Genomic DNA, 55942 nt, shown 5'->3' with positions numbered 1-55942 from the left:
CGCACGCGCGCCGTCCACGAAGCCCGTTCGCGTGGCTGGCTGGCCTGACGCTGGCATGGCTGCTCACACTGGCTTCGGTAGGGGCGCAGCAGCAACCCCAACCCACGCCGGGCCCGTCGGCCCCGGTGTGCGAGCCGCACATCGACGGCATCTGGGCCGCCCGCACGCCCGCGGGCAGCGGGCCTGAGCAGGCGGCCCCCAGCACCGGCTGGGAGCGCGTGACGCTGCCCGACCGCTGGCAGACGCGCTGGCCCGACTTCGACGGCATCGTCTGGTACCGCATCGATTGGACGGCCCCCTGTGTCGGCGAGGCCGCCGAGGCCTTGGGCGCGGCCTTCACCTCCGTCAACATGGCCGGCACTATCCGGCTCAACGAGCACAGCCTGCTGTGGCGCGACCAGAACCTGGTGGAGCCGCTGAGCCGCAGCTGGAACATGCCGCGCGCCTTCCTGCTGCCGCCCGCGGCGCTGCAGGCCGGCGCCAATCGGCTGTGGGTCCAGGTGGTGGGGCTGGCCGACCAGGGCGCGGGCCTGGGTGCGGTGCGCGTCGCACCCGCCGCGCAGGCGCTGGCCCATGGAGAGACGCAACGCCTGTACCGCCGTGTGCTGCCCGGTGCCAACGTGCTGATCTCGGCCACGCTGGGCGTGTTCTTCTTCATGCTGTGGCTCATGCGGCGGCAAGAGAAAGCCTATGGCTGGTATGCCTTCGCCGCCCTGGCCTGGGTGCTGGTGGGCCTGAACAACGTGCTCACCGAAGTGCCGTGGCCTTTCCCCGATGGGCGAAGCTGGATGCGCTGGGTGTCGGCATGGATGGTGGCCTACGCAGGTGCCTTCTGCATGTTCCTGTGGCACTTTGGCGCCCTGCTGCGCCCCTGGCGCACGCGCGTGCTGGCGGGGGTGACGCTGCCGGCCATCGTGGCGGTCGTCGCCTTGCCCGTGCCCGCGCTTTGGTATGCCAACGTGGCTGCATTCACGGTCAGCGTGCTGCTGATCCTGGGCGCCTGCGTGGAATTCATCGTTCAGGCACTGCGCACCCGCCAGGTCGAGCACCTGCTGCTCGCCGCTTGCTGCGTGGGCTTTCTCGCGCCGGCCGTCCATGACGCACTGATGGTCGTGAGCGTGCTGGACGAAGGCACGCCGTGGACCCCCGTCACCGCGCTGATCATCACGTTGGGTATGTCGCTGGTGCTGGCCGGGCATTTCACGCGCACCCTGCGGCAGGTGGAGCGTTTCAACGACCAACTGGCCGAGCAGGTGCGCCTGGCGCGAGAGGACTTGGCCCACACACTGAGCCGCGAGCACGCGCTGGAGCTGGACAACGTGCGCCTGAGCGAACGCCTGCGCGTGGCACATGAGCTGCACGACGGCCTGGGCAGTTCGCTGGTGCGTTCGGTGGCGCTGGTGGAGCACTCCGGCAGCCAGCTGCAGCGCCACCACTACCTGTCGATGTTCAAGTCGCTGCGCGACGATCTGCGCCAGATCGTCGACACCCACGGCAGCGCCACGGCGCCAGTGCCGCCCACGCCCGTGCAATGGCTGGCGCCCATCCGCCACCGCTTCGGCCGGCTGTTCGAGGAACTAGGCGTGCGCTGCCACTGGCACACACCCGCCACCTGGCCCTGCCTGCTATCGGCGCGGCAGGCGCTGGGCCTGACACGCTTCCTGGAAGAGGCGCTGACCAACGTGGTCAAGCACAGCCGCGCGCGCACGCTGGTGGTGCAGATGGAAGAGATCGGCATCGAGCAACCCTCGCGCACGGGCCTGCGGCTGGTGGTGCAGGACGACGGTTTGGGCTTCGACGTGGCGCTGGTGCAGCAGGCCATGAGCGGCCTAGGCCTGAACAGCATGCAGGCGCGTGTCACGCGCATCGGTGGCACGCTGCACATCGAATCGGACGCCAGTGGCACGATGCTCCAGGTCGAAATTGCCACTGCGGTGGCGGGTACGGCACTGCCGTCCACCCTGTTCTGAAGCGGTGCTATGGGGGCGCCGGCCCGCGCGCCCGGTTGCCCGGGCTTGCGTGGCGACCCGCGCATGACCGCGCCGCTCGGAACGCCACACCGGCCGGGCGGAGATCAGGCGCGATGGCTGAAGAAATCACATGAGCCATCACCTCGGCCCCCTGGGTGGAGCCTTCAACTGCGGCGCTTGCAGGGCGGTGAGCAATCGAGACCCGCAATATCACTAGTTCTGGTGATTTACCTTGTGAAGCCCCTCGCCGAACATCAACACATCAGCGCTTAGGGCCGTTCTCCCGGGGGCGCATGCACCGGCGCTCTTGCGCTTTGACTGCTTTTGTCCATTCATTCACGGAGCTCTGCATGACCAGTAACACCGCGCCCACCTTCGCCGTGCCCACGGGCACGGGCACGCTGCTGGTCCCCGTGGGCAGCGGCGCTGACGAGGCGCACAGCGTCACCCTGCAGCCCGACGGCAAGATCGTGGTGGCCGGGTACAGCTGGAACGGCTTCAACCGCGAAGACTTCAGCCTGATCCGCCTGAACGCCAATGGCACGTTGGACACCAGCTTCAGCGAAGACGGCAGGCTGCTGGTGTCCGTGGGCAGCAGCACTGACCAGGCCTCCAGCGTCACGCTGCAGCCCGACGGCAAGATCGTGGTGGCCGGGTTTAGCTGGAACGGCAGCAACAACAACGACTTCAGCCTGATCCGCCTGAACGCCGACGGCACGCTGGACACCGGTTTGGGCAATCAAGGCAAGCTGCTAGTGCCCGTGGGCAGCAGCCATGACCACGCCAACAGCGTCACCTTGCAGCCCGACGGCAAGATCGTGGTGGCCGGGACCAGCTCGGGCGTCAGCAACAGCGACTTCAGCCTGATCCGCCTGAACGCCAATGGCACGCTGGACACCAGTTTTGGCGACGACGGCAAGCTGCTGGCGCCTGTGGGCAGCAGCGCAGACATGGGGTACAGCGTCGCTCTGCAGCCCGACGGCAAGATCGTGGTGGCCGGGTTCAGCCTCAACGGCAGCATCGACTGGGACTTCAGCCTGATCCGCCTGAACGCCGAAGGTACGCTGGACACCGGCTTTGGCAATCAAGGCAAGCTGCTGATGCCCGTGGGTAGCAGCATAGACATTGGGTACAGCGTCGCCCTGCAACCCGACGGCAAGATCGTGGTGGCCGGGACCAGCTTGAACGGCGGCAACGACGACTTCAGCCTGATCCGCCTGAACGCCGACGGCACGCTGGACACCGCATTTGGCAATCAAGGCAAGCTGCTGGTGTCCGTGGGCAGCGGCACTGACGAAGCCTACAGCGTCACCTTGCAGCCCGACGGCAAGATCGTGGTGGCCGGGCACAGCGACAACGGCAGCAACGGCAAAGACTTCAGCCTGATCCGCCTGAACGCCAATGGCACGTTGGACAGCGGCTTCGGCGACGACGGCAAGCTGCTGGTGCCTGTGGGCAGCGGCGATGACCGTGGCCACAGCGTCACCCTGCAGCCCGACGGCAAGATCGTGGTGGCCGGGTACAGCGACAACGGCAGCAACAACAACGACTTCAGCCTGATCCGCCTGAACGCCGACGGCAGCCTGGACACGAGCTTCAACGCCCCGCCCAACCCGCTCGACACCCTGGGCGGCACGGTGAGCTACACCGAAGGCGCCGCGCCCGTGGTGCTGGACGCATCGGTGGCCATCTTCGACGCCGAACTGGCCGCCCAGGGCCACTATGCAGGCGCCAGCCTCACGCTGGCACGCAGCGGCGCTGCCGATGCGCAAGACGTCTTCGGTGCCAGCGGCGCCTTGAGCTTCACGGGCAACGGCAGCGGCAACGTCGAATTCTCCGGCACCGTCATCGGCAGCTACACCCAGTCGGGTGGCACGCTGGCCATCACCTTCAATGACCAGGCCACCCAGGCGCGCGTGAACGCCGCCCTGAGCTCGCTGACCTATGCCAACATCAGCAACACCCCGCCCGCCAGCGTCACGCTGGACTGGGTCTTCAGCGACGGCAACTCAAGCGCCCAAGGCAGCGGCGGCGCACAAACGGCCATTGGCAGCACGGTGGTCAACATCACGGCCATCAACTCGGCTCCAACCACCTCCCCAGTGACCCTGGACGCGATCGCCGAAGACAGCGGCGCGCGCACCATCACCCAGGCCGAGCTGCTGGTCCACGCCAGCGATGTGGAGGGCGACAGCCTCACGGCCACTGGCCTGGTGATCTCCAGCGGCAATGGCATGCTGGTGGACAACGGCAACGGCACCTGGAGCTTCACACCGGCACCCAACGACGACACCGGCGTCAGCTTCAGCTACGACATCACCGATGGCACGGACACGGTCGCCGGAACCGCCAGCCTGGACATCACGCCCGTCAACGATGCGCCGGTGCTGACCGGCGTGCCCACCCTGCCATTGGGCGTGACGGTGGGGCTGGCCGCTGCGCTGGCGGACTTCACGGTCTCGGACCCCGATGGCGCCGACGTGCCACTGACGCTGACGCTCACCCCGACCGGCGGCGCGCTGAACGGCCTGACGGATGCCGACTCGGCCACGCCCGGCATCCAGATCACGGGCACGGCGGCGCAGATCAATGCCGCAGTCGCCCACGCCACATTCACCGCCACAGCGGCGGGCGCGGCAGCGATCCATCTGACGCTCAGCGATGGCATCGAGCAGGTGACGCAGGACTATGTGCTGACGGCCACTTCTGCCCCGCAGCCACCGGCGCCACCGCCACCGCCACCAGCACCGCAGCCGCCGGCGCCACAACCCCCTGCGCCGCAACCCCCTGCACCTCAGCCACCCCCACCGCCGGTCCCGCCCGCACCCGCAGTGGCCACGCCGCACATCGACTGGGTTCGCTACGCTGGGGATCGCAACGACTATGTGCTGCAACGCGCCGACGACGGCGTGTGGGGCATCCGCACCGCCGCCGGCAGCAGCGCCACGCCCTTGCCGGGCATCGAGCGCCTGGTCTTTGACGATGGCGCGGTCGCACTGGACCTGGCCGGCGGTGGACTGGGTGCATCGGCGGCGCAGGCCGCGCTGCTCGTGTTCTCGCTGTGGGGCCGGGCCGGCCTGGACAACCCGCGATTGGTCGGTGAAGCCGTGGCCTATGTCGATGCCCTGAAGCTGGGCCCGGTGGCCCAGGTGGCCGACAACCTGGGGCTGCTGGCGGCCTTGGCGGGTGGTGCCGAGCCTGCGGCCTTGCTGACGCTGCTGCACACGAACATCGTGGGCCGCGCCCCCGATGCGGCCGAGCTGCAGGATCTGCTGGCCTTTCAGGCGGGGGGCGGGTATTCGAACGCGCAACTGCTGCAGATTGCGGCGGGACTGCCGGTGACGGCCCAGGCCATGGGGTTGGGCATTCTGGCCCAGCAAGGGCTGGCATTGACGCCCTATGACGGTCCGCTGTTCGGCTCGGCTGGCAATGAGGTGTTCCGTGCGCAGCAGGGCGATGACATCTTTGAGGCCGGGGCAGGGGTGGATACGGTGGTGTATGGCGCCAACGCTTCGCGCTACAGCTGGAGCCAGGACGATGAGGGCCACTGGACCGTGCGCAGCACGGCCCAGGATGGAGGGCGCGACAAGTTGCACGATGTGGAGCGTCTGCAGTTCGCCGACCATGCGGTGGCGCTGGACCTGGACGGCAACGCAGGCCAGGCGCTGCGCTTGCTGGCGGCCGTGAAGGGGGCGGGGGCCATCGAAGACCGCGCGCTGGTGGGCGAGGTGCTGGCTTATGTGGATGCAGTGGATGCCGAGACCTTGGCGCGCGACGCACAGAACCACGGGGTGCTCGACGCGCTGGCCGGCGGGGACAGCCTGCAGGCCCTGGTCACGCTGCTGTACCAGAACGTGGCAGGGTATGCGCCGAGCGAGCTGGAGATGCAACAGGCGCTGGAGCTGGCCGCGCAGCAGCAATGGGACCGGGCCGAGGTGCTGAGCTTCGTGGCGCAATTGCCTCAGACGGCGCAGCTGATCGGGCTGCCGGAGCTGGCGCAGCAGGGACTGGCCTATGAGCTGTGGGGCGCCTGAACCTGAGCGCAGGCGCGCACGACAAAGCGGGGCGGCCGGCGGATGGGTGCAGGAACGCGCTGATTCGCGCGGCCAGCCGGCCTGCGTTACAGCCGTCTGCGCTGCTTGCCAACCGCCGCCCAGGAAGAGGCACGGGTTGACCACCGCCGTCAGGCGCGACTGCTGGACCTGCGCCAGATTGCCCAGCGCGTCGTCCACTTCCGCGCCGTGTCCGGAATGAAGAGATCTGGCTGCCTGTCGGGCGCTGGCCGGGTCGGTCAGCGCGTTGTCACGCGTGAATCAGTGTGTGGTGGAGATAGCGAGATACGCAGGAAGTCGGCAATCAGGCCCGTCACCTGGCCCAGGTCTTCACGGTGCGGCACATGGCCCAGGCCGTCCAGCGTTTGCACGGTGGCGCGGCCCGCGGTCTGCTGCCAGATGAGTTGGCCGTGCATGGCGCTGCAGTATTCATCCTTCGAGCCGTACAGCGCCAGCATGGGGCAGCGCACCTGCGGCAGCCGCGCCTTCAGCGTCCAGGTGGCGAAGGCCGGGTCCAGCCAGCGGTCGATCCAGGCGCTCAAGACCCATTCGGCCTTGTCGCCGTGGTAGCGGGCCAGCTTCTGAACCTGCTCGGGCGAACGCACATGCGGCGCCGCGGCGCGGATGCCGTCCAGCGTGTGGGCCTCGGGGAAGATCTGCGCCGCGATGACGATCAGCGCCTCGCAGGCTTCGGGCCTTTGCACCGCCGTCTCGATGGCCATGCCACCGCCCACGCTGTGGCCCAGCGCCACGAAGCGGGTGATGCCCAACTGGGTCAGCAGTGCGTCCAGGTAGCTGCGTGATTCGTCGACCACGAAGTCCAGCGGCGGCAGGCCACTGCGCGCGTCGGAACGGCCAAAGCCCAGCCGGTCATAGGCCACGACGCTGCGGCCGGTCGCCTCGGCCAATGCGGCGGGGAAGTCGCGCCACAGTTCCACCGCGCCCAGCGAATCGTGAAAGAGCAGCAGGGGCGCGGCCTGCGCGTCGCTGCCTTGCCAGCGACGTGCGAAGAGGCGGCCCTGCGCGTGTTCGATCCAACGGTCGGTGGGGGGCGTGGCGGTCATGGGCGGTTGGGGTGGGCGGGCCAAAGCGGCCACTCTACGCCAAGCTGCCGCGCGCATGCCGCCGCCTACGCGGCGAACGCACTGGCGCAGTGGGCGGCCCGCGCCGTGCAGCGAAGCTCCGACGTACACGGCGACGCCGCGGCCACCGACGCACAGCGCCTGCAGGTCACATCCCTCGCGCATGGGGAGGCGGTGGGCCCGTCGGTGTCGGTCATCAGGCGTCTGGTGCTGGATGCCAGCACCGAGCCGTTTGAGGCGCTGGGCGCGTCGGCCACGCTGAAGACCAGCCGGGCTGGCGCTCGACTGGCGAACTCGACGAAGACGACCTGCAGGCCATCTTCCTCGAAGAGGCGGGCGAAGTGCTGCACAACGGCCGCGACGCCGTCGCCGCGCTGCGCCACAACCCGGCCGACACGGGCGAGCTCGCAACGTCCGCACCATCTCATCGCACAAGCCACGCATTTACCGCGAGCGGCAGGTGAAAGCCTATGCCTTGAAAGGCGCAGCGTCGCCGTCTGCGTATCGGGTGGGGATGGGGCCTGGCGTGGTCACCTGAGCTCCTGCGTCTTCCCCGTCAACCTTCGATCCCGTCCGCGCGCAGTTTCAGCACCCGGTCCGCACGCGCCGCCGCGCTGGCCGAATGCGTGACCAGCACCAGCGCGGCCTGCTGCTCGCGGGTCTGCGCGATCAGCACGTCCATCACCTTCTCGGCCGTGGCCGGGTCGAGGTTGCCCGTGGGCTCGTCGGCCAGCAGCAGGCCGGGGCGGTGCACCAGCGCGCGGGCGATGGCCACGCGCTGCAACTGCCCGCCGCTCAGTTGCTGCGGCAGCCGCGCGCCCAGGCCTGCGAGGCCCACCACATCCAGCATCTGCTGCACGCGCGCGTCGTCGGGCTGCTGCAGCAGCAACAGCGGCAGGCCCACGTTCTGCGCCACGTCCAGGTGCGGCAGCACGTGGAAGGCCTGGAACACGAAGCCGACGTGCCGGCGGCGCCAGTGCGCGCGCGCCTCGGCATCCAGCGTGCCGATGTCGGTGCCGCCCGCCAGCACGCGGCCGGCCTGCCAGTCGTCCAGGCCGGCGATGCAGTTGAGCAGCGTGGACTTGCCCACGCCGGACTCGCCCACGATGGCGACGAACTCGCCGGGCGCGACCTCGAAGCTCACGTGCTGGAACACGGGCGCCTGCGCGTAGTGCTTGGCCAGGCCTTCGAGGCGCAGGCTGACGGGGCGCGCTTCGGGGCAAGCCTCGGCCGGAACGCTCGGGCGGGCGCTCATGGCTGCTGCGCCTTGCGCGCCGCATGCACGGCGGCCACGGCCTGCACCAGCGCGTCGCTCGCGTCGGCCGCGATGATCTGCCGCGCGCGCATGCTGCGCAGCCAGGTGATCTGGCGCTTGGCCAGCTGGCGCGTGGCGGCGATGCCGCGCTCGCGCAGGGTGGCCAGATCGGCGGCATCTGGTGCGCGGCCGCCCTGGGCGGCCAGCGCGTCGAACATCTCCCAGGCCTGGCGGTAGCCCACGCAGCGCATGGACGGCAGTTCTAGGTTCAGGTCGCCGCGCGCGCGCAAGGTGCGCACCTCCTCGAGGAAGCCGGCCTCCAGCATGGCGTCGAAGCGCTGCGCCACGCGCGCATGCAGCCAGGCGCGGTCGATCGGTTCCAGCGAGATCAGGTGCAGGGCCAGCGCGGGCTGCGGGGTCTGGGCGCGCTGGTGGAAGTGCGACAGCGGCTGGCCGCTGGTGCGCCACACCTCCAGCGCGCGTTGGATGCGCTGGCTGTCGTGCGGCGCCAGGCGGGCCGCGGTGGCCGGGTCCACTTCGGCCAGGCGCGCATGCATCGCGGGCCAGCCTTCGTCGGCGGCCTCGGCATCGATCTGCGCGCGCACCTCGGCGTCGGCGGCGGGCATGGCGTCCAGGCCTTCCATCAGCGCCTTGAAGTACAGCATGGTGCCGCCCACCAGCAGCGGCAGCGCGCCGCGTGCGCGGATCTCGCCCACCAGCCGCACGGCGTCGGCCACGAAGGCGGCGGCGCTGTAGCTCTGGGTGGGGTCGAGCGTGTCGATCAGGTGGTGCGGCACGGCCGCGCGCTCGGCCGCGCTGGGCTTGGCGCTGCCGATGTCCATGCCGCGGTAGACCAGGGCCGAATCGACGCTGACGATTTCCACCGGCTGCGTGCGCGCCAGCGAGGCGGCGGCGGCCAGCGCGGCCGCGGTCTTGCCGCTGGCCGTGGGGCCGGCCAGGGCGATGCAGGGCGCAGCGGCGGCCGTGCTCATGGGGTGCGCCCTTGGGCGGCTGGGCCGCCGGCGTGGCGGCGCACCACCGTCCAGGCCAGCAGCGCCAGCACGCCGCCCCAGAAGGCGATGCCCAGCGCCAGCGGCTTCGTGCTGCGGTCTTCCAGCGCCACGCCCAGCCAGGCACCTACGCCGAAGGCCACCACCATCTGCATGAAGCCATTGAGCGCCGAGGCCGCGCCCGCGGCCTGCGGGAAGGGACCGATGGCGCCGGTCTGGCCGCAGGGCTGGTGCACGCCATGGGCCAGCATCACCAGGGTGAGCGGCGCCACGATGGCCCACACGGTCTGCACGCCGGCCAGCGCCAGTGCGCCCATGAGCGCACCGCCGACCAGCGACAGCGCCCCCGCCCGCGCGACCGTGCCGCGGATGCCATGCCGTGGCAGCCAGCGCCGGCACAGGAAGGTGCCGCCGATGTACGAGAGCGAATTCCACAGCATCACCATCCCGTAGGCCGGCTTGCTCAGCCCCAGCACCTCGATGAACACGAAGGAAGAAGAGGCCAGGAAGGTGAACAGCAGCGCATAGGCGGCGCTGGTCAGGGCCGTGAAGCTCGTGAACACGGGGTGGCGCAGCATGCCGGCCCAGGTGGCGGCCAGGCGCGCCGGCTGCAGCGCCGCCGGATCGGGCCGGCCCAGCGTTTCACGGAAGCGCAGTGCGACCAGCGCGAAGGCGAAGCTGCCGAACAGCGCCGTGCTCAGCAGCGCGGCACGCCAGCCCCAGAGGCCGGACACCAGCCCGCCCAGGGGCGCGCACAGGCAGGCGATCACGCCCAGGCCCGTGAGTGCGCGCGACATGACGCGCGCGCCCTCGGTCGGCGGGTACAGGTCGCGCACCATGGCGCGCGCCACCATCACGGCCGCGCCCATGGCGGCGCCCTGCACGGTGCGCGCGGCGATCAGCACCTCGATGGACGGGGCCGCGGCCGTGGCCAGCGCGGCGAGCACGTAGGCGCCCATGCCCATCAGCAGCACCGGGCGGCGGCCGAAGCGGTCCGAGAGCGCGCCGAACACCAGTTGCGCGCCGCCGAAGGCCAGCAGCAGCGCCGTGAGCGTGAGCTGCGCCTGCGACACGCTGCCGCCCAGGGCCTGCGTGAGCGCGGGCAGGGTCGGCAGGTAGAGGTCGGTGGTGACGGGCTGGATGCCCAGCAGCAGGGCCAGCAGCAGCACGACGAGCGCCGGGGGCATGCGGGCGCGTGCGTCCGCGCGGGCCGGCCGGCCGGCCGGGCTGGCGCGGCGGGAAGGGGCAGGGGCGTCCGGAGGGGCCGATTCGGAAAGCGGGGGAGACAGGGGCGGCGGCGCGGGCATCCGCCCGAGGGTAGCAAATGGGCGCGCGCCCTCGCCGGGCCGGGGCGGCGGCGGGCGGCCGCGTCAGCCGGCGCGCGTGCGGACCGCGAGGCCTGCGCCGCCGGCGGGCGCCGCCTGCGGCGCGGCCTGGACGGCCTGCGGCGGCTCGGCCGGCCCGGGCGGCGGGACCGTCGGGCGTCCCTTCATGTCGAAGAGCTGGCTCAGCGCGGTGCGGTACTGCAGCTCGCCGATCGAGTTGGTGCTGTGGTGCGAGCCACCTTCGACCAGCACGAAGAGCTTGGGCGTGGTGGCCGCGTCGTACAGCTTCTTGCCCAGCGTGGGGTTGATCAGTGTGTCGTTGGAGCCATGCACCACCAGGAGCGGCGATTCGATGGACTTGACCTTGTTGAGCGATTCGAAGCGCTGCGTGACCAGCGCGCTGAAGGGCAGCCAGCCCCACTTGAAGCTGCTCACCACGTCGGCGATGGAGGTGAAGGTGCCTTCCACGATGGTGCCCGACTCGTCCTTGACCTGCGCGGCCAGGTCGATGCCGATGGCCCCGCCCAGCGAATGGCCGAAGATGTAGCGGCGCTGTTTCGGGTACTTCCGGGCCAGCCAGTCCCAGGCGGCCCGGGCGTCTTCGCGCGCGGAAAGCTCCGATGGCAGGGCCTGCGTGCTCTTGCCGAAGCCGCGGTAGTCGATGGCGAGCACGGAAAAGCCCAGCTCGTGCATGCGGCGGATGCGCGGCGCAGAGCCCGCCACGTTGAAGCGCGCGCCATGCAGGTACAGCATGACCGGTGTCTCGGGCGAGGTGGGCGCGTCGCCGTACCAGAGGCCGTGCAGCCGCGCCGGCTGGCCGGTGGAGGGAGATTTGAAGTCGATCCAGATGTCCTCCATGCCCTCTGTCATGGCCGCGCTGTTGCCCCAGCTGCGGTCGCTGGGCTGGAAGATCCATTCGCGCTGGCGTTCATCGAGGGTGGAACAGCCGCCGGCCAGCAGGGCGCAGAAGGCCGCGGCTGTCGCAAGAAAGGTCCATCGCTTCATGGGGCTGACTGACAAGGTGAGCGGTCAAAAGTTCACGAACTGTCGTCCGTTGGCGTTGACACGACAACGGGGTAACTCCCTGCAACGCTTCTGGGGCGTTGGCGACGGTGTATGCAACGGGCGTGCCCGCGTGGCGGTCGTAGTGGGAAACCCGGAGCCGCGGACCGGGCGAACGGGGGGTCGGGCGTGGCCCGCGGCGCAGGCACGGGCGGCGCCGCGGCGTGCGGGCGCGGCGATGCGCCTGGCCCGCAAGGCCGGCGGGCGGGGCGGGGTGCCCTCGATGCGCTTATCTGCCGCGCAGGAACAGCCCGTCCAGCTCGCGCACGCTCAGTTGCCGCCAGGTCGGCCGCCCGTGGTTGCACTGGTCCGAGCGCTCGGTGGCTTCCATCTGGCGCAGCAGGGCGTTCATTTCGTCCACCGTGAGCCGCCGGTTGGCGCGCACGGCCCCGTGGCAGGCCATGGTGCCCAGCAATTCGTGCTGGGCGCGCTGCACGACGGTGCTGGCGTCGTGCTGGGCCAGCTCGGCCAGCACGCTGCGGGCCAGCTCGACCGGGTCGCCGTCGGCCAGCGAAGCGGGCACGGCGCGCACCGCGAGGGTGCGCGGCGAGAAGGGGGAGATTTCCAAGCCCAGCGTGGGCAGCACTTCGGCGCAGGCCTCGGCGGTCGCCACTTCCTCGGGCGTGGCGGCAAAGGTGGCGGGAATCAGCAGCGGTTGGCTCTGGATGGCCGCGCCGTCGAGCTGGGTCTTGAGCCGCTCGTAGACGATGCGCTCATGCGCCGCATGCATGTCGACGATGACCAGGCCCTGGCGGTTCTCGGCCAGGATGTAGATGCCCTGCAACTGGGCCAGCGCGCGGCCCAGCGGCCAGTCCTCGGTGTCGTTGGCCGGTGGCCGTGGAAGGGACGCACCTGTCGCGGCGGACCCAGGGGAAGCCGAAGCCGTGTTGCCGCCGGTCGGGGCCCCGGCCCAGCCGAAGCCATCGGCGGGCCCACGCTCGGCAGCGACGGGTACGGCCGCTGGGTCGATCGGGGCCGCATCAGGCAGGGACGCGGGCTGCTGGGGCCACAGGGCGGCCATGTCGCCGGTCCCGCGCCCGGCGCGCTCGGCGCCGAAGGCGAAGCGCGGCTGGGCCCAGGGCGCCAGCGTGGACGGGCGGTCGGCGCGCAAGAGCGGCGCGGGCTGCGCGGTGGCCGGCCCGCCGTCCTTCGCGCCGGGCGCCGCCGCGGCCGCGCCCGCGCGCGGCGCGGCCAGCGCATTCTCGATCGCGTGGCGCACGGCCTGGTGGATCTCGCGCCCGTCGCGAAAGCGCACCTCGATCTTGGTCGGGTGCACGTTCACGTCGACGCGCGAGGGGGCGATGGCCAGGTGCAGCACGAACACGGGCTGGCGCTGGCCGTGCAGCACGTCCTCGTACGCGCTGCGCACGGCGTGGGCCAGCACCTTGTCGCGCACGTAGCGGCCGTTCACGTAGAAGAACTGCTGGTCGGCGCGCGAGCGCGCGGCATCGGGCACGCCGGCGTAGCCGCTCACGCGCACGGCGCCTTCCTGGTGCTCGACGGGCACGCTCCGGGCCACGAAGTCGTCGCCGAACACGTCGGCGATGCGCTGCGCGGCGCTGGCCGCGGCGCGCCACTGCTCGACCAGCTTGCCCTCGTGCCAGATGGCGAAGCCCACTTCGGGGCGCGCCAGCGCATGGCGGCGCACGGCCTCGATGCAGTGGGCCAGCTCGGTGGCGTCGGTCTTGAGGAATTTGCGGCGCGCGGGCGTGGCGAAGAACAGTTCGCGCACTTCGACGCTGGTGCCCTGGGCCCGTGCCACGGGCTTGAGCTCGCCCGTGCCGCCGTCGAGCAGCCAGGCGCCGTCGGCGCCGGCATGGCGCGAGAGCACGCTGACCTCGGCGATCGAGTTGATGGCCGCCAGCGCCTCGCCGCGAAAGCCCATGGTGCCCACCGATTCGAGCTCGTGCAGGCTCGCGATCTTGCTGGTGGCGTGGCGGCGCAGGGCCAGCGGCAGCTCGCCTTGCGGGATGCCGATGCCGTCGTCCTCCACGCCGATCAGGCGCACGCCGCCGGCCAGCAGGCGCACGGTGACCTGAGTGGCGCCGGCGTCCAGCGCGTTGTCCACCAGCTCGCGCACCACCGAGGCCGGCCGCTCCACCACCTCGCCGGCGGCGATCTGGCTGATCAACTCGTCGGGCAGTTCGCGGATGGGGCGGCGGGAGGCCGCCGCCTGGGCGAAGGGATCGGGGGAGGGGGAAGGCAGGGCGCTCACGCGGGTCATTCTAGAAAGGGCCGGCGGGCCGCTCCCGATAATGCGCGGCCATGGAAATCGTCAGCTTCCTCATCGACTTCATCCTGCACGTCGATACCCATCTCGAGCAGTTCGTCATCGCCTACGGGCCCTGGGTGTATGCGCTGCTTTTCGCCATCGTGTTTGTCGAGACGGGCGTGGTGGTCATGCCATTCCTGCCCGGCGACTCGCTGCTGTTCATCGTCGGGGCGCTGTGCGGCGCCGGGCTGATGAATTTCGGCATCGCCATGCCGCTGCTGGTCGTGGCCGCCATCCTGGGCGACCAGTGCAACTACAGCATCGGGCGCTATTTCGGGCCCAAGGTGTTCCAGTGGGAGAACTCGCGCCTGTTCAACAAGAAGGCCTTCGACCAGGCCCACGCCTTCTACGAGCGCTATGGCGGCATCACCATCGTGCTCGCGCGCTTCATGCCCTTCATCCGCACCTTCGCCCCCTTCGTGGCGGGCGTGGCTGAAATGAGCCGCGCCAAGTTCACGGCCTACAACATCGGCGGCGCCCTGCTGTGGGTGGTGGGCATCGGCACGGCCGGGTATTTCTTCGGCAACCTGCCGCTGGTGAAAGCGCACCTGGACAAGATCATCTGGGCGCTGATCATCGTGCCGGGCCTGATCGCCATCTACGGGGCCTGGCGCGGCGCGCGCGCCAATGCCGCTGCAGAAACGACGCCGGCCGTGCACTGAGCGCCCCTTCGCAGGCCGCTCATGAACGAAGCGCGCCGAGGCGCGCTTCGTCGTGGAACACAGGCAGCCATGCGCTGCCGCGGCCCGGCAATGAGAGGGGGGCGGCGCGGCCGCCCGAGGCGGCTGCCGGCGGTGCGCCGCTGCGCTGTCAGGGCCGCCGGCGCCCCGGCTTCACTCAGTAGCGCGGACCGTTGTACGGGTAGTAGTAGGGCTGTTGCTGCTGCTGGCGGTAGTAGTTGCGTTCGTCGGCGTTGCGGCCCACCTGGTTGCCGATCAGGCCCCCGATGGCGGCGCCACCCACGGTGCTGGCCGTGTTGCCGCCGATGGCGTTGCCGACCACGGCGCCGCCGAGTGCGCCCACGCCGGTGCCCAGCTGCTGGTTGGGGCCGGCGGCGCAACCGGCCAGGGTGAGTGCCGCGGCAGCGGCGGCTGCAGAGATCCAGATGCGAGTCGTCATGATGTCCACCTTTGAGAAGTGATGGACGCATCGTGCGCCGCGCCGGTGAAGCCGCGATGTAGGAACGTTGCGCGCCGGTCTGTGCGCGCAAGCGGGCCGTCAAGACGCGCAACCGCGGGTAACAGGCGGCGCGCTTTCCTACAGCAGGTCGGCCGCGCGCCCCGGGCGGCGTTGGCTCAGAGCTGGCGGCTGCGTGCCAGCGGCGGGTTCTTGGCGAAATAGCCCTGGATGCCGCGCATCAGCGCGTCGGCCAGCTCCTCCTGGTAGGCCGCGCTGCGCAGCTTGGCCTCCTCCTCGGGGTTGCTGATGAAGGCGGTCTCCACCAGCACGCTCGGAATGTCGGGCGCCTTGAGCACCGCGAAGCCCGCCTGCTCCACGCGCGGCTTGTGCAGCCGTGCGCCCATGCCCTTCATCTCGCCGAGCATGGCGGTGCCCAGCTTGATGCTGTCGTTGATCTGTGCCGTGGTGCTCATGTCGAAGAGGGCACGCTGCACGTGCGCGTCCTGCCCGCCCATGTTCACGCCGCCCACGAGGTCGGCCTCGTTTTCCTTGTTGGCCAGCCAGCGCGCCGCGCTGCTGGAGGCGCCGCTCTGGCTCAGCGCATACACGCTGGCGCCGCGCGCGGTGGGCGTGGTGAAGGCGTCGGCATGGATGCTCACGAACAGGTCGGCCTGCACGCGGCGGGCCTTCTGCACGCGTGTGCCCAGCGGCACGAAGAAGTCGGCATCGCGCGTCATGAAGGCGCGCATGGGGCTGCCGTTCACGCTGCTGGCGTTGATGCGGTCGCGCAGGCGGCGCGCCACCGACAGCACGATGTCCTTCTCGCGCGTGCCGTTGGGGCCGATCGCGCCCGGGTCTTCGCCGCCATGGCCCGGGTCCAGCGCCACGATGATGATGCGGTCGGTGCGGCTGGGCGTGGCGCGGTTCGGGCCCTGGGTGGTCGCCGCGGGGGCGGGCGGCGGCGGCACGTTGGCCACCGGCGCCTGCGGCGCGGGCGGTGCCAGCGCCGGCGCCGGCTGCGCGGGCGGCGCGCTCGCCACGGGCGGCAGGGCGGCGCCCGCGCGGTTGGCCTGCTGGCGCATCAGGTCGCCCAGCGGGTCGTCGCCGGCCGCGGGCGGCGGCGCGGCGGCGGTCGCGCCGGGCACGCCCGTGGCATCGCGCAGGCGCTCGGTGATCAGCGCTTCGAGCGGATCGACCGCGCGCTGCGGGTACAAGTCGAACACCAGCCGGTTCTTGTAGGCCGCCACGGGCGCGAGCGAGAACACCTGCGGCACCACGGGCTGCTTGAGGTCGAACACGATGCGCACCACGCGCGGCGCGTACTGGCCCACGCGCAGGCCGGCCACGTAGGGGTCGTCGGCGCGCACCTTGCCGACCAGCTCGCGCAAGGTCGGGCTCAGTTCCAGCCCGTCGATGTCGATGGCCATGCGCGGCGGGTTGCCCACCAGCAGCTGCTGCGTCTGCAGCCGCTGGTCGGATTCGATGGTGATGCGCGTGTAGTCCTGCGCGGGCCACATGCGCACCGCCACGATGGTGGCGCCGAAGGCGATGTGCTGGCGGCCCAGCAGCAGGGCGAGCGTGCCGGCCTGCAGCAGGTGGCGGCGGGTCTTGTCGGGGGCGGCGGCCTGGACTGGATTGGCCGGGATCGGCGCGCGGCGGCTCATGCGGCGGCCTGCAGCAGGCGCACGCCGCTGTCGCTGTGGGCCTGCAGGGTCACGTGGCGGGTGTCGTCACTCATGGCGTCGATGGTAATGCTCAGGTCCGGCACGGGAAGCTGACCGCGGGCGTTCGCCGGCCACTCGGCCAGCTTGAGCCCGGCACCCGCGAAGATGTCGCGAAAGCCGGCGTCTTCCCATTCGCGCGGATCGTTGAAGCGATAGAAGTCGAAATGGAAGATGGCCTGACCCTCGCGGCCCTGGTGAGGTTCCACGACCGCGTAGGTCGGGCTCTTGATGCGCCCCGTCACGCCCAGCGCGCGCAGCAGGTGGCGCACGAAGGTGGTCTTGCCCGCGCCGAGGTCGCCGTGCAGCGCGATGAAGGCATCGCGCAGCGCGGGCGCGGCCGCCAGCGCCTGCGCCAGGCGCGCGGTGTCTTCCTCGTCGCGCCAGTGCTGGCTGGCCTGCGCGCGCACGGGGGGCGTTTCTACAATCGAAGGGTGGTTGTCGCTGCTCAACTCGTCACTCTCAGGAAGAAACCGGACCGCCCCGAGGAGCCGGGCCCGGCTGCCGCGGCCGGTGCCGCGCAGCCCGGCGTGCAGGACCCGCGGGCCTGGGCGGCAAGGATCGGCGCCTGGGCCCGGGAGCTGGGATTCTCCCAAATCGGCATCGCCGGCATCGATCTGTCGAGCGCCGAAGCGGGCCTGGCGGCCTGGCTGGAACACGGCTTCCATGGCGAGATGGCCTACATGGCGGCCCATGGCATGCGCCGCGCGCGCCCGGGCGAGCTGGTCCCGGGCACGGTCAGCGTGATCACCGCGCGCATGGACTACCTGCCGCGGGACACGCCCGCGGGCTGGCAGGACATCGAGTTCTCGCGCCTGCAGCGGCCGGGCGAAGGCATCGTCTCGCTCTACGCGCGCGGGCGGGACTACCACAAGGTGCTGCGCGCGCGGCTGCAGAAGCTGGCCGAGCGCATCGCGGCCGAGATCGGGCCCTTCGGCCACCGCGTGTTCACCGATTCCGCGCCCGTGCTCGAAGCCGAGCTGGCCGCGCGCAGCGGCCAGGGCTGGCGCGGCAAGCACACGCTGGTGCTCCACCGCGAGGGCGGCTCGATGTTCTTCCTGGGCGAGATCTACGTCGACGTCGCGCTGCCGCCCAGCGCGCCGGTCGAGGCGCACTGCGGCAGCTGCCGCGCCTGCATCGACGTGTGCCCGACGCAGGCCATCGTCGCGCCGGGCCGGCTCGATGCGCGGCGCTGCATTTCCTACCTGACCATCGAGCATGCGGGCCCCATCCCCGAAGCGCTGCGGCCGCGGATGGGCAACCGCATCTACGGCTGCGACGACTGCCAGCTCATCTGCCCCTGGAACAAGTTCGCGCGGCCTTCCACGCTCGGCGACTTCGATGCGCGCGCCGGTTTCGCCGGCCTGAGCCTGGCGGCGCTTTTCGCCTGGAGCGAGGAGGAATTCCTGCGCCGCACCGAGGGCGGCCCCATTCGCCGCATCGGCCATGAGCGCTGGCTGCGCAACATCGCGGTGGCGCTGGGCAATGCGCTGCGCGCGGGCGACGGGTCGGCCGCCGCGGCCCTGGCCACGCGCCGCGAGCATCCGAGCGCGCTGGTGCGCGCGCACGTGGACTGGGCGCTGGCGCAGGGACCGGCTCAGACCAGCTGATAGGTGCTGTACATCGACGAGAAGTCGTTGTCGAACACGAAGTTCACGAAGGTGACGGTGACGCTGATATCCAGGCCGCGCACATGGTGCCACCAGCCCACCGGGATGAACAGCAGCTCGCCCGGCGCCAGGTCGCATTCGAGCACCGTCACGTCGCGCATCGCCGGGAAGCGCGCGTAGTCGATGTTCTCGAGGTCCACGTCGCTGTAGACATGCAGCGTGTTGTAGATGCGCGCGGCCTGCAGGCTGTCGACCAGGCGCACGCGCTTGCGGCCCAGGACCTGGGCCATGAAGTTGTTGGTGAGGTCGTGGTGCGTGGGTGTGATGGTGCCGGCGGGGCCGATCCAGAAGAAGCCGCGGTTGGCCGGGTTGCTGCCGTCCAGGTACTCGGGGATCTGCACGATGCCGTCCCACAGTTCGGCCATGGCCTGGGCGTTGGCGCCGACGTTGTTGGCGGTCATGTAGATGTCGTTGGTCTCGCCGCCGTGGATCACCTGCTGCATGAAGTCGCCGAAACGCACGCGCTGCTTGTGCCGGGCGCCTTCCATCTCGTAGCGGGCGTTGGCATTGCGCCCGACCTGCACTTCCACTTCGCGCTCGGCGAAGACCTGGGCCAGGTGCTGCGGCGTCCATTGGCGCGCCGGCCAGTCCTCCATCATGCCGGTGATGATGACCGGCCGGTTGACGCTGTAGTGCTCGCGCAGGAAGGTCTCGCGCGACAGGCGATGCCGCCGTTCGATGGCCGTGTGCGGCCCGCGCAGCTTGCGGTGCGCTTCCAGCACCCATTCGCGCTTGAGCACCCGTTGCGCCAGCCGGCGCGCGGGCTGCAGGTACGGGCTGCGCGCGGCCTTGTCCAGCTCGCGCTGCGCGTCGCCGACATGGAAGCCCTGGGCCACCAGCACGGGCAGCAGCGCATCGGGCGCGCTGCCCAGCGTCAGGTTCTCGGCGATCCATGCGCGCCAGGCATCGGTGAAAGGCGGGGCAGCCGAAGCCGGTGCGGCAGGAGAGGAAGGGTCGGGCATGTTCGCTTTCGTCAATGCGGGCGGGGCGTCGGGCAGGATCCATTGCTGCAGCAGCGTGTCGATGTGGCCCTGGTCGATGAGCCACTGCACGACCGCGTGGGGCGCATGCGTGAACTCCTGGACGGACACGGCCGCGTGGCGGGCCAGGCGCTGCGCATGCATCCGGTCGAGGTTGGCGGGCTGGCCGGTCTCCTGGGCCGAGCCGATCACCACGCGGATGGCCGGCAGCCGCGGCGTGGCCGCGAGCAGCGCGGGCAGGTCGTCGTACAGCCTGGCAGGCGGAAAGCGGTGCAGCTTGTCGAACGCGGGCAGCCAGCGCGTCTCGCCGTCGCGCCGGGCCCAGTCGGGCCGCAGGTAGGACAGCGGCCCGAAGGCCAGCACGCGGTCCGCGCCGATCAGGGCCCCGAAAAGGATCGCGGCATAGCCGCCCATCGACTGGCCCACCGTGTGGACGGCGCTCGGGCGCAGGCGCTCGATCCAGCCGCGCAGGGCCGCGGCCACCTCGTCGGCATCGCGCCCGAGGCCGCTCACGCCGTGCTGGTACCAGAGATTGGCGGTGTCGCGCAGCAGGATGCGGTTGATCGGCACGCCGGTGCGCGCGGCCAGCTTCAGGGTGCGGCCGTCGAAGTCGAAGTCCGGCACCGCTTCCCAGTTGACGAAGCCGAAGGCAATGACCAGCGGCGCGTCGGCATGCGGGGCGTCGACGACGAAACCGATGTCCGGATCGGCCGAAATGAGCGCGGAAGTTTTCACGGGGTGCCTCGGGCCACGACGGTGGATGTGCGAAATCGAACATCCGAGGTTATCGCATGCATCCGCCGGCCGCGCGCGCCGGTGACGCCGCGGCTTCGCGCCCGGCGTGCTGCAGGGCGCTGCCTTCAGCGCGGCAGGCTCAGCGCGAAGGGCAGGCTGATCACGCCCAGCAGCGTGCTCAGGGTGACCAGCCCCGCGACGAAGGGGCCGTTGTAGCCCATGCGCGCCGCCAGCACGTAGGCGCTGGACGCGGTGGGCACGGCCGAAAAGGCCATCAGCACCGCCGCCTGCGCGGGGGCCAGCGCCAGCCACCGCACCAGGCCCCAGGCCACCAGCGGCAGCACCAGGTGGCGGATGGCGAGCACGGCGGCGCCCAGCCGCTTGCCGCGCGCCAGGCTGGCGAACTGCATGCCGGCGCCCGCCGCCATGAGGCCCAGCGCCAGCGAGGCGCCCCCGATGCGCACGAGCGTGGGCTCGGCCCAGGACGGCACGCGCAGGCCCAGCAGGTTCGCGACCAGGCCCGAGGCCGTGGCGATGATCAGCGGATTGCGCAGCAGCTGGCGCGCGAAGCCCGCGTTGGCATGGCGCGCCATGGGCCACACGGCCGCCACGTTCATGAGCGGCACGCACACGCCGATCAGCACCGCGATGAGCAGCAGGCCCTCGGCGCCGGCCAGGCGCTCGGCCATGGCCAGGCAGATGAAGGAGTTGAAGCGGAAGGCCACCTGCACGCTGGCGGCATGGTCGCGTGCATCCAGGCGCCCGCGCAGGCCGGGCAGCCAGGGCAGCGCATAGCCCAGCGCGATGCCCGCAGCTCCCACGCCGAGACCGGCCAGCAGCAAGTGGGAGGTGGCACCGAAATCGATGGGGCTGCGCACGATGGAATGGAAGAGCAGCACCGGGAAGAGGAAGTAATAGACCAGCGCTTCCACCGGCTCCCACACGCGCCGGTCCAGCGCGGTGAAGCGGCACAGCAGCCAGCCGCACGCGATGAGGGAAAAGTCGGGGAAGAGCAGCTGCGCGTAGTTCACGGCGCGCAGCATACGTGCAGCGCGGGCCGTACCGGACCGGCCGCGCATGCACGACGTCGGTGCGTGGCACCCGTGCTTGACCTGCCGCACTTGTGGGTTATCCAGGAGGGGGGCGGTCCCGGCGAGCCGCTAGCATTCGCGGTCCGAATGCATTTGCTTGCAATTGCAGACCCCGGCCCGCAGCCACCGCCGCGCGATCGGCGCGCCGGTCTTCCTGCGGGCCCCACCTTCATCACAAGGAGCTAACCACATGCAACGTCGCCAATGGGCCGCCTTCACCGGCACCGTGATGCTGGCCGCCCTCGCTGCCGCACCGGCCGCTTGGGCGCAGAACTATCCCGACAAGCCGATCGAACTGCAGGTGCCCTTCGCGCCCGGCGGCACCACCGACATCGTCGCGCGCGTGATCGCCGATCCGCTGGGCCGCACGCTGGGCCAGTCCGTAGTGGTGATCAACAAGGCCGGCGGCGGCGGCATCGTGGGCGCCGCCGAGACCGTGCGCGCCGCGCCCGACGGCTACAAGCTGGGCGTGGCGACGGTGTCCAGCACGGCCTCCAACCCGGCCATCAACCCCAAGATCCCGTACAACCCGGTCACGGACTTCACGCCCATCATCAACATCGCGGCCACGCCCAACATCATCGCCGTGAACCCCTCGTTCCCGGCCAAGGACTACCAGGCCTTCGTCGCCGAGCTGAAGAAGAGCCCCGGCAAGTATTCGTACGCGTCCTCGGGCACCGGCGGCATCGGCCACATGCTGATGGAGCTGTACAAGAGCATGACGAACACCTTCGTCACGCACATTCCCTACCGCGGCGCGGGCCCGGCGCTGAATGACGTGGTGGCCGGCCAGGTGCCGATCATGTTCGACAACCTGCCCTCGGCGCTGCCCTTCATCAAGTCGGGCCGCCTGGTGCCCATCGTGGTGTCGGCGCCCGAGCGCCTGAAGGAGCTGCCGAACGTGCCCACCTTCAAGGAAGTGGGGCTGGAGCCGGTGAACCGCATGGCCTACTACGGCATCCTGGGCCCCAAGGGCCTGCCCAAGGACGTGGTCGACAAGATCAGCGCCGGCACGCGCAAGGCGCTGGAAGACCCGGCCGTGCGCAAGCGCATCGAGGACACCGGCTCGATCATCGTCGCCAACACGCCCGAGCAGTTCGCGGCGCAGATCAAGGCCGAGTACGAGATCTACAAGGACGTGGTGAAGAAGCAGAATCTCAAGCTGGACTGAAGCTGGACTGAACCGCACCCTTCGCGGGTGTGCGAGCATCGAGGCTGCCTTCGGGCGGCCTTTGTGTTGGGGCCGCCGCGCCCTGCTGCCGACCGATGACCCGTCCCGCCCCCGCCGCCGCCGCTTCCGACCTGCCCGAGATCGATCTCTTCATCGATGGGCTCTGGCTGGAGCAGGGCCTGGCGGCCAACACGCTGGCCGCCTATCGGCGCGACCTGGCCCTGCTGGGCCAGTGGCTGGCTGCGCGCGGCGTCGGCACGCTGGACGCGGCGCGCGAAAGCGACCTGCATGCCTACATGGGCGCGCGGCTGGCCGAGAAGGGCAAGGCGACCTCGGCCAACCGGCGGCTCACGGTGTTCAAGCGCTACTTCCGCTGGGCGCTGCGCGAGCGCCGCATCACCGAGGACCCGACCCTGCGCCTGCTGCCGGCGCGCCAGTCGCTGCGCGTGCCCAAGACGCTGAGCGAGGCGCAGGTGGAGGCCCTGCTGGCCGCGCCCGACCTCGGCACGCCGCTGGGCCTGCGCGACCGCGCGATGCTGGAGCTGATGTACGCGAGCGGCCTGCGCGTGAGCGAACTGGTGGCGCTGCGGCATTTCGACCTGAGCCTCAACGACGGCGTGCTGCGCGTGCTGGGCAAGGGCAACAAGGAGCGGCTGGTGCCCTTCGGCGCCGAGGCGCGGCGCTGGATCGAACGCTACCTGGCCGAGGCGCGGGCCGCGATCCTGGGCGGCCAGCAGTCGGCCGACCTGTTCGTCACGGCGCGCGGGGGCGGCATGACGCGCGCCATGTTCTGGGTCATCGTCAAGAAGCAGGCGCAGGCGGCCGGCATCCACGTGCCGCTGTCGCCGCACACGCTGCGCCATGCCTTCGCCACCCACCTGCTCAACCATGGCGCCGACCTGCGCGCGGTGCAGCTGCTGCTGGGCCACGCCGACATCTCCACCACCACCATCTACACGCACGTGGCGCGCGAGCGGCTCAAGCAGCTGCATGCGCAGCACCATCCGCGGGGCTAGGGCTTGACCTGACCGGATGCCACTGGGCGCGCATGCGCCTCGCCGGCAGTACCATCCGCAGCGCAAGATTGACAACAACCGATGCGAGGAGACAACCATGAAGCAATGGGCCATGGCCGTGCTGTGCGCCGCGGCGGCCACCCTGGCGGGCGCGCAAGGCTGGCCGGCGGCCAAGCCGATCCGCCTGATCGTCGGCTACCCGCCGGGAGGCGGCATCGACTTCGCGGCGCGCACCGTGCAGCAGCCGATGCAGGAAGGCCTCAAGCAGCAGATCGTGGTGGACTACAAGCCCGGTGCGAGCGGCATGATCGCGGCCACCGAGCTCACGCGGCAGGCGCCTGATGGCTACACCTTACTGCTCGCCAACACCGGGCCTTTCGCCATCGCGCCCTATCTGCAGGCCAAACCGCCCTACGACCCGGTCAAGCAGTTCACCTATATCGGGCAGATCAGCCAGGGCAGCTACATCGCCGTGACGCGGCCCGACCACCCGGCCAAGGACCTGAAGGAGTTCGTGGCCTGGGCCAAGGCGCAGAGCGTGCAGGTCAACTTCGCCTCGGCCGGCAACGGCACCTCCACCCACCTCAACGGCGAGCTCATGAACCAGGTGGCGGGCCTGAACATGACGCACATCCCCTACAAGGGCAGCGCGCCCGCGGTGCAGGACCTGATCGGCGGGCAGACTCAGATCCTCATCGATGCGGGCACGGTCCTGCTGCCGCAGGTGAAGGGCGGCAAGCTCAAGGCGCTGGCCGTGACCGGACCGCGGCGCGACCCGCAACTGCCCGAGGTGCCCACCGTGAAGGAGCTTGGTCTGGCGGGCATGGAGGCCGTGGGCTTCCAGGGGCTGGTCGGACCCGCGCAGATGCCCAGGGAGATCGTCGACCGCCTGGCGAGCGAGCTGGCGAAGGCGCTGTCGCAGCCCGAGGTCCAGGCCAAGTTCGCCGGGGCGGGCGCCGAGGTGCACTCGCAGGGGCCGGCGGCCTTCGCCGCCTTCGTGAAGGCCGACAACGAAAAGTGGGCCAGGCTCATCCGCGAGCGCAAGCTGCAGCTCGATTGAGGGGGCGGGCCGGAATCAAGTCGCGGCGAGTTCGGCAAGCTCCTGCGCCGTGAAGCCCGCGCGCGCCCGCGCCTCCAGGTTGAAGGGCGGCCGCAGGCGCGGCGCTTCGTGGCGCCGGTACAGCACGCGGTAATGGGCGAGCGGGTCCAGCCCCTGCTGCGCGCACAGCCAGGCGTACCAGCGGTTGCCGATGGCCACATGGCCGATCTCGTCGCGCAGGATGATGTCGAGAAGGGCGATGGCGGCCTTGGCATCGGGCGTGTCCACGCGCGCGAGCTTGGCCTGGATCAGCGGCGTGGCGTCCAGCCCGCGCGCCTCCAGCGTGCGCGGCACCAGGGCCATGCGCGCGGTCACGTCGTCCCGGGTTTTCTCGCACATGTGCCACAGCCCGTCGTGGCCCGGAAAGTCGCCGTAGCGCCAGCCCAGGCTCTGCAGGTGGGCGTGGATCAGCGTGAAGTGCAGCGCCTCCTCGTCGGCCACGCGCAGCCAGTCGCGGTAGTAGTCGGCCGGCATGCCGTCGTAGCGCCACAGGGCGTCGAGCGCGAGGTTGATGGCGTTGAATTCGATGTGGCAGATCGAATGCACCAGCGCCGCGCGGCCTTCGTCGGTGAAGGGCGAGCGCGCCGGCACGGCGGTGGCGCTCACGCGCAGCGGGCGCTCGGGGCGGCCGGGCACACCCTGGTCGTCGCCGGGCTGGCGCACGGGCGCCGTCCATGGCGCATCCGCGGCTGCTTCGGCGCGCGCCCAGGCCGCCAGCGCCCGCGTGGCGGCCACTTTCTCGTCGGGATCGGTCAATCGGAGTGCGTGCAGCGCGCGCAGGCGGGGGTGCATCCCTACAATTCTATTTTTGGAGCAACGCAAAGCTGGAGACACGATGGCCCTGTATGAGCTGGATGGAGTGGCCCCGCAACTGGCGCCCGGCGCCTGGGTGGCGGAGAACGCGCAGGTGATCGGCAACGTGCAGATGGCGGAAAACAGCAGCGTCTGGTTCGGCGCCGTCGCGCGGGGCGACACCGAAACCATCCGCATCGGCCGCAACAGCAACGTGCAGGACCTGTCGGTGCTGCACGCGGACTTCGGCTCGCCGCTGACCATCGGCGACAACGTGACGGTGGGCCACCAGGTCATGCTGCACGGCTGCACCATCGGCGACAACTCGCTGATCGGCATCCAGGCGGTGGTCTTGAACAACGCGAAGATCGGCCGCAACTGCATCGTCGGTGCCGGCAGCGTGGTGACGGAGGGCAAGGAGTTCCCCGACAACTCGCTGATCATCGGCGCCCCCGCCAAGGTGGTGCGCACGCTGGACGAGGCCGCGGCTGCCAAGCTGCGCCAGAGCGCCGAACATTACGTGGACAACGCCCGCCGCTTCGCGGCGGGCCTCAAGAGGATCGACTGAGCCCGCGCGCGCCTCCTGCGCGCTCCGTGGGCCGGCCGGTTCGAGGAAAGAAGCCTTGAGCGAACTGCATACCTTTCTTTTCGATGGCCTGCCCGTGCGGGGCATGATCGTGCGCCTGGACGGTGCCTGGCAGGAGATCCTGGCCCGGCGGGCGGCCAACACGCAGACCGGCGCCTACCCGGCCCCCGTGGCCGAACTGCTGGGCGAAATGACGGCCGCCGCCGCGCTCATGCAGGCCAACATCAAGTTCAAGGGCGCGCTGATCCTGCAGGTCTTCGGCGACGGACCCGTGAAGCTGGCCGTGGCCGAGGCGCAGCCCGACTTCAGCGTGCGCTGCACGGCCAGCGTGCAGGGCCCGGTGGAGGCCGATGCGCACCTGCCGGAGCTGGTCAACGTGAACAACAAGGGCCGCTGCGCGATCACGCTGGACCCCAAGGAACGCCTGCCGGGCCAGCAGCCCTACCAGGGCGTGGTGCCGCTGTTCGGCGACCGGGGCGAGAAGCTGGGCAAGCTCAGCGACGTGCTGCAGCACTACATGCTGCAAAGCGAGCAGCTGGACACCACGCTGGTGCTGGCCGCGGACGACCAGGTGGCCGCGGGCCTGCTGATCCAGCGCCTGCCGCTGGCCGGCGAGGCCAACATCGCCGGCAGCTCGCAGCGGGCCGAGGAAGACCACATCGGCCGCAACGAGGACTACAACCGCATCGCCACGCTGGCCGCCAGCCTCACGCGCGAGGAGCTGCTGACGCTGGACGTGGAAACCATCCTGCGCCGCCTGTTCTGGGAAGAGAAGCTGCTGCGCTTCGAGCCCCGCACGGGCCTTCTGGCGCCGCGCTTTGCCTGCACCTGCAGCCGCGAGCGCGTGAGCGGCATGCTGCGCGGCCTGGGGGAAGCCGAGGCGCAGAGCATCCTGGAAGAGCGCGGCCAAATCGAGGTGGGCTGCGACTTCTGCGGCCAGCAGTACCGCTTCGACGCCGTGGACGCGGCCCAGATCTTCACCGCCCCGGGCGACCAGATGCCCGGCACCACGCTGATGCAGTGAGCCCGCGCGGAGCCGGCCGTCGGCGGGCTCCCGCGCCGCAGGCCGCGCTCAGCGCGGCGGCCGCACGCCGCTGCCTGAAAAGTTGCTGAACCGGATGTCGGGCGCGCTCGTGTTGTGGCGCGACGGCATGCTGCGGCCGAAGCGCACCTCGCGCACCTGCGCTTCGCGGAAGTCGGGCAGGGCGAGCGTTTCGGGCGCCGCGCCGCGCGGCGCGGCGGCGGGCCGCCAGCGCACTTCGCTCACGTCGGCGTTGTCGGGCGCCACGTGCATGGAGCGCAGCATGGCCACGGGCCGTCCGTCCTGGGGCAACTGACGCAGGCGCACGTCCAGGGCCGTGCGCCTGCGGCTGACCTCCACCACGCGCAGCAGGGCGCTGCCGCCGCGCACGAAGCGGATGTCGAAGCGCAGCGGGCGCGTGTCGATGCGGATGCGCTCGATCTCCACCCACGGACGGATGGCCTCTTCCACCGGGCCCAACAGCAGGGACGAGCCGTACGCGCCGTCGCCGAAGCGCGGCATCGGCAGCGGCTTGAGCCGCCAGTGGCCGTCGCTCGGGTACAGCACCAGCGCTTCCTTCCACTGGCCGTCGATGCGGCGGAACAACTGCACCAGGTGAAAGCCCCGGTCGCGCACGGCGCCGACCTGGACCGGCACCTCCTGCGCGCGCCAGAACACCGGCAGCACGAGGCCCACGATGCGCCAGTCGCGGTTCTCGTGCAGCACGCGGGTGCGCGGCTCGAAAGGGTGGCGCGGGTCGGTGGGATGGCCGCTGCCGTCGAAGTCGCAGCCCGAGAAGTCGGGGGCGGTGCGGTCTTGCACGATGCGGTCCAGGTAGGGCGGCTGCAGCGCTTCCACGCGCAGGCGCCGCAGGCCGGGCGCGCTCAGTGCCAGCGAGACGTTGTCCTCCTCGGCGCAGCGGGTGGGCGTGCTGAGGTTGCGCACGTGTACGGCCGTCTGCGCGGTCGCCGGCATCGCCAGCATCAGGCCCAGCGCCATGGCGCCACCGAAGCGCCGGACGGCGATGCGAGGCCCGGGCAGGGCGGTGCGAGTGGTGTTCAGGCGCATGGGGCGACGGGCGCGGCGGCATGGGCAGCATGGGCGGCAACGGCCGCCATCATGCCCGGGCGCGTTGGGCCAGCAGGTCGGAGAAGACCCGGTGTTCGCAGGCCGGGTCGGAGCAGGTGTCGCAGGGGCCGCGCCAGCGCAGCCGCCGCTGCACGCCGCCCTCCGGCCCGGCATCAAGCGGCCAGCCGAGCGTCAGGCACAGCGCCTGCCAGGCCTGCCGGGCCGAAGCCGCATCGCTGCCCACGATGCTGAAGCCGGCGCGCACCTGCACCAGCCACTGCCGCAAGCGCAGATCGGTGGCCAGCGCGGCGGCCTCGTCGGCAGAGGGGGCGCAGAGCAGCACGAGCGCGCTGCCTGCCAGTTCGGCCTGCGCGGCGGCCGGCAGTTCAGGCGCTGCGCCTTCGGGAAGGCCCTGGGCCATGGCATGCACGAGGCTGCTTTCGTGCAGCACGATCGGCGAGGCGGCGAGCGCCCGGGCCCGTTCGTGCGCACGCGCCGGGATCCAGCCGGCCTGCCAGGGCCGCGGCACTGCGAGGCAAGGCAGGTGCAGCGCATCCCGCTGCCGCCCGCGCAGCCGGGCCCGCAAGGATCGAACCAAGGCCTGGCGGTCGCCGGGCCGCGCGCCCAGCACGGTGACGAGCGCCACCGCGTCCGCTGTCATGCGGCCGGGAACTGCCGCGAAGCGCGCGTGCGCGCCCGGCGGCGCACGCGGCTCACTTGGCGATCTGCACCAGGACTTCGTTGGGCTTGACCATGCCCAGTTCCTGGCGCGCGCGTTCTTCCACCATCTCGATGCCTTCCTGCAGGTCCTTGACCTCGGAGGCCAGCCGCTCGTTGGTGAGCTGCGCCTTGGCATTGGCGTCCTGCTGGGCCTCGAGCTTGTGGCGCAACTGCGAGACCTCCGGCACGCTGCCGCGCCCGGTCCACAACTGCACCTGCAGGAACAGCAGCAGCAGGACCAGCACGAGGGGCACGACGAAGCGGGAGCGCATGGTGCGACTCGGTCACGCAGGAAGGAGAGGGGAGAACGTCGCTGCTTTAACGCAGGTTGTAGAAGGCGGAACGGCCGGGGTACACCGCCACGTCGCCCAGGTCTTCCTCGATGCGCAGCAGCTGGTTGTACTTGGCCATGCGGTCCGAGCGCGAGAGCGAGCCGGTCTTGATCTGGCCGGCGTTCAGGCCCACGGCGATGTCCGAGATCGTCGAGTCCTCGGTCTCGCCCGAGCGGTGCGAGATCACGGCCGTGTAGCCCGCGCGCTTGGCCATCTCGATGGCCGCGAAGGTCTCGGTCAGCGTGCCGATCTGGTTGATCTTGATGAGGATCGAGTTGGCGATGCCCTTGTCGATGCCTTCCTTCAGGATCTTCGTGTTGGTGACGAACAGGTCGTCGCCCACCAGCTGCACCTTCTTGCCCAGGCGCTCGGTCAGCAGTTTCCAGCCGTCCCAGTCGCCTTCGTGCATGCCGTCCTCGATCGAGATGATCGGGTATTTGTCGCACCAGGCGGCCAGCATGTCGGTCCATTGCTCGGCCGTCAGCGCAATGCCGCCTTCGCCTTCGAGCACGTACTTGCCGTCCTTGTAGAACTCGCTGGCGGCGCAGTCCAGGGCCAGGGCGATCTGCTCGCCGGCCACGAAGCCGGCCTTGTCGATGGCGTCCAGGATCAGCTGGATCGCCGCTTCATGGCTTTCCACGCTGGGCGCGAAACCGCCTTCGTCGCCCACGGCGGTGCTGATGCCCTTGTCGTGCAGGATCTTCTTGAGCGCGTGGAACACCTCGGCGCCGTAGCGCAGCGCTTCACGGAAGCTGGGCGCGCCCACGGGCACGATCATGAACTCCTGCAGGTCCAGGCTGTTGTTGGCATGCGCGCCACCGTTGATGACGTTCATCATCGGCACGGGCAGCTGCACGCCGCCCATGCCGCCGAAGTAGCGGTACAGCGGCAGGCCCGACTCTTCGGCCGCGGCGCGCGCCACGGCCATCGACACGGCCAGCATGGCGTTGGCGCCCAGGCGGCTCTTGTTGTCGGTGCCATCCAGGTCCAGCAGCGTGCGGTCCAGGAAGGCCTGTTCGCTGGCGTCCAGGCCCAGCACGGCTTCGGAGATCTCGGTGTTGATGTGCTCGACGGCCTTGAGCACGCCCTTGCCCAGGTAGCGGCCCTTGTCGCCGTCGCGCAGCTCGATGGCCTCGCGCGAGCCGGTGGATGCGCCCGAGGGCACGGCCGCGCGGCCCATGGTGCCGCTTTCCAGCAGCACGTCGCACTCGACGGTGGGGTTGCCGCGGCTGTCGAGGATTTCGCGGCCGACGATGTCAACGATGGCACTCATGCAATTGCTCTCCAAGAATAAAAATCAGACGCCTTCGACGACGATCATGCGCATGATGGCTGCGCCCTGGCGCGCCGCGCGCGCCTTGCCGTACTCGGGGGAGGCGTCGAAGGCCTTGGCCGCTTCGACGCTGGGGAACTTGAGGATCACGATGCGCTGGGGCGCCCAGTCGCCTTCCAGCACTTCCACCTTGCCGCCGCGCACGCAGACCTCGGCCCCGTGCGCCTGCATGGCGGCCGTGGACCACTTCTTGTACTCCTCGTACTGCGTGGGGTTCGTGACTTCGACGTTGGCGATGATGTAGGCGCTGCTCATGGTCTGGCGGAATGGAAGGGAAGGAGGGGCCGGGAGAGGCGGGCGTTCAGGCCTGGAAGCGGTCTTCGAGGAAGCCGTTCTTCTTGGTCACGCGGTCGAACTCGACCAGCATTTCCAGCAGGGCCTTCATGTGCCTGAGCGGCACGGCGTTGGGGCCGTCGGAGAGGGCCTTGTTCGGGTCGGGGTGCGTTTCCATGAACAGGCCCGCCACGCCCACGGCCACGGCCGCGCGCGAGAGCACGGGCACGAATTCGCGCTGGCCGCCCGAGCTGGTGCCCTGGCCACCTGGCAGCTGCACGGAATGGGTGGCGTCGAAGACCACGGGCGCCCCGGTCTCGCGCATGATGGCCAGGCCGCGCATGTCCGACACGAGATTGTTGTAGCCGAAGCTGGCACCGCGTTCGCAGGCCATGAAGCTGTCTTCGGGCAGGCCCGCTTCCTTCGCCGCCGCGCGTGCCTTGTCGATCACGTTCTTCATGTCGTGCGGCGCGAGGAACTGGCCCTTCTTGATGTTCACCGGCTTGCCCGACTGCGCCGCGGCGCGGATGAAGTCGGTCTGGCGGCACAGGAAGGCGGGCGTCTGCAGCACGTCGACCACCTTGGCGGCTTCGGTGATGTCCTCTTCGGTGTGCACGTCGGTGAGCACCGGCAGGCCCAGTTCGCGCTTGACCTTGGCCAGGATCTCCAGGCCCTTGTCGCGGCCCGGGCCACGGAAGCTGGTGCCCGAGGAGCGGTTGGCCTTGTCGAAGCTGCTCTTGAAGATGAAGGGGATACCCAGCGCGGCCGTGATCTCCTGGAGCTGGCCAGCGGTGTCGAGCTGCAGCTGTTCGGACTCGACCACGCAGGGGCCGGCGATGAGGAAGAAGGGCCGGTCCAAGCCGACCTCGAAGCCGCACAGTTTCATCGTGGCTCTGCTCGTGAGGGAAGAGGGAAAGCGGGCCGACGCGTTCAGCCGACCGCCTTGAGCGGCTGCTTGTCCGCGCCCTGGTGGTCCAGGGCCGCCTTCACGAAGGCGTTGAACAGCGGGTGCCCGTCCCAGGGGGTGGACTTGAATTCGGGGTGGAACTGCACACCCATGTACCAGGGATGCACGTCCTGCGGCAGCTCGACGATCTCGGTGAGCTGCTCGCGCTGCGTGAGCGCCGAGATCACCAGGCCGGCCTGGCGCAGCTGGTCCAGGTAATTGACGTTCGCTTCATAGCGGTGGCGGTGGCGCTCGGTCACCACGTCGCCGTAGATGCTGTGGGCCAGCGTGCCGGGCATCACGTCGGAGCTCTGCGCGCCCAGGCGCATGGTGCCGCCCAGGTCGGACTTCTCGTTGCGCGTCTTGATGCTGCCGTCGGCGTCCTTCCACTCGGTGATCAGGGCGATGACCGGGCAGCTGGTCTGCGAATCGAACTCCGTGCTGTTGGCGTTCTTCAGGCCGGCCACGTTGCGCGCGTACTCGATGGTCGCCACCTGCATGCCCAGGCAGATGCCCAGGTAGGGCAGCTTGTTCTCGCGGGCATAGCGCGCGGCCGTGATCTTGCCTTCCACACCGCGCTGGCCGAAGCCGCCGGGCACCAGGATGGCGTCGTACTTGCCCAGGCGTGCAACGTTGTCGGGCTGGATGGTTTCCGAATCCACGTACTCGATCTTCACGCGCGCATGGTTCTTCATGCCGGCGTGGCGCAGCGCCTCGTTGAGCGACTTGTAGCTGTCCGACAGGTCGACGTACTTGCCGACCATGGCGATGGTCACTTCCTTTTGCGGATGTTCGACCTCGTAGACCAGGTCGTCCCAGCGCTTGAGCTTGGACGGCGGCGTGTTCAGGCGCAGCTTGTCGCAGATGAGCCCGTCCAGGCCCTGCTCGTGCAGCATGCGCGGCACCTTGTAGATGGTGTCCACGTCCCACATGCTGATGACGCCCCATTCGGGCACGTTCGAGAACAGCGAGATCTTGGCGCGCTCTTCCTCGGGAATGCGGCGGTCGGCGCGGCACAGCAGCACGTCGGCCTGGATGCCGATCTCGCGCAGCTTCTGCGCCGTGTGCTGCGTGGGCTTGGTCTTGAGCTCGCCGGCCGCGGCGATGTAGGGCAGGTAGCTCAGGTGCACGAAGGCGCTGTTGTTCGGGCCGGCCTTCAGGCTCATCTGGCGCACGGCTTCCAGGAAGGGCAGCGACTCGATGTCGCCCACGGTGCCGCCGATCTCGACAATGGCCACCTGCACCTCGTGCGGGGTGCCGATGCCGGCGCCGCGCTTGACGTATTCCTGGATCTCGTTGGTGATGTGCGGGATCACCTGCACGGTCTTGCCCAGGTAGTCGCCGCGGCGTTCCTTCTCGAGCACCGACTTGTAGATCTGGCCCGTGGTGAAGTTGTTGGCCTTGCGCATGCGCGTCGTGATGAAGCGCTCGTAATGGCCGAGGTCGAGGTCGGTTTCCGCGCCGTCGTCGGTCACGAAGACTTCGCCGTGCTGGAAGGGCGACATCGTGCCGGGGTCGACGTTGATGTAGGGGTCGAGCTTGATGAGGGTGACCGAGAGGCCGCGGGATTCAAGCAGAGCGGCGAGCGAGGCGGAGGCGATTCCCTTGCCCAGGGAGGACACCACACCACCGGTGACGAAGACGAATTTGGTCATTGCCTAATGCGAACGCGCAGGTTCGGCAGTGGGAAATGCGGATTATAGGTGTCGCCTACATTCCCTTCTTGGGGGCGCACGCATGGCCTGCATGCGTGCGCTGCTACATTGCGCGCCATGCAAGATCTCGCAGGCAAGCACATCGTTCTGGGGCTCACGGGGGGCGTGGCCTGCTACAAATCGGCCGAACTGTGCCGGCTGCTGGTCAAGGCCGGCGCCACGGTGCAGGTGGTCATGACCGAGGCGGCGGCACAGTTCATCACGCCCGTGACGATGCAGGCCCTCTCGGGGCGGCCGGTTTTCACGTCGCAGTGGGACGCGCGCCAGCCCAACAACATGCCGCACATCGACCTCGGCCGCGAGGCCGACGTGATCGTGCTGGCGCCGGCCAGCGCCGACTTCATCGCGCGGCTGGCGCAGGGCCGCTCCGACGAGCTGCTGAGCCTGATGTGCCTGGCGCGGCCTGCGCAGCGCGTGGGCCTGCTCGTCGCGCCGGCCATGAACCGCGAAATGTGGGCCCACCCGGCCACGCAGCGCAACCTGCGCCAGATCGACGCCGACGGCGCGCGCGTGCTGGGCGTGGGGCAGGGCTGGCAGGCCTGCGGCGAGCATGGCGACGGCCGCATGCTCGAAGCCGCCGAACTGCTGGAGGAAATCGTGGCGCATTTCCAGCCCCAGGTGCTGGCGGGCCGCCACGTGGTGGTCACGGCCGGCCCCACCTTCGAGGCGCTGGACCCGATCCGCGGCATCACCAACCACTCCTCGGGCAAGATGGGTTTTGCCGTCGCCCGGGCCGCGCGCGAAGCCGGCGCCCAGGTCACGCTGATCGCCGGCCCCGTGCACCTGCCCACGCCGCGCGGCGTGCAGCGCGTGGACGTGACCTCGGCGCAGCAGATGCTGCAGGCCACGCAGGCGGCCACGGCGCAGGCCGCCGTCTTCGTGGCCACGGCCGCGGTGGCCGACTGGCGCCCCGCGACGCAGGCCGAGCACAAGATCAAGAAGGACGGCAGCGGCGTCACGCCGGTGCTGCATTTCGTCGAGAACCCCGACATCCTGGCCACCGTGGCGCAGGGCGAGCGCGCGCGCGGCGGCGCGCTCTTCTGCGTGGGCTTCGCGGCCGAAAGCGAGAACCTGGCCGAGCATGCGAAGGCCAAGCGCGCACGCAAGGGCATTCCGCTGCTGGTGGGCAACATCGGGCCGCTGACCTTCGGCCAGGACGACAACGCGCTGCTGCTGGTCGATGCCGACGGTGTTCGCGAGCTGCCGCGCGCGCCCAAGCTGCAGCTGGCGCGCGAACTGGTGGCCGAGATCGCGGCGCGCCTGCCGCGGGGCCGCTGAGCTTTTTCCCTTCCTCACTTGACGGCCTGCAGCGCAGCGGCGCAAAGCGGCAGGCCCAGGATGCTTCCATGATGATCGATGTGCGCGTGCTCGATGCACGCATGAAGGACGAACTCCCGCGCTATGCCACGCCCGGCAGCGCCGGCCTGGACCTGCGCGCCTGCCTGGACGCGCCGCTGACCCTGGCGCCGGGCGCCTGCGAGCTGGTCGGCACTGGCCTCGCCATTCACCTGGCCGACCCGGGCTACGCGGCGCTGATCCTGCCGCGCTCGGGCCTGGGCCACAAACACGGCATCGTGCTGGGCAACCTGGTCGGCCTGATCGACAGTGACTACCAGGGCGAGCTCAAGGTCAGTGCCTGGAACCGCAGCCAGAGCGCCTTCACGCTGCAGCCCATGGAGCGGCTGGCGCAGCTGGTCATCGTGCCGGTGGTGCAGGCGCAGTTCCAGGTCGTGGAGGATTTCGCCGCCGCCAGCGCGCGGGGCGCGGGCGGCTACGGCTCCACCGGTACGGCCTGATACGTTTGCGCGGGCCGGGCCGGGCGGGGGCGGGGAACCGGGCCGCGGTCCGGCGGCTCCAAGGCCCATACCGGCCACGGAGGCGGCGTCATCCACGCCCTGCGTGGCCGCGTTCGAGCAAAGGACATGCAGGGGCGCACCTTCCGGGCGCGCCCCTGCGCGACAAGGAGGCTTGCATGCCCGCACCCGTTTCTTCTTCGCGCGATGCGTCGCGCCTTCCACTTTCAGTGCGCGCGCGGCGCTGGCTGCGCCTGGGCGCGGTGCTGTCGGCCGTGGCCGCGCTGAGCGCCTGCGTGGTCACGCCGCCGCCGTACCACCAGAGCACCTATCCCTACCAGCCGCCGCCCCGCCATGCCTATCCGGCGCAGGTGGCGCCCTACGGCGCCCTCGAGTACGGCCACGTGGCGAACATCGACGTGCTGCGCAGCGAACGGCCGGGCTACGGCACCTCCGGTGGCGGTGCCGTCGCGGGTGGCGTGATCGGCGGCGTCGTGGGCAACCAGTTCGGCCAGGGCTCGGGCCGCGCCGCGGCCACGGCGCTCGGCCTGATCGGCGGCGCGCTGCTGGGCAACGCCATCGAATCGCAGCACAACGCGCCGCGCGCCTACGAGAGCTACCGCATCTCCATCCAGACCGACCGTGGCGAATGGCGGGTCTTCGACGTGCCGCACCCGGGCGACCTGCGCGTGGGGGACCGCGTGCGCATCGACAACGGCCAGATCTCGCGGTATTGAAGCCGCGCGGGAGTGTCGGCGCTCAGTGCAGCGAATCGCCGCCGGGCGCCATGGGCTCGAAGCGGAAGAAGCCGGTGCCGGTGGTGCCGCGGCCGATCTCTTCCTCGGTGGCTTCGCGCACCGAGCGCACCGTGATGTCGATGCGCAGCGCGATGCCGGCCAGCGGGTGGTTGCCGTCCAGCACCAGATGGTCGGGGTAGATCTCGGCCACGGTGTAGATCGCGTCCTTGGGAATGTCCGGGCTGACGCCGGCGGGCAGGGCGGCGCCTTCGAAGGTCATGCCTTCGGCCACCTCCTTGGGGAAGAGGGCGCGCGGCTCCAGGAAGAGCAGCTGGTCGTCGAAATCGCCGAACGCCTGTTCGGGCTCCAGGTGCAACTGCACGCGCGCACCGACGCCGTGGCCCTGCAGGGCGTCTTCGATGGCCTGCAGCAGGTCGTTGCCGCCGACCAGGAATTCCACCGGATCGTCGAGCACGTCCAGCTCGTCGCCCAGGGTGTCTTTCAGGGTCCAGGTCAGGCCGACCACGCATTGGGGAGTGATGTCCATGGGGGAGAATTCTCCCATGGACCTTCATTCACCGATGCCGCTGCTGGGCGGCCTGAGCCCGGCGCAATTCATGCGCCGCCATTGGCAGAAGAAGCCGCTGCTGGTGCGGCAGGCCCTGCCCGGGTTCACGGCGCCCGTGCCGCGCAGCACCCTTTTCGAGCTGGCCGCGCGCGAGGACGTGGAAAGCCGCCTGATCGCGCACGACGCCAAGAAAGGCTGGAGCCTGCGCCAGGGCCCGGTGCCGCGGCGCGCGCTGCCGCCGCTCACGCGCCGCGAATGGACGCTGCTGGTGCAGGGCGTGGACCTGCACGACGAGGCCGCCCACGGGCTCATGCAGGCCTTCCGCTTCCTGCCCGATGCGCGGCTGGACGACCTGATGATCAGCTATGCCAGCGATGGCGGCGGCGTGGGCCCGCATTTCGACAGCTACGACGTGTTCCTCTTGCAGGCCAGCGGCCGGCGCGAATGGCGCATCGGCCGGCAGAAGGACCTGACGCTGCGCGAAGGCCTGCCGCTGAAGGTGCTGGCGCATTTCGAGCCCGAGCAGACCTGGGTGCTGGAGCCCGGCGACATGCTGTACCTGCCGCCGCGCTATGCCCATGACGGCATCGCCGTGGGCGGCGACTGCATGACCTATTCCATCGGCCTGCGTTCGCCGGCCGCGCACGAGCTGGCCGTGGACCTGCTGACGCGCATCGCCGAGGCGGGCGACGAGGAAGACGACGCGCCGCAGACCGCCGGCATGAGCGGCCGCCGCTATGGCGACGCGGGCCAGGCGCCGGTCGCGGCGCCGGCCCGCATTCCCGAAACACTGCAGGCTTTCGCGCGCGGGGCGGTGCGCGCCGCGCTGGCGCAGGACGGCACCATCGACTGCGCGCTTGGCGAGTCGCTGACCGAGCCCAAGGTGCATGTCTGGTTCGACGACGGTGAAGCGCCGCAACCGGGCCAAGGGCTGCGCCTGGACCGCCGCACGCGCATGCTCTACGACGCCCGCCATGTGTTCATCAACGGCGAGAGCTACCGCGCCGCCGGCCGCGACGCCACGCTCATGCGGCGGCTGGCCGACCAGCGCGCGCTCAGCGCCGCCGAGTTCGCGCGCGCGAGCGCCGATGCCCGGGCGCTGGTGGCCGAATGGTGCGAGGCGGGCTGGGTCCATGCCGGCTGATCGCACGCTCACGCCCGCGGCCGGAGCGCCCTGGGCCTGGCCCCAAGGCCGGATCGATGGCCCGAGCGAATTTGCGGCCCGCGTGCGCGAAGTGCTGGCGGCCGCGGCCGGGCAGGGCTGGCGGGAAATGGTCTTCAGCGACCCCGACTTCGCCGACTGGCCGCTGGGCGAGCGCGCCGTGGCCGAATCCTTGCAGGCCTGGGCCGCGAGCGGGCGCAGTTTGCGGCTGGTGGCCGCGCATTTCGACGTCTTCCAGCGCTCGCATGCGCGCTTCGTGCACTGGCGGCGGCTGTGGGACCCGCTCATCCATTGCCGGGCCTGCAGCGGCGCCGGCGCGCCCGAGGTGCCCAGTGCGCTGTGGACGCCGCAAGGCATCGTCCACCGCATCGACGCGCTGCGCAGCCGTGGCGTGAGCAGCGCCGAACCGGCCGCGCGCGTTGCATTGCGACATGCGCTTGACGAATGTTTTCAACAAGGCCGGCCGGCCTTCGCGGCGTCGGTGCTGGGCCTGTAGGCGAAGGCCGCGAAAGGCTGCTGCATGGGTGGACCGCAGCGCCCCCCGCGGCCAAGATGAAGCGCATATTCTTTGCGTTTTCATCAAGGAGTCTCGACATGCGCAGCACCACTTCCGCTCTCTGCATCGCCCTGCTGGGCGCATCCGCCCTCGTGGCCTGCGGTGAGCGCAGCGATGCACCGGTCTCGCCCACGCCCACCCCATCGCCGAGCTCTCCCGCGGCCGTGCCCACGCCGGATCCGGCGCCCGCATCGCCGGCACCAGGCATGACGCCGGCGCCGGGCGCCACCACCGCGCCGGGCACCGACGCCCAGAGCGGCACGCCGCAATCGGGGGCGGCCACGCCCGCGCCCACCCCAGGCGATGGCGAAGGCGCGACCGCGGCCACGCCGCCCGCCGAAGAGAAGAAGCCCTGATCGGGGGGCACGGGGCGCGCCCCACAACCGGCGCCTGGGGGCGGCCTCGGCGCCCGCCAGGGGGCCGGACGGTGCATCCTCAGACCTGCAGCCAGTCGCTGCCCTCGACCGCATCGGCCGTCAGCATGTCGGCCTCCTGCGCGCCCAGGCCCAGCGCCAGCGCGGCGCGCGCCAGTTCCGGCCGGTTGTTCTGCTGGCTCAGGTGGGCCGCCAGCACATGGCGTAGGCCGGCGTGGTGGATGGCCCGAGCGATCTCTGCGGCCGCGCCGTTGGACAGGTGGCCGTGCCGCCCGCTGACGCGGTGCTTGAGAAAGGGCGGGTAGCGCGACGCGGCCAGCAGCGCCGGGTCGTGGTTGCATTCGAGCAGGAGGGCGTGCAGACCCCTCAGGTGGTCCATCACGTGCGCGCTCGCATGGCCCAGGTCCGTCAGCACGCCCAGTTGCCGGTCGCCGTCGGTGCAGCGCAGTTGCAGCGGCTCGCGGGCGTCGTGCGGCACCGTGAAGGGCAGCAGCTGCATCGCGCCCACATCGATCGTCTGGCCGTCGCGTGCGAAATGGAGCCTGCCGGCGTAGTCGGGCGCGCCCGTGGCCAGCCAGGTGCCTTCGCTCATCCACACGGCCGTGCCGTCGCGCTGCGACAGGGCATGGGCGCAGCCGATGTGGTCGCCATGCTCGTGCGTGATGAAGACGGCGTCCAGGTCGGCGGCGCACAGGTCCAGCCGGGCCAGGCGCTGGTCCAGCTTGCGCAGGTTGAAGCCGCAATCGACCAGCAGGCGCGTGGTGCGGGTGCCGTCGCGGGCTTCGACCAGCGTGCCGTTGCCGGTGCTGCCACTGCCCAGGCTGCGAAAGCGCAACATGAAAAGAGGATCGGAAGAGGGCTTGAAACGAAGATGCCGGCACGCGGGCCGGCATCCGGGAGGGCTGGGCGGCCCGCGGCCGGCCGGCGCCTCAGCGCAGATCGTCGGCGATCACCTGCACGATGCGCTGGGCCGTGGCGGCCGGCACCGGGGCACCGGTGTCGCTGAGCACGGAGACCGTGGTGTTCTCGCCCTGGCTGCGCACCTGCACGCGGTACTTCTGCGGGCTGGCGTCTTCCTTCTTCGAGCCGCCGAAGAGGCGGCCGAAGACGCCGGGCTTGCCCGTTTCGCGGTCCGGGTTGGGCGCCACGTAGCGCACGTAGTACAGCCCCGCGCTGCGGTCGCGGTCTTCCACGGTGAAGCCGGTGCGGTCCAGCGCCAGGCCGACGCGGCGCCAGGCGCGGTCGAAGCCTTCGTTGATCTGCACCACCGGCTGGCCACCGACCTGGGCGACGGAGGAGGTGCGCTGCGGCGCGGCGGCCGCGGTGGCGGCGGCCTGCTTGGCCTGCTCCTGCGACACGCCGAGCTTGACCATCAGGCGACGCAGGAACTCGGTCTCCAGTTCTGGGTCGACCGGGCGCGGCTGCCAGGTCGTGTTGTCCTGGCGCTGGCTGGTGTAGACCTCGATCATGCCGCGGTGGCTGATGTAGATCTCGGTGCTGTTGCCGTTGGCCGAGCGCTCCAGGCGCGTGCGGAAGCGGTCCAGCTCGCCCGTGGAGTAGACGGAATCGATGAGCTTGCCCAGCGTGTTGCGGATGATGTCCTGCGGCAGCTTGGCGCGGTTCTCGGCCCAGTCGGTTTCCATGATGCCGAGGTTGCGCTGCTCGGAGGTGAGCAGGAAGCCGTTCTCGAGCCAGAAGTCGCGCACGGCGTCCCACACCTGGTCCGGCGGGCGGTTGACCACCACCCAGCGTTCGTTGCCCGCGCGCTCCATGCGCACGTCGCCCAGCTGGGAGACGGCGGTGGGCAGGCTGGGCGCGTTGGCGCGGCCGGCTTCATAGGCGTTGGCCGACACGGCGCCGCCCGGGATCGCGTAGCGGTTCTCGCGCGAGAGCTGCGTCAGGTCCGGCGGCACCTCCAGCGTGGGGGCTTTGCCGGCGCTCTTGTAGTCGATCTTGTCGGTCTCGAGCACCGAGCAGCCGGCCAGGCCGGTGACCAGCGCCAGGGCCGCGATGCGCACACAGGTGGGATTCAAGCGAGTCATCCTTGGATGTTGGGAGGAGGGCCGGGCTGGCCGGTCGGGCGCCGCAGCGCCCGGGATCAATGGAGTCGTCCGGCGCACAAAAGTTTTCAGCGGGGCCTGCCGGGGCGCTCGCGCCGGGTCAGCCCTGCAGCACGCCGCTGCTGCGCAGCGCGGCTTCCACGCCGGCCTGCAGGGATTCGGACAACGGCGTGAGCGGCAGGCGCAGCGTGCCACCGGCGCGGCCCATGCGCGAGAGCGCCCACTTGACCGGAATGGGATTGGGCTCGACGAAAAGCTGGCGATGCAGCGGCATCAGCTGGAACTGGATCTGCATCGCGCGGCGCGCATCGCCGGCCAGCGCGGCCACGCACAGCTCGTGCATGAGGCGCGGGGCCACGTTGGCCGTGACGCTGATGTTGCCCTGGCCGCCGCACAGCATGAGGGCGACGGCCGTCGGGTCGTCGCCCGAGTAGATCGCGAAGCCCTGGGGCACGTCGCGGATCAGCCACTGCGCGCGCTCGATGTTGCCCGTCGCTTCCTTGATGCCCACGATGCCGGGCACCTGGGCCAGGCGCAGCACGGTGTCGTGCGCCATGTCGGCCACGGTGCGGCCGGGCACGTTGTACAGCACCATCGGCAGGTCGCCCACCGCCTCGGCGATGGCCTTGAAATGCCGGTACTGGCCTTCCTGCGTGGGCTTGTTGTAGTAGGGCACCACCTGCAGCTGCGAACTGGCGCCCACGCCCTTGGCATAGCGGGCCAGCTCGATGGCCTCGGCCGTGGAATTGGCGCCGCAGCCGGCCATGACGGGCACGCGGCCGGCGGCCTGCTCGACGCTGACGCGGATGATCTCGCAGTGCTCCTCGACGTTGACCGTGGGCGATTCGCCCGTGGTGCCGACCACGCCCAGGCAGTCCGTGCCTTCGGCGATGTGCCAGTCGATGAGCTTGCGCAGGGCGGGGTAGTCGACGCTGCCGTCTTCGTGCATCGGCGTGACGAGCGCGACGATGCTGCCAGTCAGTTGCTCCAAGGAGGGTCTCTTTGGCTGAAAAGATGAAGCGGGCATTCTACCGACTGGGCCCGGGCGGCCGCAGCAGGTGGCGCAGGGGTGTTCCCGGGGCGGCGGCGCCGCGTGCGGCGACCAGCCGCTGCACGAAGCGCGGGGCGGGTGCCTCGAGGAAGCCGTCTTCGTAGGCCAGCACGCGCAGCCCTTCGCCGGCGGCCAGGCGCAGCAGTTCCCCGGGGGCCAGCAGGAACTCGGCGCGCGCCGGCCGGCCCACGCTTTCCTGCCCCTGGGCGAAGGTTTCGTAGATCAGCAGGCCGCCGGGCGCCACGGCGGCGGCGATGTCGGGCAGGCGGGGGCGCCAGAGGTAGTTCGTGACCAGCACGGCGTCGAAGGCGCGGCCCGCGAAGGGCCAGGGGCCGTCCTCGATGTCGGCTTCCACGATCTCGGCGCCGGCCTGGGCCAGCGGCGCGAGGCTGGCCAGCGCGGCCGGGTCGCGGTCCACGCCGGTCGGCGCAAAACCCTGCGCATGCAGCCAGTGCAGGTGGCGGCCCGGGCCGCAGGCCACGTCCAGCACCCGGCCGCCCGCCGGAATCAGGTGCGCCCAGCGCAGCAGCCAGTCGGAAGGCGGGTGCAGGGGGTGCGGCGGCCGGGCGTGCGGCAGGAGGGCGCTCATCCGAAGCAGGCCCAGATCATGTCGCTGAGCATGACCAGGAAGCCGGGCTGCAGGTACAGCGCCAGCACGCCCAGCAGCACCGCCGCGGCGCCGGCCCAGCCGGCCAGGCGCCAAGCGGCCGGCTTCCAGGCCGCGGGGGCGGCGGGCGCAGGCGGGGTGGGCGTCGTCATGGTCGGCCTGATTGTCGTGCCGTGCCGCACTCAGGCCGGCTGCGCGCTGCCGCGCGCGATCGCCCCTTCCTTGACGGGCAGGTTGACCAGCGCCGCGAAGACGCCCAGCGCGATGGCGATGTACCAGACGATGTCGTAGCTGCCCGTGCGGTCGTACAGGAAGCCGCCCAGCCACACGCCCAGGAAGGAGCCCACCTGGTGGCTCAGGAACACGAAGCCACCCAGCATCGACAAATGGGCCACGCCGAAGATCTGGGCGATGACGGCGTTGGTGGGCGGCACGGTGGACAGCCACAGCGCGCCGATCACGGCCGCGAACAGGTACACCGACAGCGGCGACAGCGGCGCGATCAGGAAGGCCGTGATGGCCACCGCGCGCCCGAGGTAGATGAAGGCCAGGATCTTGCGCTTGGCGATGCGCTGGCCCAGCGTGCCGGCGATGTAGGTGCCGACCACGTTGAACAGGCCGATCAGCGCCAGCGCGTAGCTGGCCACCTCGGGCGACAGGCCCTTGTCCTTGAGGTAGCTGGGCATGTGCACGCCGATGAACACCACCTGGAAGCCGCACACGAAGTAGCCCGCCATCAGCAGCCGGAAGCTGGGGTAGCGGAAGGCCTCGGCCACGGCCTGGCCGATGGTCTGCTCGCGCCGCACGGCGCCCGTGGTGTGGGCGGGCTCGCGCAGCCCGAAGGCCAGCGGCACGATGACCAGGGCCATCACCGCCAGCACCAGCAGGGCGGTCTGCCAGCCCATGTGCAGGATGAGCTGGCCTTCCACCGGCACCATGAAGAACTGGCCGAAGGAGCCGGCCGCGGCCGTCACGCCCATGGCCCAGGAGCGCTTGTCGGCCGGCAACTGGCGCCCGATCACGCCATAGACCACCGCGTAGGTGGTGCCGGCCTGGGCGGCGCCGATCAGCACGCCGGCGGTGAGCGTGAACAGCAGCGGCGTGGGCGACATCGCCATGCCCGCCAGCCCCAGCGCGTAGCAGGCGGCGCCGATCAGCAGCACGCGGAAGGCGCCCAGCCGGTCGGCCAGCATGCCCGCGAACACGCCGAAGATGCCCCAGGAGAGGTTCTGGATCGCGATCGCGAAGGAGAAGGTTTCGCGGGTCCAGCCCTGGGCCTGGGTGATGGGCTGCAGCCACAGGCCGAAGCCGTGGCGGATGCCCATGGACAGCGTGACGACGAGGGCGCCGCAGATCAGGACCTGGCGCATGGAAAGGGGGGTGGGCGTGTGGGGCATGGCAGCGGGAAATGTAGCCACAAGCGCGGGACCGCGCTGGCGCCGCGGGGACCGTGATTGATGACATTCCCGCGTGCCTTTGATGCCGCGGCCGCATGGGCGAGGGGCGCAAAGAGGCTGTATGCACATCCAGTGATTGCCGGGCGCCGTGACTACAATCCGCCGCCATGGCAACTTCCCCCCAGACTTCGCCCGCCTATTCGGAAGGGTCGATCCGCGTTCTCAAGGGCCTGGAGCCCGTCAAGCAGCGGCCGGGCATGTACACCCGCACCGACAACCCGCTGCACATCATCCAGGAAGTGCTGGACAACGCCGCCGACGAGGCGCTGGCCGGCCATGGCAAGAAGATCAAGGTCACGCTGCATGCCGACGGCTCGGTGAGCGTGGAAGACGACGGCCGCGGCATTCCCTTCGGCCTGCACCCCGAAGAGAAGGCGCCGGTGATCGAGCTGGTCTACACGCGCCTGCATGCGGGCGGCAAGTTCGACAAGGGCCAGGGCGGCGCCTACAGTTTCTCGGGCGGCCTGCACGGCGTGGGCGTGTCGGTCACCAATGCGCTGAGCAAGCGGCTCGAAGTGATTTCGCACCGCGAGGGGCAGGTGGCGCAACTGGCCTTCTCGGCCGGCGACGTGATCGAGCCGCTGCAGCTGCGGCCGCAGGCCGGCGGCGACCGCAAGCAGGGCACCACCGTGCGCGCCTGGCCCGATGCGAAGTACTTCGAGTCGGCCCAGCTCCCCATGCACGAGCTGGTGCACCTGCTGCGCAGCAAGGCCGTGCTGATGCCCGGCGTCACGGTCACGCTGGTCAACGAGAAGACCAAGGACCAGCAGCAGTGGCTCTACAAGGGCGGCCTGCGCGACTACCTGATGCAGACGCTGCCGGCCGACCCGGTGATTCCGCTCTTCGAGGGCGCGGGCCATGCCGACAAGAATGCCGACAACTTCGCCGAAGGCGAGGGCGCCGACTGGTGCGTGGCCTTCACCGAGGAAGGCCAGCCCGTGCGCGAGAGCTACGTCAACCTCATCCCGACCAGCGCCGGCGGCACGCACGAGAGCGGCCTGCGCGACGGCCTGTTCAATGCCGTCAAGAGCTTCATCGAACTGCACTCGCTGCTGCCCAAGGGCGTGAAGCTGCTGCCCGAGGACGTGTTCGCGCGCGCCAGCTACGTGCTCTCGGCCAAGGTGCTCGATCCGCAGTTCCAGGGCCAGATCAAGGAGCGGCTGAACTCGCGCGACGCGGTGCGGCTGGTGTCCAGCTTCGTGCGCCCGGCGCTGGAGCTGTGGCTCAACCAGCATGTGGACTACGGCAAGAAGCTGGCCGAACTCGCCATCAAGGCGGCCCAGACGCGCCAGCGCGCCGGCCAGAAGGTGGAAAAGCGCAAGGGCAGCGGCGTGGCTGTGCTGCCGGGCAAGCTCACCGACTGCGAAAGCCGCGACATCTCGCACAACGAGGTTTTCCTGGTCGAGGGCGATTCGGCCGGCGGCAGCGCCAAGATGGGCCGCGACAAGGAGTGCCAGGCCATCCTGCCGCTGCGCGGCAAGGTGCTCAACACCTGGGAGGTGGAGCGCGACCGGCTGTTCGCCAACACCGAGATCCACGACATCTCGGTCGCCATCGGCGTCGACCCGCACGGCCCCGAGGACCAGCCAGACCTTTCCGGCCTGCGCTACGGCAAGATCTGCATCCTGTCGGACGCCGACGTGGACGGCTCGCACATCCAGGTGCTGCTGCTGACGCTGTTCTTCCGCCATTTCCCCAAGCTCATCGAGGCCGGCCACGTGTATGTGGCCAGGCCGCCGCTGTTCCGCGTCGATGCACCGGCGCGCGGCAAGAAACCGGCCTCCAAGGTCTATGCGCTGGACGAGGGCGAACTCACGGCGATCCTGGACAAGCTGCGCAAGGACGGCGTGGCCGAAGGCAAGTGGAGCATCAGCCGCTTCAAGGGCCTGGGCGAGATGAGCGCGGAACAATTGTGGGAAACCACGCTCAATCCGGACACCCGCCGCCTGCTGCAGGTGCGCCTGGGCCGGCTGGACTTCACCGGCACGCAGGGCGAGATCACCAAGCTCATGGGCAAGGGCGAAGCCGCCGCGCGGCGCGAGCTGATGGAACTGCGCGCCGATGACGTGGAGGTGGATGTTTGACCGCCCGGGCGCGCACGCGCGCCCGGGCACCCGCCCCCCTCGAGACATGACCCTGGCCCGATCCGCCGCCCGCCTGTTGCGTTCGTTCTGCCTGCCGTTGCTGCTTGCTGCGGGCGGCTGGGCGCATGCCGACATCTACGGTTACGTGGACGAGCGCGGCACGGCGCATTTCGCGGCCGAGAAGCTGGACGCGCGCTACCAGCTCTTCTTCAAGGAAGGACAGCGCTTCGACACCGCCGAGGGCCTGGGCCGCGCGCCCGCGCTGGGCGAGCCGGGCGCACGCGCGGCATCGCTGATCGCGCTGTTCGAGAAGGCGCCCAGCTGGCGCACGGCCAGCCCGGCGCTGAAATCCGCGGCCGCGCGGCACGACCTCGACGTCGAGCTGCTGCAGGCGCTGGTGGCGGCCGAATCGGGCTTCAACACGCAGGCCATTTCACCCAAGGGCGCCATCGGCCTCATGCAGCTGATGCCGGCCACCGCCGAACGCTATGGCGTGCGCGGCGACGCCAGGCGGACGGTGCAGGCCAAGCTGCACGACCCGCAGATCAACATCGCCGCCGGCAGCCGCTACCTGCGCGACCTGATCGCGATGTTCGACGGCAGCCTGGAGCTGGCGCTGGCCGCCTACAACGCGGGCGAAGGCGCCGTGCAGCGCGCGGGCAACCGCATCCCCAATTACCGGGAAACGCAGAACTACGTGAAGACCGTGCTGGCGCTGTATGCGCACCTCAAGCCCGCCGCGGGCACGCGGGTGGCCCAGGCCGCCGGCGCGCCGCGTGGCGCCGCCCCGGTGAGCGGCGGCGGGCGAATGCCCTCGCGCGTGCGCATGGAACTGCCCGCCGCGCGCGTGGATGCCGACGCGCCGCCGGCCGACTGAAGCCCCCAGAAGAAGAAACCGGCGCGTACCTGCCGCGCCGACGAACCGAACCCCGAAGCCTCATGGACGACATTCAACCGACCCTGGACCTGCAGGAACCCGAAGACCCGAACGCGCTGACGCTGGCCGACTACGCGCAGACCGCCTACCTCGAGTACGCGCTCTCCGTGGTCAAGGGCCGCGCGCTGCCCGACGTGTGCGACGGCCAGAAGCCGGTGCAGCGCCGCATCCTCTACTCGATGGAGCGCATGGGCCTGGGCTACGGCGGCGCCAACGGCACCGTGGGCGCCAAGCCGGTGAAGAGCGCGCGCGTAGTCGGCGATGTGCTGGGCCGCTTCCATCCGCACGGCGACCAGGCCGCGTACGACGCGCTGGTGCGCATGGCGCAGGACTTCTCGCAGCGCTATCCGCTGATCGACGGCCAGGGCAACTTTGGCAGCCGCGACGGCGACGGCGCTGCTGCCATGCGCTACACCGAGGCGCGGCTGGCGCGCATCACGCAGCTGCTGCTGTCGGAGATCGACGAGGGCACGGTGGATTTCGTGCCCAACTACGACGGCTCCACCGACGAGCCGCGCCAGCTGCCCGCGCGCCTGCCTTTCGTGCTGCTCAACGGTGCGAGCGGCATCGCCGTGGGCCTGGCGACCGAGATCCCGAGCCACAACCTGCGCGAGATCGCGGATGCCTGTGTGTCGCTCATCAAGAGCAACGGCAAGCTCAGCGACGAAGAGCTGTTCGCGCTGGTGCCCGGCCCCGACTACCCGGGCGGCGCGCAGATCATCAGCAGCCCGAACGACATCGCCGAGGCCTACCGCACGGGCCGCGGCTCGCTGAAGGTGCGCGCGCGCTGGAAGGTGGAAGAGCTGGCGCGCGGCCAGTGGCAGATCGTGGTCAACGAGCTGCCGCCGGGCGTGAGCAGCCAGAAGGTGCTCGAAGAGATCGAGGAGCTGACCAACCCCAAGGTCAAGGCCGGCAAGAAGGCCCTGACCACCGAACAGCAGCAGGTCAAGGCCGCGCTGCTGGCGGTGCTGGACGGCGTGCGCGACGAGTCGAGCAAGGATGCGCCGGTGCGCCTCGTGTTCGAGCCCAAGACCTCGCGCATCCCGCAGGACGAATTCATCGCCACGCTGCTGTCGCAGACCTCGCTGGAGACTTCCGCGCCCATCAACCTGACGATGGTGGGCATCGACGGCAAGCCGGTGCAGAAGTCGCTGCGCCAGATGCTGCTGGAATGGATCGCCTTCCGCGAGCAGACGGTGCAGCGCCGCTCGCAGCACCGCCTGGACAAGGTCGACGACCGCATCCACATCCTCGAAGGCCGGCAGCTGGTGCTGCTGAACATCGACGAGGTGATCGCCATCATCCGCGCCGCCGAAGACCCGAAGGCGGCGCTGATCGCGCGCTTCAACCTCAGCGACCGGCAGGCCGAGGACATCCTCGAGATCCGGCTGCGCCAGCTGGCACGGCTGGAAGCGATCAAGATCGAGCAGGAGCTGGCCAAGCTGCGCGACGAGAAGAAGAAGCTCGAGGAGATCCTGGGCAACCCGGCCGCGCTGCGCCGCCTGCTGGTCAAGGAAATCGAATCGGACGCCAAGACCTTCGAGGACCCGCGCCGCACGCTGATCCAGGCCGACAAGCGCGCCGTGGCCGAGGTGAAGGTGGTCGACGAGCCGGTCACCGTGATCGTCTCCCAGAAGGGCTGGGTGCGGGCACAGAAGGGCTGGAACCCCGAGAAGGCCGAGTACGCCTTCAAGGCCGGCGATGCGCTGTATGGGACCTTCGAATGCCGCACCGTGGACACGCTGCTGGTCTTCGGCACCGCCAAGGACAAGTCGGTGCGCGTCTACACCGTGCCCGTGGCGAGCCTGCCCGGTGCGCGCGGCGATGGCCAGCCGGTCACGACCATGATCGAGCTGGAAGCCGGCACCCAGGTGGCGCATTTCTTCGCCGGCCCGCCATCGGCCCAGCTGCTGCTGGCCAGCACCGGCGGCTACGGCTTCCTGGCGAACGTCGAGCACATGGTTTCGCGCCAGAAGGGCGGCAAGGCCTTCATCGGCGTGGGCGAGGGCGAGCAGCTCACGCGGCCCTCGCTGGTGGGCGGCGCCGGCGGCGCGCAGCCGGTGCCGGCGGCCACGCATGTGTGCTGCGTCGCGACCGACCGGCAGATCCTGAGCTTCGAGCTGTCCGAACTCAAGCTGTTGCCCAAGGGCGGGCGCGGCCTCACGCTCATGGACCTGGCGCCCAAGGCCAGCCTGGCCGGCGCCGCGGCGTACACGCGCAGTGTGCGCATCGAGGGCGACTTCCGCGGCAAGCGCCGCGAGGAGCAGCTGGACATCCGTTCGTTGAACAACGCGCGTGCCGCGCGCGGGCGCAAGGGCAAGGGCGGGGCCTTCACCTTCACGCCCGACACCGTGACGCGGGTGGAATGATGGGCGGCCTCGACGTCAGCGCCATCGGCCTGCTCATCGGCATGGTGGGCGGCATCTTCAGCTTCTGGATCGGGCGCAAGCTGCGCCTCAAGCGCCTGGCCAAGCGGCAGGAAAAAGAGCGCGCCCGGCTGCTGGCCAGCGAGACGCGCCAGCAGCGCCGCGCGCGCGAGCGCCGGGAGCAGGGCAAGCGCTGAGGGCGGCCGGCGCCGCTCGGGCGGATCGTCCGATGCCGGTCGCGGCGGTCACCCGCGCGGCAGCGGTGGGCGGCTTGCGCCTGCAGCGGCCCGGCCTTGTTCCTAGAATCGGCCGCCGAACCCGCAGCATGCCGATGGCCCGTCAGAGAAAAGCAGCCGATGCCCCCGCACCTTCCGTGAGCGAGGGCACCGGCAGGCAGGCCGACCCCCTGTTCAACCTGTCGCTGGCCAAGGGGCTGGAGGTGCTGCGCGCCTTCGACGCCGCGCACCGCACCATGACGCTGGGCGAGATCGCCGAGCGCACAGGCATGAGCCGTGCCTCGGCACAGCGCACCGTGCACACGCTCTCGGTGCTCGGCTACGTGGGCAAGGACGCGGCCACGCGCCGCTTCCGGCTGCTGCCCGCGACCATGGACATCGGCTTCAACTACCTCGCCGGCCACCCGCTGGTGCAGACGGCCAGCCCCTACCTGGCCCAGCTGGCCAACACCAGCGGCGAGACGGCGCACCTGACCGAGGCGGCCGGCACCGACATGCTCTACCTCGCGCAGCGCATGACCAGCCAGTTCATCCCGGTGCTCACGCCCGTGGGCATGCGCATTCCCATGTACTGCACCAGTTCGGGCCGGGCCTGGCTCAGCTGCCTGAGCGACGACGAGGTGCGCATGCACCTGCAGGCGGCGCCGCGCCCGGCGCGCACGCCGCACACGCTCACCAGCCTGCGCGCCATCGAGGCGCGCATCGCCGCCTGCCGGCGCGTGGGCTACGCGCACAACGTCGAGGAGCTGTTCCGCGGCGACATGGGCATTGCCGCGCCCATCGTCGACAAGTCGGGCCGCCCGCGCGGCGCGGTGCATGTGTCGCCGCCCACCAGCCGCTGGACGCCTGCGGCCGCGCAGAAGACGCTGGCGCCGATGGTGATCGACTGCGCACGCGCCATCTCGGCCGCGCTGGCCCCCTGAGCGGCAGGCCCAAGGGCCTCGCGCGCACCACGATCACCCCGCATGCGCCAGGCCGGTGCGTGCGCGTCCTGGGTCATCCATGGACATATCGGTTATCGATACAAAGAGAGCTTCAAACGATAGATCGAGCCCGGCACGGGCTTTGCATGAGGGCTGGCACGTCGAGCTTCTCGATGCCCCACCCCTCAACCGGAGCCTTGCCCATGCATCCTCACTCCCTGTCCCGTCCCTCGGCCCTGCTGCGTGCGGGCGCGCTGGCGGCCCTTTCGCTGCTGGCCGGCGGCGCCGCCCTGGCGCAGGACAAGACACTGCGCATCGCCATGACGGCGGCCGACATCCCGCGCACGCTGGGCCAGCCGGACCAGGGCTTCGAGGGCAACCGCTTCACGGGCATCCCGATCTATGACGCGCTCACGCACTGGGACCTGTCCCGGTCCGATGCGCCCAGCGTGCTGATCCCGGGCCTGGCCACCAGCTGGACGGTGGACGCGAAGGACAAGACCAAGTGGGTGTTCAAGCTGCGCCCGGGCGTCAAGTTCCATGACGGCTCGGCCTTCAACGCCGATGCCGTGGTCTGGAACGTGGACAAGGTGCTCAACAAGGAGGCCGTGCATTTCGACGCCAGCCAGGTGGGCGTCACGGCCTCGCGCATGCCCACGCTCAAGAGCGCGCGCAAGATCGACGACCTGACGGTGGAGCTGAGCACCAGCGAGCCCGACGCCTTCCTGCCCATCAACCTCACGAACCTGTTCATGGCCTCGCCGGCCCACTGGCAGAAGAAGTTCGACGCGGCCGCGGGTGCTTCGCCAGCCGACAAGTCCAAGGCGGCCTGGACCGCCTTTGCGTCCGACCCGTCGGGCTCGGGGCCCTTCAAGGTCACGCGTTTCGTGGCGCGCGAACGGCTGGAGCTGGCCGCCAATACCGGTTACTGGGACGCGAAACGCACGCCCAAGATCGGCAAGGTCGTGCTGCTGCCCATGCCCGAAGCCAATGCGCGCACGGCGGCGCTGCTGGGCGGCCAGGTGGACTGGATCGAGGCGCCCGCGCCCGACGCCATGCCGCAGATCACGCAGCGCGGCTTCAAGGTCTACAGCAATGCCCAGCCGCACGTGTGGCCGTGGCAGCTGTCCTTCGCCGAAGGCTCGCCCTGGCTGGACAAGCGCGTGCGCCAGGCGGCCAACCTCTGCGTGGACCGCGCCGGCCTGAAGCAGCTGCTGGGCGGCATGATGGCCGAGCCCAAGGGCATCGTCGGCCCGGGCCACCCGTGGTGGGGCAACCCCAAGTTCGACATCAGGTACGACGTGAAGGCGGCCCAGGCGCTGATGACGCAGGCCGGCCACAGCGCGGCCAAGCCGCTCAAGGTCAAGGTGCAGATCTCGGCCTCGGGCTCCGGCCAGATGCAGCCGCTGCCCATGAACGAGTTCGTGCAGCAGTCGCTGAAAGCATGCTTCTTCGACGTGCAGTTCGACGTGATCGAATGGAACACGCTGTTCACCAACTGGCGCAAGGGGGCGAAGGATCCCTCGGCCAACGGCGCCAACGCGGTCAACATCAGCTTCGCGGCCATGGATCCGTTCTTCGCGATGGTGCGCTTCGTGAGCACCAAGACGGTCCCGCCGGTTTCCAACAACTGGGGCTACTACGGCAATGCCGAGGTGGACAAGCTGATCGCCGACGCGCGAACGGCCTTCGAGGACAAGGCGCGCGACGAGGCGCTGGCCAAGCTGCATGCGCACATCGTGGAAGACGCACCTTTCGTGCTGATCGCGCATGACGTGGGCCCGCGCGCCATGTCGGCCAAGGTCAAGAACGTGGTGCAACCGCGCAGCTGGTTCATCGACATCGCCACGATGACGATGGACTGAGCGGGCGACGCGCAGGACCGGCACTGCCCGATGAACGCGCGGGCCACTCCGCGGTGCGGTGCCGCAAGGGCGGTCGCCGCACCGCTTGGTCCCTTCGGCCCCACAGCCGGGCGTGCCCTGCGGTGTTCACCGCATCGGGCCGCCTTGCAGCCATGTTGAAGAGAGAACCCCCATGATCAAACGAGTCGGCGTGATCGGCTACGGCGCCATCGGCCAGTCGCTCATTCAGGCCTGGCAGGCGGCGCCGGTGCGCGGCCATGCGGTCGTCGGTGTGCTGGCGCGCAGCCATCAGTTGCCGGCCGCGCGTGGCGAACTGCCGCACGACGTTCAGGTGACGGCCGATCCCGAGACCTTTCTCGCCCATGCCTTCGACGTGGTGGTCGAAGTGGCAGGGCAGCCGGCGGTGCGCGAGCTCGGCAGCCGCGTGCTGCGGGGCGGGGCCGACTTGATGATCATGTCCGTCGGTGCCTTGGCCGACGCCGCGGTGGCCGACGAACTCCTGGCGGCCGCGCAGGCGGGGAACGCCCGCCTGGTGATTCCGGTCGGCGCCATCGCAGGGCTCGACGGCCTGCTGGCGCTGCGCCGGGCAGGCCTGACGCAGCTGGTGTATGCCTCGTCGAAGCCGCCTGCTTCGTGGCGCGGAACGCCTGCCGACGGGGCCTTCGAGCTGGATGCGCTGACCGAGGCCACGGTGGTCTTCGACGGCTCGGCGCGTGAAGCGGCGCTGAAGTTCCCGAAGAACGCGAACCTGGCCGCCACGGTGGCCCTGGCCGGCATGGGGCTGGACCGCACGCGCGTGGTCCTGACGGCAGATCCGCATTCCACCGAGAACGTTCAGTCCATTGAGGCGGTGAGCGATGTCTCGACCTTGAGGGTCACGGTGTCGGGGCGCAGCGAAGGCGCCAACCCCAAAAGCTCTGCCGTCACCGGCCTGAGTGTGCTTTCCGCGCTGGACAACCAGGCGCAACTGCTCGTTTTCTCATGACCGGTGGCGTGCCACTTGCTTGGTCTGCGCCCGCCCGTCCTTCGCCCGTCCACCCATGATCGCCTACCTCCTGCGCCGCATCCTCTACACCGTGCCGATCATGTTCGGCGTGGCCCTCGTGTGCTTCGCCCTGGTGCACCTGTCGCCGGGCGATCCCCTGGTGTCCATCCTGCCGCCGGATGCGTCCGCGGAGCTGCAGGCACAGTTGCGCGAGCTGTACGGCTTCAACCGCACGCTGCCCGAGCAGTTCGGCCTGTGGATCTGGCGGGCGCTGCAGGGCGACCTGGGCACCTCCATCGCCAGCAGCCGGCCCGTGCTCACCGAAGTGATGACCGCCGTGTCCAACACGCTGCGGCTGGCGGTGATCGCCACCGTCATCGGCTTCGTGCTCGGCAGCCTGTTCGGTTTCGTGGCCGGCTACTTCCGCAACTCGTGGATGGACCGCGCGGCCTCCATGCTGTCGGTGCTGGGCGTGAGCGTGCCGCACTACTGGCTGGGCATGGTGATGGTGATCGTGTTCTCGTCGCTGCTGATGTGGCTGCCCGCCACGGGCGCCGGCCCTGGGGGCTCCGACCAGTGGGCCTGGGACTGGGAGCACGTGCAGTTCATGCTGCTGCCGGCACTCACCATGTCGGTCATTCCCATGGGCATCATCGCGCGCACCGTGCGCGCGCTGGTGGCCGAGCTGCTGGAGCAGGAATTCATCACCGGCCTGCGCGCCAAGGGGCTCACGCATGTCGGCGTGTTCCGCCACGTGGTGAAGAACGCCGCGCCCACGGCCCTGGCCGTGATGGGCCTGCAGCTGGGCTACCTGCTGGGCGGCTCCATCCTCATCGAGACCGTGTTCTCGTGGCCCGGCACGGGCTTCCTGCTGAACTCGGCCATCTTCCAGCGCGACCTGCCGCTGCTGCAGGGCACGATCCTCGTGCTGGCGCTGTTCTTCGTCGTGCTCAACCTGCTGGTCGACGTCCTGCAGACCTTGCTCGATCCGCGCATCGCACGCGCTTGAAGGAGAGCCCAATGTCCGCCATCCTTTCTCCCAGCACGGCGGCCGTCGAGCCGCTGCCGGCCCAGCGTTCACGGGGCTACTGGGCCTCGGTGCTGCTGCGCTTCCGGCGCGACCCGGTGGCTGTGGGAGCCGCCTGCGTGGTGGGGCTGCTGGTGCTGCTGGCGATCTTCGGGCCGTGGATCGTGCCTGCCGATCCCTACCAGTCCTCCATGCTCCACCGCCTCAAGGCTATCGGCACCGAAGGCCATCCGCTGGGCAGCGACGAGCTGGGGCGCGACATGCTCTCGCGCCTGATCGTGGGCGCGCGGCTGTCGCTGTTCATGGGCATCACGCCGGTGCTGTGCGCCTTCGTGATCGGCGCGGCCATCGGCATCGTGGCCGGCTACGCCGGCGGCGTGACCAACACCGTGATCATGCGCACCATCGACGTGTTCTACGCCTTCCCGTCGGTGCTGCTGGCCATCGCGCTGTCGGGCACGCTGGGGGCCGGCATCCTCAACTCGCTGATCTCGCTGACGGTGGTGTTCATCCCGCAGATCGCGCGCGTGGCCGAGGCCGTGACCACGCAGGTGCGCGGGCGCGACTACGTGGAGGCGGCGCGCGCCTCGGGCGCCGGCCCCTTCACCATCGTGCGCGTGCACGTGCTGGGCAATGTGCTCGGGCCCATCTTCGTGTACGCCACCAGCCTGGTGGCGGTGTCCATGATCCTGGCCTCGGGCCTGTCCTTCCTGGGCCTGGGCGTGAAGCCGCCCGAGCCCGAGTGGGGCCTGATGCTCAACACGCTGCGCACGGCCATCTATGTGCAGCCCTGGGTGGCCGCGCTGCCGGGGCTGATGATCTTCATCACCTCGATCTCCTTCAACCTGCTCTCGGACGGCCTGCGCTCGGCCATGGACAACAAGGGATGACCCCGATGAATGCACAGACGGACGTCGGCGGCCCGGCGCAGCCCCTGCTGACCATCCAGGGCCTGCAGAAGCACTTCCCGCTCAAGAAGGACCCACTGGGCCGCGGCGGCGGCGTGGTGCGCGCCGTGGACGGCGTGGACTTCGAGGTGCTCAAGGGCGAGACCCTGGGCGTGGTGGGCGAGTCGGGCTGCGGCAAGTCCACCACCGCGCGGCTGCTGATGCAGCTGCTGGCGCCCACCGGCGGCGAAGTCATCTTCGACGGCCGCACCGTGGGCACGCGCGACCTGCCGCTCAAGGAGTTCCGCCGCCAGGTGCAGATGGTCTTCCAGGACAGCTACGCCTCGCTCAACCCGCGCCTGACCATCGAGGATTCCATCGCCTTCGGGCCGCAGGTGCATGGCGTGCCGGCGCGCGAAGCGGTGGCGCGGGCGCGCGACCTGCTGGCCCGCGTGGGGCTTGAGCCTGGCCGCTTCGCCGAGCGCTACCCGCACGAGCTCTCGGGCGGCCAGCGCCAGCGCGTGAACATCGCGCGCGCGCTGGCGCTGCAGCCGCGCATGGTGATCCTGGACGAAGCCGTCTCGGCGCTCGACAAGTCGGTGGAGGCGCAGGTCATCAACCTGCTGATGGACCTGAAGGCCGAGTTCGGCCTGACCTATGTCTTCATCAGCCACGACCTGCATGTGGTGCGCTACATCAGCGACCGCGTGATGGTGATGTACCTGGGGCAGGTGGCCGAGGTCGGTCCTTCGGACGACCTGTACGAGCAGCCCGCGCATCCGTACACGCATGCGCTGCTGTCCTCCATGCCTTCGATGGACCCGGACCACCGCACGGAAGAAGCGGCGCTG

The 55942-nt window shown here is 70.3% G+C and carries 52 protein-coding genes (3 of these 52 cut by a window edge); 26 read left to right on the top strand and 26 right to left on the bottom strand.

All coding sequences use genetic code 11. The features are described from left to right. On the top strand, nt 1-48 hold the final stretch of the coding sequence (locus tag LG388_RS23325; protein WP_225784942.1) for a response regulator transcription factor. The gene continues 660 nt to the left of window position 1, outside the view; 48 of the gene's 708 nt are visible here — the last part of the coding sequence; its start codon lies beyond the left edge, outside the window; it ends in the stop codon at nt 46-48. After that, on the top strand, nt 1-1970 hold the 3' portion of the coding sequence (locus LG388_RS23320; protein WP_225784941.1) for a 7TM diverse intracellular signaling domain-containing protein. It extends 43 nt beyond the left edge of the window; the window shows 1970 of its 2013 coding nt (coding positions 44-2013); the start codon falls outside the window, past its left edge; the stop codon is at nt 1968-1970. The genes LG388_RS23325 and LG388_RS23320 overlap by 91 nt, the downstream gene beginning before the upstream one ends. Nucleotides 1971-2320: 350 nt before the next feature. Then, nucleotides 2321-6004: a cadherin-like domain-containing protein gene (locus LG388_RS23315; protein ID WP_225784940.1), complete on the top strand. Its 3684-nt coding sequence runs from the start codon at nt 2321-2323 to the stop codon at nt 6002-6004. 257 nt (nt 6005-6261) lie between these two features. Here the strand turns inward: LG388_RS23315 and LG388_RS23310 are convergent, their stop codons facing one another. The 6 genes from LG388_RS23310 to mutL all read right to left on the bottom strand — a co-directional run bounded on the left by LG388_RS23310 (nt 6262) and on the right by mutL (nt 13980). Further along, the gene (locus tag LG388_RS23310; RefSeq protein WP_225784939.1) at nt 6262-7086 is read right to left on the bottom strand and encodes an alpha/beta fold hydrolase; all 825 of its coding nucleotides are present in this window, start codon (nt 7084-7086) and stop codon (nt 6262-6264) included. Nucleotides 7087-7660: 574 nt separating this feature from the next. Further along, the gene (locus LG388_RS23305; RefSeq protein ID WP_225784938.1) at nt 7661-8359 is read right to left on the bottom strand and encodes an ABC transporter ATP-binding protein; all 699 of its coding nucleotides are present in this window, start codon (nt 8357-8359) and stop codon (nt 7661-7663) included. Next, entirely contained in the window at nt 8356-9351 is a 996-nt protein-coding gene (gene miaA / locus LG388_RS23300; protein WP_225784937.1) for a tRNA (adenosine(37)-N6)-dimethylallyltransferase MiaA, read from the bottom strand. Before miaA ends, LG388_RS23305 begins: the two co-directional genes overlap by 4 nt. Continuing rightward, a complete protein-coding gene (locus LG388_RS23295) occupies nt 9348-10556 on the bottom strand; it encodes a Bcr/CflA family efflux MFS transporter (protein WP_225784936.1) in 1209 nt (402 codons plus the stop codon). The genes miaA and LG388_RS23295 overlap by 4 nt, the downstream gene beginning before the upstream one ends. A 183-nt stretch (nt 10557-10739) precedes the next feature. Continuing rightward, nucleotides 10740-11699, bottom strand: coding sequence for an alpha/beta hydrolase (locus tag LG388_RS23290; RefSeq protein ID WP_225784935.1), 960 nt, complete (start codon nt 11697-11699; stop codon nt 10740-10742). A 286-nt stretch (nt 11700-11985) separates the two neighbouring features. Next, nucleotides 11986-13980, bottom strand: coding sequence for a DNA mismatch repair endonuclease MutL (mutL, locus tag LG388_RS23285; RefSeq protein WP_225784934.1), 1995 nt, complete (start codon nt 13978-13980; stop codon nt 11986-11988). Between the two features lie 41 nt (nt 13981-14021). Between mutL and LG388_RS23280 the strand changes: the two genes are divergently transcribed. Continuing rightward, entirely contained in the window at nt 14022-14690 is a 669-nt protein-coding gene (locus tag LG388_RS23280) for a DedA family protein (protein WP_225784933.1), read from the top strand. 175 nt (nt 14691-14865) lie between these two features. On the opposite strand, the gene LG388_RS23275 is transcribed toward LG388_RS23280, so the two are convergent. The 3 genes from LG388_RS23275 to tsaE all read right to left on the bottom strand — a co-directional run bounded on the left by LG388_RS23275 (nt 14866) and on the right by tsaE (nt 17320). Then, entirely contained in the window at nt 14866-15147 is a 282-nt protein-coding gene (locus tag LG388_RS23275) for a glycine zipper domain-containing protein (RefSeq protein WP_225784932.1), read from the bottom strand. A 176-nt stretch (nt 15148-15323) separates the two neighbouring features. Beyond that, nucleotides 15324-16811: an N-acetylmuramoyl-L-alanine amidase gene (locus LG388_RS23270; protein ID WP_225784931.1), complete on the bottom strand. Its 1488-nt coding sequence runs from the start codon at nt 16809-16811 to the stop codon at nt 15324-15326. Further along, nucleotides 16808-17320, bottom strand: coding sequence for a tRNA (adenosine(37)-N6)-threonylcarbamoyltransferase complex ATPase subunit type 1 TsaE (tsaE, locus tag LG388_RS23265; protein WP_225784930.1), 513 nt, complete (start codon nt 17318-17320; stop codon nt 16808-16810). The genes LG388_RS23270 and tsaE overlap by 4 nt, the downstream gene beginning before the upstream one ends. Before the next feature lie 108 nt (nt 17321-17428). On the opposite strand from tsaE, the gene queG reads away from it, so the two are divergent. Beyond that, nucleotides 17429-18478, top strand: a complete 1050-nt coding sequence (gene queG / locus LG388_RS23260; RefSeq protein WP_225785180.1) for a tRNA epoxyqueuosine(34) reductase QueG — start codon at nt 17429-17431, stop codon at nt 18476-18478. Here queG and LG388_RS26880 read toward each other — a convergent pair. Next, complete coding sequence (locus LG388_RS26880; RefSeq protein WP_370630228.1) at nt 18466-20253, bottom strand: cupin-like domain-containing protein; 1788 nt, start codon at nt 20251-20253, stop codon at nt 18466-18468. The genes queG and LG388_RS26880 overlap by 13 nt on opposite strands. Nucleotides 20254-20378: 125 nt before the next feature. Beyond that, nucleotides 20379-21296 (bottom strand): AEC family transporter, encoded by a 918-nt coding sequence (locus tag LG388_RS23250; protein WP_225784929.1) that lies wholly within the window; start codon nt 21294-21296, stop codon nt 20379-20381. Between the two features lie 238 nt (nt 21297-21534). Between LG388_RS23250 and LG388_RS23245 the strand changes: the two genes are divergently transcribed. The 3 genes from LG388_RS23245 (at nt 21535) to LG388_RS23235 (ending at nt 24591) form a co-directional block, all read left to right on the top strand. Continuing rightward, on the top strand, nt 21535-22515 hold the full coding sequence (locus LG388_RS23245) for a tripartite tricarboxylate transporter substrate binding protein BugE (protein WP_225784928.1): 981 nt from the start codon (nt 21535-21537) through the stop codon (nt 22513-22515). 95 nt (nt 22516-22610) lie between these two features. After that, nucleotides 22611-23531, top strand: a complete 921-nt coding sequence (gene xerD / locus LG388_RS23240) for a site-specific tyrosine recombinase XerD (protein WP_225784927.1) — start codon at nt 22611-22613, stop codon at nt 23529-23531. Between the two features lie 97 nt (nt 23532-23628). Continuing rightward, nucleotides 23629-24591 carry a tripartite tricarboxylate transporter substrate binding protein gene (locus LG388_RS23235; RefSeq protein WP_225784926.1) on the top strand — a complete coding sequence of 321 codons (963 nt, stop codon included), beginning with the start codon at nt 23629-23631 and terminating at the stop codon, nt 24589-24591. Nucleotides 24592-24606: 15 nt separating this feature from the next. Here LG388_RS23235 and LG388_RS23230 read toward each other — a convergent pair whose 3' ends face one another. Beyond that, the gene (locus LG388_RS23230; protein WP_225784925.1) at nt 24607-25422 is read right to left on the bottom strand and encodes a ferritin-like domain-containing protein; all 816 of its coding nucleotides are present in this window, start codon (nt 25420-25422) and stop codon (nt 24607-24609) included. Between the two features lie 43 nt (nt 25423-25465). Between LG388_RS23230 and LG388_RS23225 the strand changes: the two genes are divergently transcribed. Together LG388_RS23225 and LG388_RS23220 are read left to right on the top strand one after the other, a co-directional pair. Continuing rightward, complete coding sequence (locus tag LG388_RS23225; protein WP_225784924.1) at nt 25466-25990, top strand: gamma carbonic anhydrase family protein; 525 nt, start codon at nt 25466-25468, stop codon at nt 25988-25990. Between the two features lie 55 nt (nt 25991-26045). Beyond that, the gene (locus tag LG388_RS23220; RefSeq protein WP_225784923.1) at nt 26046-27032 is read left to right on the top strand and encodes an Hsp33 family molecular chaperone HslO; all 987 of its coding nucleotides are present in this window, start codon (nt 26046-26048) and stop codon (nt 27030-27032) included. Between the two features lie 48 nt (nt 27033-27080). Here the strand turns inward: LG388_RS23220 and LG388_RS23215 are convergent, their stop codons facing one another. The 7 genes from LG388_RS23215 to LG388_RS23185 are packed head-to-tail and all read right to left on the bottom strand — an operon-like array spanning nt 27081 to nt 33356. Next, nucleotides 27081-28097, bottom strand: coding sequence for a hypothetical protein (locus LG388_RS23215; protein ID WP_225784922.1), 1017 nt, complete (start codon nt 28095-28097; stop codon nt 27081-27083). Nucleotides 28098-28146: 49 nt separating this feature from the next. Further along, nucleotides 28147-28758 (bottom strand): hypothetical protein, encoded by a 612-nt coding sequence (locus LG388_RS23210; protein WP_225784921.1) that lies wholly within the window; start codon nt 28756-28758, stop codon nt 28147-28149. Nucleotides 28759-28810: 52 nt separating this feature from the next. Beyond that, nucleotides 28811-29089: a septum formation initiator family protein gene (locus tag LG388_RS23205; RefSeq protein ID WP_225784920.1), complete on the bottom strand. Its 279-nt coding sequence runs from the start codon at nt 29087-29089 to the stop codon at nt 28811-28813. 46 nt (nt 29090-29135) lie between these two features. Beyond that, the gene (gene eno / locus LG388_RS23200) at nt 29136-30422 is read right to left on the bottom strand and encodes a phosphopyruvate hydratase (RefSeq protein ID WP_225784919.1); all 1287 of its coding nucleotides are present in this window, start codon (nt 30420-30422) and stop codon (nt 29136-29138) included. 24 nt (nt 30423-30446) lie between these two features. Then, a complete protein-coding gene (locus tag LG388_RS23195) occupies nt 30447-30737 on the bottom strand; it encodes a DUF1330 domain-containing protein (protein ID WP_225784918.1) in 291 nt (96 codons plus the stop codon). Nucleotides 30738-30783: 46 nt separating this feature from the next. Then, nucleotides 30784-31641 carry a 3-deoxy-8-phosphooctulonate synthase gene (gene kdsA, locus LG388_RS23190; RefSeq protein WP_225784917.1) on the bottom strand — a complete coding sequence of 286 codons (858 nt, stop codon included), beginning with the start codon at nt 31639-31641 and terminating at the stop codon, nt 30784-30786. 44 nt (nt 31642-31685) lie between these two features. Further along, nucleotides 31686-33356 (bottom strand): CTP synthase, encoded by a 1671-nt coding sequence (locus LG388_RS23185; RefSeq protein WP_225784916.1) that lies wholly within the window; start codon nt 33354-33356, stop codon nt 31686-31688. Nucleotides 33357-33473: 117 nt separating this feature from the next. Between LG388_RS23185 and coaBC the strand changes: the two genes are divergently transcribed. From coaBC to LG388_RS23170, 3 genes are all read left to right on the top strand, one after another. Then, nucleotides 33474-34694 carry a bifunctional phosphopantothenoylcysteine decarboxylase/phosphopantothenate--cysteine ligase CoaBC gene (coaBC, locus tag LG388_RS23180; protein ID WP_225784915.1) on the top strand — a complete coding sequence of 407 codons (1221 nt, stop codon included), beginning with the start codon at nt 33474-33476 and terminating at the stop codon, nt 34692-34694. A 68-nt stretch (nt 34695-34762) separates the two neighbouring features. Next, nucleotides 34763-35212 carry a dUTP diphosphatase gene (dut, locus tag LG388_RS23175; RefSeq protein WP_225784914.1) on the top strand — a complete coding sequence of 150 codons (450 nt, stop codon included), beginning with the start codon at nt 34763-34765 and terminating at the stop codon, nt 35210-35212. Nucleotides 35213-35388: 176 nt separating this feature from the next. Next, nucleotides 35389-35946, top strand: coding sequence for a glycine zipper 2TM domain-containing protein (locus LG388_RS23170; RefSeq protein WP_225784913.1), 558 nt, complete (start codon nt 35389-35391; stop codon nt 35944-35946). Between the two features lie 22 nt (nt 35947-35968). Here the strand turns inward: LG388_RS23170 and LG388_RS23165 are convergent, their stop codons facing one another. Beyond that, nucleotides 35969-36493: a peptidylprolyl isomerase gene (locus tag LG388_RS23165; RefSeq protein WP_225784912.1), complete on the bottom strand. Its 525-nt coding sequence runs from the start codon at nt 36491-36493 to the stop codon at nt 35969-35971. Between the two features lie 16 nt (nt 36494-36509). Here LG388_RS23165 and LG388_RS23160 point away from each other — a divergent pair, with 16 nt between their 5' ends. The 3 genes from LG388_RS23160 (at nt 36510) to LG388_RS23150 (ending at nt 38588) form a co-directional block, all read left to right on the top strand. Next, nucleotides 36510-37658 carry a JmjC domain-containing protein gene (locus LG388_RS23160; protein WP_225784911.1) on the top strand — a complete coding sequence of 383 codons (1149 nt, stop codon included), beginning with the start codon at nt 36510-36512 and terminating at the stop codon, nt 37656-37658. Next, the gene (locus LG388_RS23155; protein WP_225784910.1) at nt 37648-38172 is read left to right on the top strand and encodes a hypothetical protein; all 525 of its coding nucleotides are present in this window, start codon (nt 37648-37650) and stop codon (nt 38170-38172) included. Before LG388_RS23160 ends, LG388_RS23155 begins: the two co-directional genes overlap by 11 nt. 98 nt (nt 38173-38270) lie before the next feature. Beyond that, a complete protein-coding gene (locus tag LG388_RS23150; protein ID WP_225784909.1) occupies nt 38271-38588 on the top strand; it encodes a hypothetical protein in 318 nt (105 codons plus the stop codon). 79 nt (nt 38589-38667) lie between these two features. On the opposite strand, the gene LG388_RS23145 is transcribed toward LG388_RS23150, so the two are convergent. The 6 genes from LG388_RS23145 to LG388_RS23120 form a co-directional block, all read right to left on the bottom strand. Next, nucleotides 38668-39444: an MBL fold metallo-hydrolase gene (locus tag LG388_RS23145; protein WP_225784908.1), complete on the bottom strand. Its 777-nt coding sequence runs from the start codon at nt 39442-39444 to the stop codon at nt 38668-38670. Between the two features lie 91 nt (nt 39445-39535). Next, on the bottom strand, nt 39536-40648 hold the full coding sequence (bamC, locus tag LG388_RS23140; RefSeq protein ID WP_370630227.1) for an outer membrane protein assembly factor BamC: 1113 nt from the start codon (nt 40646-40648) through the stop codon (nt 39536-39538). Between the two features lie 118 nt (nt 40649-40766). Continuing rightward, nucleotides 40767-41693, bottom strand: a complete 927-nt coding sequence (dapA, locus tag LG388_RS23135) for a 4-hydroxy-tetrahydrodipicolinate synthase (RefSeq protein WP_225784906.1) — start codon at nt 41691-41693, stop codon at nt 40767-40769. 1 nt (nt 41694) lies between these two features. Beyond that, nucleotides 41695-42306 carry a bifunctional 2-polyprenyl-6-hydroxyphenol methylase/3-demethylubiquinol 3-O-methyltransferase UbiG gene (locus LG388_RS23130; RefSeq protein WP_225784905.1) on the bottom strand — a complete coding sequence of 204 codons (612 nt, stop codon included), beginning with the start codon at nt 42304-42306 and terminating at the stop codon, nt 41695-41697. Continuing rightward, complete coding sequence (locus LG388_RS23125) at nt 42303-42476, bottom strand: hypothetical protein (protein WP_225784904.1); 174 nt, start codon at nt 42474-42476, stop codon at nt 42303-42305. The genes LG388_RS23130 and LG388_RS23125 overlap by 4 nt, the downstream gene beginning before the upstream one ends. A 30-nt stretch (nt 42477-42506) precedes the next feature. Beyond that, nucleotides 42507-43721, bottom strand: coding sequence for an MFS transporter (locus LG388_RS23120; protein ID WP_370630226.1), 1215 nt, complete (start codon nt 43719-43721; stop codon nt 42507-42509). 167 nt (nt 43722-43888) lie between these two features. Here LG388_RS23120 and LG388_RS23115 point away from each other — a divergent pair, with 167 nt between their 5' ends. The 10 genes from LG388_RS23115 to LG388_RS23070 all read left to right on the top strand — a co-directional run. Then, the gene (locus LG388_RS23115) at nt 43889-45865 is read left to right on the top strand and encodes a DNA topoisomerase IV subunit B (RefSeq protein WP_225784902.1); all 1977 of its coding nucleotides are present in this window, start codon (nt 43889-43891) and stop codon (nt 45863-45865) included. 46 nt (nt 45866-45911) lie between these two features. After that, nucleotides 45912-46742: a lytic transglycosylase domain-containing protein gene (locus LG388_RS23110; protein ID WP_225784901.1), complete on the top strand. Its 831-nt coding sequence runs from the start codon at nt 45912-45914 to the stop codon at nt 46740-46742. 62 nt (nt 46743-46804) lie between these two features. Beyond that, entirely contained in the window at nt 46805-49171 is a 2367-nt protein-coding gene (gene parC / locus LG388_RS23105) for a DNA topoisomerase IV subunit A (protein WP_225784900.1), read from the top strand. Continuing rightward, nucleotides 49168-49365, top strand: coding sequence for a hypothetical protein (locus LG388_RS23100; RefSeq protein WP_225784899.1), 198 nt, complete (start codon nt 49168-49170; stop codon nt 49363-49365). The genes parC and LG388_RS23100 overlap by 4 nt, the downstream gene beginning before the upstream one ends. Before the next feature lie 134 nt (nt 49366-49499). Next, a complete protein-coding gene (locus tag LG388_RS23095) occupies nt 49500-50327 on the top strand; it encodes an IclR family transcriptional regulator (protein WP_370630225.1) in 828 nt (275 codons plus the stop codon). 203 nt (nt 50328-50530) lie between these two features. Continuing rightward, nucleotides 50531-52192 (top strand): ABC transporter substrate-binding protein, encoded by a 1662-nt coding sequence (locus tag LG388_RS23090; protein WP_225784897.1) that lies wholly within the window; start codon nt 50531-50533, stop codon nt 52190-52192. A gap of 190 nt (nt 52193-52382) precedes the next feature. Then, a complete protein-coding gene (locus tag LG388_RS23085) occupies nt 52383-53177 on the top strand; it encodes an aspartate dehydrogenase (RefSeq protein WP_255632224.1) in 795 nt (264 codons plus the stop codon). A gap of 55 nt (nt 53178-53232) precedes the next feature. After that, a complete protein-coding gene (locus LG388_RS23080; protein ID WP_225784895.1) occupies nt 53233-54186 on the top strand; it encodes an ABC transporter permease in 954 nt (317 codons plus the stop codon). Between the two features lie 11 nt (nt 54187-54197). Continuing rightward, a complete protein-coding gene (locus LG388_RS23075; protein ID WP_225784894.1) occupies nt 54198-55094 on the top strand; it encodes an ABC transporter permease in 897 nt (298 codons plus the stop codon). 5 nt (nt 55095-55099) lie between these two features. Next, nucleotides 55100-55942, top strand: the 5' portion of a protein-coding gene (locus LG388_RS23070; protein WP_225784893.1) for an ABC transporter ATP-binding protein. 210 nt of this gene lie beyond the right edge of the window; the window shows 843 of its 1053 coding nt (coding positions 1-843); the start codon lies at nt 55100-55102; its stop codon lies off the right edge, out of view.

It is taken from the genome of Xenophilus sp. Marseille-Q4582, from assembly GCF_916700565.1.
GTDB lineage: Bacteria > Pseudomonadota > Gammaproteobacteria > Burkholderiales > Burkholderiaceae_C > Xenophilus.
Note: the sequence above shows the minus strand (reverse complement) of the source record. Positions and strands in the feature narration are given on the sequence as shown.

Excerpts from the sequence above, each read along its gene's own strand:
- LG388_RS23155 (WP_225784910.1), top strand. The coding sequence starts at position 37,648 with ATGCCGGCTGATCGCACGCTCACGCCCGCGGCCGGAGCGCCCTGGGCC.
- parC (WP_225784900.1), top strand. The coding sequence starts at position 46,805 with ATGGACGACATTCAACCGACCCTGGACCTGCAGGAACCCGAAGACCCG.
- LG388_RS23110 (WP_225784901.1), top strand. The coding sequence starts at position 45,912 with ATGACCCTGGCCCGATCCGCCGCCCGCCTGTTGCGTTCGTTCTGCCTG.
- coaBC (WP_225784915.1), top strand. The coding sequence starts at position 33,474 with ATGCAAGATCTCGCAGGCAAGCACATCGTTCTGGGGCTCACGGGGGGC.
- LG388_RS23195 (WP_225784918.1), bottom strand. The coding sequence starts at position 30,737 with ATGAGCAGCGCCTACATCATCGCCAACGTCGAAGTCACGAACCCCACG.
- LG388_RS23305 (WP_225784938.1), bottom strand. The coding sequence starts at position 8,359 with ATGAGCGCCCGCCCGAGCGTTCCGGCCGAGGCTTGCCCCGAAGCGCGC.
- LG388_RS23120 (WP_370630226.1), bottom strand. The coding sequence starts at position 43,721 with ATGCCCCACACGCCCACCCCCCTTTCCATGCGCCAGGTCCTGATCTGC.
- LG388_RS23115 (WP_225784902.1), top strand. The coding sequence starts at position 43,889 with ATGGCAACTTCCCCCCAGACTTCGCCCGCCTATTCGGAAGGGTCGATC.
- LG388_RS23250 (WP_225784929.1), bottom strand. The coding sequence starts at position 21,296 with ATGCTGCGCGCCGTGAACTACGCGCAGCTGCTCTTCCCCGACTTTTCC.
- LG388_RS23245 (WP_225784928.1), top strand. The coding sequence starts at position 21,535 with ATGCAACGTCGCCAATGGGCCGCCTTCACCGGCACCGTGATGCTGGCC.
- eno (WP_225784919.1), bottom strand. The coding sequence starts at position 30,422 with ATGAGTGCCATCGTTGACATCGTCGGCCGCGAAATCCTCGACAGCCGC.
- LG388_RS23170 (WP_225784913.1), top strand. The coding sequence starts at position 35,389 with ATGCCCGCACCCGTTTCTTCTTCGCGCGATGCGTCGCGCCTTCCACTT.
- LG388_RS23270 (WP_225784931.1), bottom strand. The coding sequence starts at position 16,811 with ATGAGCCGCCGCGCGCCGATCCCGGCCAATCCAGTCCAGGCCGCCGCC.
- LG388_RS23125 (WP_225784904.1), bottom strand. The coding sequence starts at position 42,476 with ATGACGACGCCCACCCCGCCTGCGCCCGCCGCCCCCGCGGCCTGGAAG.
- LG388_RS23075 (WP_225784894.1), top strand. The coding sequence starts at position 54,198 with ATGTCCGCCATCCTTTCTCCCAGCACGGCGGCCGTCGAGCCGCTGCCG.
- LG388_RS23315 (WP_225784940.1), top strand. The coding sequence starts at position 2,321 with ATGACCAGTAACACCGCGCCCACCTTCGCCGTGCCCACGGGCACGGGC.
- LG388_RS23100 (WP_225784899.1), top strand. The coding sequence starts at position 49,168 with ATGATGGGCGGCCTCGACGTCAGCGCCATCGGCCTGCTCATCGGCATG.
- LG388_RS23210 (WP_225784921.1), bottom strand. The coding sequence starts at position 28,758 with ATGACAGCGGACGCGGTGGCGCTCGTCACCGTGCTGGGCGCGCGGCCC.
- LG388_RS23295 (WP_225784936.1), bottom strand. The coding sequence starts at position 10,556 with ATGCCCCCGGCGCTCGTCGTGCTGCTGCTGGCCCTGCTGCTGGGCATC.
- LG388_RS23235 (WP_225784926.1), top strand. The coding sequence starts at position 23,629 with ATGAAGCAATGGGCCATGGCCGTGCTGTGCGCCGCGGCGGCCACCCTG.
- LG388_RS23215 (WP_225784922.1), bottom strand. The coding sequence starts at position 28,097 with ATGCGCCTGAACACCACTCGCACCGCCCTGCCCGGGCCTCGCATCGCC.
- mutL (WP_225784934.1), bottom strand. The coding sequence starts at position 13,980 with ATGACCCGCGTGAGCGCCCTGCCTTCCCCCTCCCCCGATCCCTTCGCC.
- LG388_RS23290 (WP_225784935.1), bottom strand. The coding sequence starts at position 11,699 with ATGAAGCGATGGACCTTTCTTGCGACAGCCGCGGCCTTCTGCGCCCTG.
- miaA (WP_225784937.1), bottom strand. The coding sequence starts at position 9,351 with ATGAGCACGGCCGCCGCTGCGCCCTGCATCGCCCTGGCCGGCCCCACG.
- dapA (WP_225784906.1), bottom strand. The coding sequence starts at position 41,693 with ATGCCCGCTTCATCTTTTCAGCCAAAGAGACCCTCCTTGGAGCAACTG.
- LG388_RS23275 (WP_225784932.1), bottom strand. The coding sequence starts at position 15,147 with ATGACGACTCGCATCTGGATCTCTGCAGCCGCCGCTGCCGCGGCACTC.
- LG388_RS23225 (WP_225784924.1), top strand. The coding sequence starts at position 25,466 with ATGGCCCTGTATGAGCTGGATGGAGTGGCCCCGCAACTGGCGCCCGGC.
- kdsA (WP_225784917.1), bottom strand. The coding sequence starts at position 31,641 with ATGAAACTGTGCGGCTTCGAGGTCGGCTTGGACCGGCCCTTCTTCCTC.
- LG388_RS23185 (WP_225784916.1), bottom strand. The coding sequence starts at position 33,356 with ATGACCAAATTCGTCTTCGTCACCGGTGGTGTGGTGTCCTCCCTGGGC.
- LG388_RS23310 (WP_225784939.1), bottom strand. The coding sequence starts at position 7,086 with ATGACCGCCACGCCCCCCACCGACCGTTGGATCGAACACGCGCAGGGC.
- LG388_RS23150 (WP_225784909.1), top strand. The coding sequence starts at position 38,271 with ATGCGCAGCACCACTTCCGCTCTCTGCATCGCCCTGCTGGGCGCATCC.
- LG388_RS23165 (WP_225784912.1), bottom strand. The coding sequence starts at position 36,493 with ATGGACATCACTCCCCAATGCGTGGTCGGCCTGACCTGGACCCTGAAA.
- LG388_RS23230 (WP_225784925.1), bottom strand. The coding sequence starts at position 25,422 with ATGCACCCCCGCCTGCGCGCGCTGCACGCACTCCGATTGACCGATCCC.
- LG388_RS23160 (WP_225784911.1), top strand. The coding sequence starts at position 36,510 with ATGGACCTTCATTCACCGATGCCGCTGCTGGGCGGCCTGAGCCCGGCG.
- bamC (WP_370630227.1), bottom strand. The coding sequence starts at position 40,648 with ATGACTCGCTTGAATCCCACCTGTGTGCGCATCGCGGCCCTGGCGCTG.
- dut (WP_225784914.1), top strand. The coding sequence starts at position 34,763 with ATGATGATCGATGTGCGCGTGCTCGATGCACGCATGAAGGACGAACTC.
- LG388_RS23280 (WP_225784933.1), top strand. The coding sequence starts at position 14,022 with ATGGAAATCGTCAGCTTCCTCATCGACTTCATCCTGCACGTCGATACC.
- LG388_RS23145 (WP_225784908.1), bottom strand. The coding sequence starts at position 39,444 with ATGTTGCGCTTTCGCAGCCTGGGCAGTGGCAGCACCGGCAACGGCACG.
- LG388_RS23205 (WP_225784920.1), bottom strand. The coding sequence starts at position 29,089 with ATGCGCTCCCGCTTCGTCGTGCCCCTCGTGCTGGTCCTGCTGCTGCTG.
- LG388_RS23090 (WP_225784897.1), top strand. The coding sequence starts at position 50,531 with ATGCATCCTCACTCCCTGTCCCGTCCCTCGGCCCTGCTGCGTGCGGGC.
- LG388_RS23095 (WP_370630225.1), top strand. The coding sequence starts at position 49,500 with ATGGCCCGTCAGAGAAAAGCAGCCGATGCCCCCGCACCTTCCGTGAGC.
- LG388_RS23080 (WP_225784895.1), top strand. The coding sequence starts at position 53,233 with ATGATCGCCTACCTCCTGCGCCGCATCCTCTACACCGTGCCGATCATG.
- LG388_RS23130 (WP_225784905.1), bottom strand. The coding sequence starts at position 42,306 with ATGAGCGCCCTCCTGCCGCACGCCCGGCCGCCGCACCCCCTGCACCCG.
- xerD (WP_225784927.1), top strand. The coding sequence starts at position 22,611 with ATGACCCGTCCCGCCCCCGCCGCCGCCGCTTCCGACCTGCCCGAGATC.